The following is a 57,671-nucleotide window of genomic DNA, read 5'->3' on the forward strand; positions in this document are numbered from 1 at the left end:
GATGCGACGGATCAAGAGCACAAGGCTTCGCTTCTGGTCGTTCCGACAGGTGTGCTGCGCAATTGGGCAGCAGAAGCGGCAAAGTTCACTCCAGAGCTCAAGGTTGGGCTGCTGCATGGTTCAAACCGTCCTCATGGTGAAGAACTACAGGAATTTATCGGAAAACACGATGTTGTTGTGACGACCTATGGTGTTGCTACCCGCGATGTGAACGAACTTTCCCGAGTGCAGTGGGATCATGTGATTGCTGACGAAGCGCAGGCAATTAAGAACCCCAACGCCCAGGTATCCAGAGCGCTGCGGAGCCTGGGCTCGCGACACAACATCGCCATGACTGGTACTCCGGTGGAAAACGACTTGGGCGAGCTGCGCACCATCATGGATTTCTGTAATCCAGGCATGCTGGGCTCGGCGAACGCCTTCCGCAACAAGTTTGCGATTCCCATCGAGCGTGATGGGAATGCAGAAATGCTACTGCAATTGCAGTCGATTACAGCACCTTTTATCCTGCGCCGACTCAAGTCGGATCCAGCTATCGCGCCGGACCTGCCCAAGAAGAATGAGCAGGTGGAGGTGGTTCCTCTCACGACGGAGCAGGCTTTCTTGTATCAGGAGGCCGTGAAGGACATCGAGGACAAGCTCAAGCGCTCGAAGCGGAATCGCTCTGGCAACTTCGGGCGAAAGAGCATCATCCTCGGCGGCATCATGAAGTTGAAGCAGATTTGCAACCACCCAGCGCACTACCAGCACGACGGCTCAGGGCTGCTTAATCATGGGCAGCATCGCTCGGGCAAGGTTGCACGGCTGGAAGAGCTCGTCGATGAGATTGTCCAAAACGGTGAACGCGCGCTTGTGTTCACGCAGTTCGTGGAGTTCGGCAAGATGCTCGCCCCTCATTTCAGCAAGCGCCTGGGCGTGGACATTCCGTTTATCCAAGGGGCAATGACTCCGGCACAGCGCGAGAAAGTAGTGGCAGAGTTTAATGCCCCGGACGGCCCACCAATCATTTTGCTGTCTACTCTCGCGGCAGGTGTTGGCATCAACCTGGTTGCCGCCAACCACGTCATTCACATTGACAGGTGGTGGAATCCAGCAGTCGAAAACCAGGCCACGGACCGCTCTTACCGCATCGGTCAGCGCAAAGACGTACACGTGCACAAGCTGGTCAGTGTGGGAACGCTGGAAGAGCGTATCGACGAGCTGATTTTCGAGAAGGCAGAATTGGCCGATGCGGTTGTGCGCGCTGGTGAAACCAAGCTGACGGAGATGGACTTTCACCGTTTGCGGTCTCTGTGGCAATTGGACAAGGACAAGATTCAGTCACTGCGTGAATCGATGGACGCAGCGGAGTCGAAGTCCGGTGGGACGGTGACTGATGGGGTGAACCCGGAGGGCAGGGCATCAGATTCTGCATCCTCGGATGACGATTCGATTCCCAACAATGTGACCCCGTTTAGAGTCCAGAAGAGGTGGTACTAATGGCCGGTGACGGAGACGTGACATGGGGCGACAATGTCATCTTTGCCGAGTTTGGCAAGGGTCCCTCTGGAAAGCGTGGTCGTAAAAGGACTACGGCGCGAAGCGCGCCAGCAACCAGCTCGACGATTGAAAAGCTCCTGGCCACTCAGGACTGGGCTGGTGCATTTACCGGACAGCAGCGACGCGGAACCGCAGCGCGCGTGGCGGTCGAGCCACGTACTACTTTTGCCCGGTGGGTGTGGGAGTTCATCATCCGTGGCGCCGATTCGGGTCGTGTTCACAGAGGTGAGAAGTACAGGTTCGACGGCAATGTGCTGGGGCTTCGAATCGCGGATGGTTACATCATCGGTGAAGTGCAGGGCAGCCAGCCGGAACCATTTTCAGTCTTTATTCGGTTCCCACGGCGGGAGCAGAAACAAACTGACGACGTACTGCGGTGGTTGGTGAACAATCCGTCGGCCTTCACAGAGTTTGAGCACGGCGAGTTGCCGTATGAGCAGATGGAAATGCTGTTGTGCGACGGCGAAGAGCACATTTACAGCGAATGCACCTGCCCGGACCCGGCACCTGTGTGTAAGCACACCGTTGCAGTTGCCGCTCAACTTGTCGCTGATATCGACCGCGATCCGCTGTCGCTACTGCAGCTGCGCGATTATCCGCAGCGCGAATTGCAACGCCGGCTTCAGGAGCTAACACAGCTACGAAACCGGACTGCGCCGAAGCGCCTCGGGCTTGGCGGAGCGGTTCGGGAGGATCCCGATAAAACCGCCCAGAACTCGGATGGCGCTGGTGGAAAAGATGGCGGTGACAACGAGCAGAAAAAGGTTGCCGAACTTTTCGCTGTCGAAGCCGATTACTGGGGCAATGACTTGGAACGAGTCAGTGTTCCTTCGCTCGAGGTTATTGACCCACTAACAGTTACCGACCGCAGTTTGCTGCATGAAGCATTGCAGCCAACCTGCGTAATTTCGAGAGAGACCATTCGTGCAGTCGCTGATTTGGAAGATTGTTGGCAACATCTGCAGGAATCGCTGAGCCTGGGACAAAAGGAGCGCTAGTCATGAAATTCATTCACACCTCAGATTGGCAACTGGGAATGACTCGGTGGTTCCTAGAGCTCGACGGCGGTGAAGCCCAAGCTAGGTTCCACGAAAGTCGCCTCAACGCCATCGATCGCATCGGCGAGTTGGCGACCAGCGAAGGCGCTGAGTTCATTGTCGTCGCTGGAGACGTGTTCGATTCCAACACATTGCCGGACAAGGTGTTCTTGCGGGCTCTTGAGCGAATCGCCAAGCTACCCGTGCCGGTGTATCTCCTACCCGGCAACCATGATGCGCTTGATGCTTCTTCCATTTATCGACGTAGTGCTTTCGAATCTTTGGAAGACCGAGGAGTTTACGTAATTCGCGACAGTGCGCCCATTGCTATCCGTGACGGGGTGGAACTCATCGGCGTGCCAGTGCGCGGCAAGTATTCGGCAGACGACATCGTGGCGGAAATAGCCACGGAGCTTGAGCCCGCCGATGGAATCCGAGTGATGGTCGCACACGGCCAAGTAGAAGGCTTTGGTGCTGATGCAGGAGCCACCATTGATTTGACCAGCTTGGAACAAGCTATTGACCGCGGGGCGTTGCACTATGTTGCGCTGGGGGATTCCCACTCCACGAGCCAACTCGATCATACTGGCAGAGTTTATTTCTCCGGCGCACACGAAACCACAGCGTACGACGACAAAGAACGGGATTCCGGCAATGCACTCGTCGTCGACATTGTAGAGAGCGGCCCCGAAAAGGGCTCAGTTACCGTGGCCTCCCACCGAGTGGGGCAGTGGGCTTTTCATGCCATTGACATGGATATCACTGGCGCGGAAGACCTCGATGAGTTCTTTGCTGAACTGGACGGTATCGAGGCGAAGACAGACACAGCGGTGAAGTATTCATTGCGAGGAACCGTGACACTGTCGGAGTCGACTACCTTTGAAAATCGACTTGAGCAGTATCAACAGCTTTTCGCTGCACTTTATCGCCGGGAAAGTGGTTCCGGTTTGACGGTGGTTCCGTCCGAGGGGGATATCTCTAATCTCAATCTCACCGGTTATCCGCTCATAGCTGCAGAAAAACTAACGGTCTTGAGCAAAGGGCGAACCGAGAGCGGCAGCCCGCTATCAGAATCTGAAACCACCGCAGCAGCCGATGCGCTTCGCTTGCTGGCGCGCCTGGCCGGAGAGAAGGAATAAATCATGCGTTTTCACGACATCGAATTACACAATGTACGTGCGATTGATTCACTCTCAATCACAGGGCTAGCCGAGCGGGGCGTGGTAGTGATTTCCGGTGAAAACGAGTCGGGTAAGACGACAATCGCCAAAGCTATTCACGTTGCGCTGACGACAAAATGGAAGTCCAGGTCAAGCGAAGCGCTTAGTCTGAACAGTCACTCCAGCCAGGAAAAGCCGCAGGTTAAGCTCCGGCTGGAGCTTGACGGCTACGAATTTACGCTGGACAAGATCTTTGGTAGCACCAAGGACACCGGCACAATCGTCACCGTCCACTCTCCGACAGCCGAGGTTCTTAAAGATGACCAGGCGGAAGAGTGGCTGGCCGCACGAATGCACAATGCGGACACCAAGAGCCTGTGGCAGGTTTTCGTTGCTGAACAGGGGCAAGCGCAAAAGACACTCTCCTTGGGCGGGTATGCGCAGGTCACAAGCGCACTGCAGTCGGCATCGGGGCAGCGCGCGGAAACCGCAGAAGAGGTAGGTCTGTTTGAAGCCGTTGAAGCTGAATACGGCAACTATTTCCAAAAAAATGGCAAAGAGCGCAAGCAGCTTACCGACGTAGACAAGGAGCTGGCGGAAGCCCAGCGGGTGCGCGACGAAGCGGCGAAAAAGGTCCGGGAATTCGAAGCGCTCAATGAGGAAGCTGCTCGTAATGAAGAAAGCCAACACACGCAGCGGGCATCGTTGCCAGAAGCCAAAAACGAAGTCGAGCATTGGGCGCAGGCACTCGAAGAACTCGAAAAGTTCAGGGTTGCCGTGTCCCAGGCACAGGAGGTCTCTGCAGCGGCGAAGCAGCAGCTGGACTTAGCTAAACAGGCTCAGCAAGAGCGGGAAACCTTCATTCAGCAGGCACAAGATGCCAAGGACCAGCATTCCGTCGCAGAGAAGAAAGTTGCTGAACTTAAGGAAGCGTTCGATAAGGAGGTCGCAGCTTTAAAGAAGGCGCAGGAGGATCGCGATGCAGTTGTGACCGCGTACCGCGAAGCTCGAAAAGCAGAAGAGCTGGCTGCAGCTGAAGTCGCATTGGGGGAGAAGCGCGGCTTGGTTGAAGTCTTGTCGAAGCGAGTGGAGAAGCTCGATGAGCTCCGTGCACAATTGGCAGAGCACAAGGAGGTAATTGCACGAAATTCCGTTACCGAGGAGGTACTGGAAAAACTGTTGACCTGCGAACGCGAAGTTGCAACAGCCACCGCTGTGCTGGAGGCGTCGAGCCCGAGTGTGCAGCTCTCGGCTAGTAGTGCGCAGGAGGTCACGGTCGACGGCGAGAAAGTGGGGCTAGCTCCGGAGGCTGAGTCAGTTCAACGGGCGGTAACTAAGCCATTGGCCATCGAAGTTGGCGACGTCACGGTTGCTGTCCAGCCCGGAGACGGCTCAGATTCGCAGCAGCGCAAGCTAGAAAAAGCAGAGACATCGCTCAAGGAACAGCTTGAGGCGGCAGGCGCTGATTCCGTCGCGGAAGCGCAAAAGGCACACACACGACGTCGTGAAGCGGAAAAAGCAAAATTCCAGGTGGAGACATCCATAACTGCGGTGTCCGACGGTGTGGAGTATCACCAGCTCACCGCAGAGTTGGACGATGCGAAGGAAGAAGCACGAGTACAGGGCGAGCGGTATCGGGAACTTGCGGGCGAGGATGCGCCGACGGAGATTGACTTGGTGTCGGCAAAGTCGCGGCTGGAAGAAGCTGCAGTGGGGCGTAGGGGTGCCGAGTCGGAGCGTGACAATGCCGATATGCGCTTGTCGAAGCTGGAAAAACGTCCTGCACACGCCAACTATACGAAGGCCAGCAGCGAGCTTGAAGGGGCTCGGTCCGTCCTGAAGGTCCGCGAAGATTCGCTTACGACGGCGCGAGAAAAAGCCTCGGATGCCGAGATTTTTGCTGCGGTGGAAAACCGAGGCAAGGACTATGAGGCGGCAGAAGAGCAGCTGGCTGTGGCCCAGAAAGAGCTGGCGCAGCGGGATGCCGACGACGTGGAAGCATCGCTCGCGGGCGCTAAGCAGCGACGGGATGCAGTTGAGAATCGCCTGGCTGAGCTGGAAAAGCGCCGGCAAGAGATTCGGGTGCACTTGGACTATTTCGACAGCGCGAATGAGAAGCTGGCAGCTGCTGAGGGGGTAGTGGAGCGAACACAGCGAGATCGGGACTCGATGCGTCGCCGTGCAGCCGCCGCCAAGACTCTTATGGAGGTAATGACACAGGCACGTGCGGCATCGCGGAATGCGCTGGCTGACCCCTTGCTCCGCAAGCTCGAAGAGTACGGCGGCGGTGTGTTCGGTGCGGGAACCCAGTTCACGATGAATGAGGACTTGCAGATTGAGTCACGGTCTAATGCCGATGGCAAGTTCGATGTCGATGAACTATCTGGTGGAGCGCAAGAGCAGCTGGACATTCTGCTGCGCTTGGCCGTTGCCGGTGTCATGGAGGGCGGCCAAGGCGCCCCGGTGATTATTGATGATGCGTTAGGTTATTCAGACGAACACCGTTTGCGGCGGATGAATAATGCTCTTGCCAAAGCGGGGCGCGATATGCAGGTATTAGTCCTGACGTGCGATGAAGCTCGGTTTGATCGTGTGACAGGAGCGGAGTTTATGAAAATTCAGGATTTGGTTTCAAGATAGTAGGCTCTGTACATATGCAAGATGTTCCGTGGTTAAGTGATGAAGAGCAGCGGTTATGGCGCTCAATTCTGAACGCTAAACGGGCCGTTGATAGGTCAATCGATCTTCAGCTGCAAGATTCTCTCGATATTTCCACTGCAGATTTTTCGGTTCTGGTTGCTCTCTCCGAGGCTGAAGACAATGTTGTCCGCATGCGCACCCTGTGTGAGTCCCTGGAATGGGACCGCAGCCGAATGTCGCACCAAATTACTCGCATGGAGCGACGCGGACTAGTAACTAAGGAACGCTGCGCCTGCGACAACCGTGGTATCGATGTCACGCTTACTGAACACGGTCGAACCGTGATTGAGAAGGCGGCGCCGAACCATGTGAAGCTTGTGCGCCATGTTTTGTTTGATGTGCTCGGTGAAAATATCGACTATCAGGGGATTTCCGCTGTGCTCGATAAGATTGCAGAGACCGCCAATGCTACGGTCACCGATTCCGCCGACGGAAAAGCAGAGTAGTCAAAAGTTTTTCTGTGAGTGTTTTCTCATTTGTCTCCGCTTCGAGGCTCTCACCATTAGCCTAGAGCAGTATGAACTCATTTGAATGGCTGAGTGATGATGAACAGCTCTTTTGGCAGTCGATGGTAGCTGCTTTTCGCGAGGTAGAGCGCAATATTGAGCGGAGCCTTCGTACTCGAACCGGGCTGACGTTCGCTGACTTTACCCTGCTCATCGCTTTGCATGAGGTGGAGGATGGGATTCTGCATGTTGACAAGATTTGTGATCGACTGAAGTGGAACCACCCCCGCGCGCTGCTGCATACCAACAGGTTGGAAAAGCGCGGATTTATTCACACCGAAGATCACGGCGAAGACCCGGACTCGGATTATGTCGTCGTCCTAACAGGTGTTGGTCGACATGTGTTTGCCGAAGCGGCGCCGGACTACGTAGACACCGTTCGCGAGGAAGTTATTTCGCCACTTGCGAATGAAGACCGCGAAGTGATGTTGAGGTGCTTCCAGGCGGTTCTCGAAAGGAAATAAGCCTCCTACGCCCTGCTAGTAAAACCACCACTAGCAGGGCGCTTTTTTCTTTACACCTCAAGTTGTAAGGTAAGGCGTGCCTAATACAAAGGGGTGAGTATTCACTTCTCTTTGTGCACCCTAAACACCAAAAAACTACGCAGAGATAAATAAGGCAGAAACAAGAACGCATGAGAGCCAATATTTTCGCCAAGGCTAAAACCGCGCCAAAGACCAAAACTCTGGCCGCAATCGGGTGTGCAGCGCTGAGCTTCGTCGCTACAGCATGCGGTGCGGACGCAGAGTCGAACGCGGCTGCCGACAACAAGGGAGAACTCACTGTCACTGATGTCGCAGGTCGCACTGTGACCTTCGACAAGCAGCCAGAACGAGTCGTGCTCGGTGAAGGTCGCGCCATGTTTGTCACCGCGATGCTTGACCAAGAAAACCCGGGTGACCATGTTGTCGCCATGGGCAGCGATCTGCATTCGGGCGCACCATCGTTTGAAGCCAAGCTTTTCGAGACGAATCCAGAGCTGAAGGACATGCCGACCATCGGCAATATTGCCAAGGGCGATGTCACAGTTGAAAACCTCATCTCCCACGACCCAGATGTGGTCGTCATGACCCTTGACCACAAGAAGGCCGCGGAGGAGTCCGGCTTCCTCACCAAGCTCGATCAGGCAGGTCTGAAGTACGTATTCACCGACTTCCGTCAGAAGCCCCTGGAAAACACCGCCAAGTCCGTCGAGCTCCTCGGCCAGATCGTCGACGAGCAGGACAATGCCAAGAAGTTCACCGACTTCTACACTGAGCGCGTCAACGAGATCACCGAACGTGCCGCCAAGCTCGATGACAAGCCAAAGACCTTAGTCTGGCGAGCAGCCGGCCTCAAGGATTGCTGCTCGACCGTCAACAAGTCCAACCTCGGTGACCTCGTCACAGCAGCCGGCGGTGAGAACCTCGGAGACAGCCTCATCGACACCGAATCGGGCTTCGTGACCGCAGAGAAGGTCCTGTCCGTCCAGCCGGAGAAGATCATCGCCACTGGCGGTTCCTGGGCGCTCGACCCGAAGAAGCCGGAAGTCCTGCCACACGTCGAACTCGGTTACACCGCCACTCCAGAGACCGCACAGCGCACTCTGGAAGGCCTGCTGAAGACTCCGGGTTTTGACACCCTGACCGCGCCGAAGAAGGGGGACCTGTACGCCGCCTTCCACCAGTTCTACGACTCGCCGTACAACGTCTTCGCCCTCGAGCAGTTCGCTAAGTGGATTCACCCCGAAGAGTTCGCTGACCTCGACCCAGTCGCTGACTTCGCCAAGTTCCACAAGGACTACCTACCCTTCGAACTCAGCGGCACCTTCTTCACCGCGCTGGAGCCGACCAAGTAACCCATCTTCCACCATCGAAGAAGGAATCCGATGACTTACACCAATCTGCACGCTCCCGCGTCAGGGCTTGACGACGAACCCCGCGAGCCCACCTCCACCAACGACAGTGGCGGTCAAGAGTCGCAGCCCGCCACCGAACAGCACGAGTGTCCGTCGTCAAGCACGACCTACGACTCTGCGAGACAGTACCGACGACGCTCGGCCCAGAAGATTGCCGTTATTGCGGTGCTGGTGGGGCTGGCCGTGTGCGCGTTTGTAGTGGCGACAATCGTGGGGCCGATGTCACTGAGTGTGGGAGACGTCGTCCGGGGCATCGTGAGCCCGAATGATGTTGACGAAACCACTCGTACGGTGCTGTGGAAGCTGCGCCTGCCTGCATCAGTGATGGCAGTGCTGATTGGTGCAGCGCTGTCGCTTGCCGGTGCACAGATGCAGACAATCCTCGACAACCCACTGGCGGAGCCGTTTACCCTTGGTATTTCGGCTGCAGCGGCGTTCGGTGGGGCGGCATCGATTGTGCTGGGCTGGGTGATCATTCCGCATGCGCAGTTCAACCTGGCGGCCGTGGCCTGGGTATCATCCGTCATCGCTGTGGCGATTGTGGCGGCGGCGTCGGTATGGCGCGGCTCGGGTAAGGAATCGATGATTCTGCTGGGTATTGGGCTGGTGTTTCTATTCCAAGCGCTGTTGTCGTTGTTGCAATACCGCGCGACTACCGAGGCGCTCCAGCAGATTGTGTTCTGGACGATGGGCTCGCTCCAGCGCGCGAACTGGGTGGCCAACGGCATTATTGCGGCGGCACTGCTGATCGCCATTCCGTTCACCATTCGCTATGCGTGGGCGCTGACGGTGTTGCGACTTGGCGATGCCCGCGCAAAAGCCGTGGGCATCAATGTGGATAGGCTGCGCATTGCGACGCTGATTGTAGCCTCGCTGCTGGCGGCAACCGCAGTGGCCTTTGCCGGCATCATCGGCTTCATCGGACTGGTCGGTCCACACATTGCGCGCATGCTGGTCGGTGAAGAACAGCGCTTCTTTGCCCCGGCATCGATGGCGGCAGGCGCGGCGCTGCTTGCGGCAGCTCATGCGGTATCCATCACGGTGGTGCCGGGTGTGGCAGTGCCGATTGGCATCATTACCGCAATCGTCGGTGTCCCATTTTTTGTTGGCTTGGTTTTCCTGCGTAAGAGGACGGTGTGGAACTAATGGGCGTATTTCTCGATGTCAACGAAGTAGCTGCAGGCTATGGCAAGCGGAAGGTGCTGCGCGGGGCGTCGATGCGCACGCTGAAGCCGGGTACGGTGACGGGTTTGCTCGGGCCAAACGCTGCGGGTAAGTCCACACTGATGACCACTCTGGCGGGGATTCGAAAGCCCATGTCCGGGGAGATTGTGCTGACCCGTGACAATGAGCGGGTCATCGGCTCCGAACTGCGCGATGTGGTGGGCTACGTGCCCCAGGATTTGCCAGCAAGTGCCTCGCTGACCGCATTCGAATCGGTACTGGTCTCTGGGCGGCGCGCCGGGCGTCTGCGCGTGCGCGGCTCCGAGATTGAGCACACTGCGGCGGTTCTCCGGAAGGTTGGTATTGAGCACCTCGCCGACCGCTTCGTCGGCGAGCTCTCCGGCGGTCAGCGTCAGCTCGTCGCCGTCGCGCAGATGTTTGTCCGCGATCCCGAGGTCATGCTTCTCGACGAACCCACCTCCGCCCTCGACCTGCGCCACCAGGTGGAACTCCTACAGCTCGTCCGCGCGGAGGTCGCCTCACGGAGCTCCTTGGCGCTCGTCGCAATCCACGATCTCAATCTCGCCGCCCGCTACTGCGATGAGCTTGTCATGCTTCACGACGGCCACGTGGTTGCCCAGGGGAGTCCTGCTGACGTTCTCACACCGGATCTTTTGGCCCGCGTCTATGGAATTCGAGCTCGCGTGCTTAATGATGGAGGCGTGCCTGTGGTGTGTCCTATTGAGGAAGACCAGGTTTCTGAGGCCGCATAGTGCGGATTTGGCTGGGGTGCGGGGCATTTCGCTAATCGCCCCAGCCAAGTGGTAACATCTTTTCTCGTTGCACTTGTTGTGCTTGTGCCACACGCCCCCGTAGCTCAGTGGATAGAGCGCCGGTTTCCGGTACCGAAGGTCGGAGGTTCGACTCCTCTCGGGGGCACGTTTTATCCCTTAAGCGGTCAGGTTCGATTAGATTCGCCTGGTTGCTTGAGGGATTTTTGTTTCGGGTGTACCTGGCGGAAGCGGGCCAATCCGAGTTACTGACTGCGTTTATGACAAAAATGACCCAAAAAATGGCCTGAAAGTGTCATAAACTCACACAGTTTCACATGTGCAGCCCGTCGGGGGATCCCGGTTAATTGACCGGGCGACGAACCGTACCGTCCGGATAGCGGGCAAAGCGCCCCTCTTCAAAGGGTGCAACCGGATCGTTGGAATCAAACCGCCATGCGCCGAACTCGCCACGCTGGTAGGCATCGAATGCCTCAACGAGCTCTTCGCGGCTATTCGCGACAAACGGGCCATGCTGATACACGGGAGCGCCAATTGGTCGGCCTTGGAGGATGAGCGCGAAGGCCCCCTCGTCACCTGCAGAAATGTCCAGTGCCTCGGTTGAGCGCAGCACTGCGCCCTCTTGCACCAGCGTTTCGCCCTCGATAGTGAGGCTGCCGCGTAGAGAGTAGAGAGTCCGAATTGTCTCGGCATGATTGGTTGGTGGCAACGTTAGCTGTGCGCCCGGTTGCAGGCGCAGCACCCACACGGCCACATCGGAATCTGGTGCAGCGGCCCAGGATTCCGGTGGTGGTGCGAGTGGCTTGGTATCGCCAAATGCGCCCGCGATGACCTTTACGTCGTAGCCGTGGCCATTGTCATCAGTGCCGGTGACATGCGGAGTGTCCTCGGCCCAAAACATCTGGAAGTGCGGCTTTGCCTCCTTGCCTTCGGGCGGCAGGTTCAGCCAAATCTGAAACATGTGGTGAGGATTGGGGCCGTCGTTATGCAGAAGCGGGAACATTTCAGCATGCGCAGTGCCTGCGCCGGTGGTCAGCCACTGAGTGTCGCCGTCGCCGTAACGAGCCTGTGCACCTTCGGAGTCGGTGTGGTCGACGTAACCTTCCTCGACAATCGAGATAGTTTCAAAGCCGCGGTGTGGGTGGGAGGGGAAGCCGGGGACGGTTGTGCCGTGGTACATGGACCAGCCGTCCTTGCCGGAAAAGTCCATGCCGATATTACGGCCGAGCAGAGAGGCATCGGGAGCCATAGTTTGGCCCTTGGCCTGTGGATATAGGTCATAGTGGTGGACGGCAAACAGGAATGGGTCCATACCTGGAAGCTGCGGATTATCGGCTACGGAGAATTTTTGAATGATTGCGCTCATGGCAGGCTCCTTTGGCTAGCTAAATTCATCATCCACAACAAAATGTTGGCGTGTCAATCAAAATGCTAGCCAAGGACCGACCCGACTGTCTCTACTCAGCAATAATCACAATCAGCGTGCGCGGCCCGTGGACACCTTCGACTCGGGCAAGCTCGATGTCCGAGGTCGCAGAAGGCCCCGAAATCATAGTGATTGGAGCAGTGGGATCACTCTCGCGTAGACGGGAAAATGCCTCCGGAATGCCGTAGACGACCGTGGAAGCGGGCACAACGCAGATGTGAATATCCGGCACCAAGGTCAGCGCGCGGCGGCCAGAAGTGGCCGAACCGTCCAGGAAAATGGTGCCGGTCTCGGCGCAGGTGACAGCAGAGCTGGTGACAATCGCATCGAGCTCGTCCAGCTCTTCGGCGGTGAAACCGGTATCGACGCGAATCTCGGTGGTGGCCTTACCTCCACCAGACTCCAACCCCGCAACCCACTCGCGGTCTAGACCTTCGGGAATACCAATCAACGAGGCCCCGACATCAGCAATTGCCTTCTTAACAGCCTCATTGATGTCGGTTGCCGAGCTGCCACAGCGGCGCACGTCGGCTTTGTAATCGGCGATGCGTTCGTCGGCAAGCGAAATGATCTCTTTGGCCGTCAGGTCGGAGGAGCGCTCGTAGTCGCGGGGGATGTCGAAATGCGCGCCGGGCTCGCCAGGGATGATGCCCACGTCAGAGGCCAAGTCACGGCCTTCGAAGGCGATTTTCTGAGCATTGCGGATACGCTCGAGGATTTCGCTCTTGGCAATGTTTGCGGATGCTGAGGAGTGGGACATCGCTAGGCCTCCTTGCCGGATGTGTCGGACGAGTCAGATTGATCAGAACTCGACAGCCCATTAATCTTCGTCGGAACCTGATTGGTCGATTCGCGGGTCAGCTGCGCCGAGAAATCCTTCGAACCCCACAGTGAGCGGAACGACTTCTTCGGCGGAACCGGCGTATCTCGCACATCCGACCACCCGCTGAGGAAGAGCGGCAGGGCGTGAATCTCGCCGTCCTTCAAACCGAGTACGCGGGCGAGGGAGGCCATCTTTGCGCTCATGTTCCAGAGCTTCTGATTGCCCATGATGAACCCGAGCGTGGCAAACAGCTTGCCCTCCACCGGCGGGCGGTGCTCCGTGACCTTACGGTGACGCAGCTCCAGCAGTGCCGCAGGGATGTCAATTCGCACCGGGCAGACCTCAAAGCAAGCCCCGCACAGCGAAGACGCATAGGGCAGCGAAGCATTCGGATCATCGTAGGAATCCATGCCAGTGAGCTGCGGGGACAAAATCGCACCAATCGGGCCCGGGTAGACCGAACCGTAAGCGTGACCGCCCACGTGCTCATAAACAGGGCAGATATTCAGGCATGCCGAGCAGCGAATGCACTTCAGCGCTTCACGCCCAATCGGATCTGCAAGAGTGGCCGAGCGCCCATTGTCCACCAACACAATGTGGAAATTCTTCGGGCCGTCGCCGTCGGTCGTTCCCGTCCACAGAGAGGTGTAGGGATTCATACGCTCGCCTGTCGACGACCGTGGCAGTAGCTGCAAGAACACTTCCAGATCCTGGAAGGTGGGAAGCAGCTTCTCAATACCCATCACCGAAATCAGTGTTTCCGGCAGCGTGAGACACATACGGCCGTTGCCCTCTGACTCGACGACGGCCACAGTACCGGTTTCGGCCACACCGAAGTTGGCGCCGGAAATCGCAACCTTGGCCTCCATAAACTGCTCGCGCAGAAACTTACGGGATGCCTCGGCCAGATCGGCCGGATTGGCTTTCAAATCCGGGTCGACTCCTGGGATTCCATTGAGGAAGATCTCGCGGATATCCTCGCGATTGCGGTGGATAGCAGGAACCAGGATGTGGCTCGGCATGTCGTCGGCAAGCTGAACGATGAGTTCCGCCAGGTCGGTTTCGCGGGCGGTGATGCCGGCATCGGCAAGCGCTTCGTTCAAGCCGATTTCCTGTGTGGCCATCGACTTAATCTTGACGACCTTTTCTTCGCCGGTCTCTTTCACCAAGTCCGTGATGATGCGGTTTGCCTCGGCGGCATCGCGCGCCCAGTGGACGTGACCGCCGGCATTCGTAACTGACTCTTCAAACTGCTCCAGCAGTTCCGGCAGACGCGCCATAACATCGCGCTTGATGTGGCTGCCCGCGAGCCGCAGCTGCTCCCAGTCATTCTTCTCGGCTACGACATGCGCGCGCTTCTGACGAATCGAACGCGTGGCATGACCGACATTTTCGCGCATGCGAGTGTTCTTGAGCTCCTCGTGCGCTGCGGCCGTGAACCCGCGCGTACCGCGCAGATGCCCGACGTTGTGCGGCGCGCGGGGAGGAAGGGCTGGCATGCCGACGTTAACTGCGACCATTACTGTTCACCTCGCAGGGAAGCTTCTTGGCGGTTGTGCACATCAAACGGGGTCTCCTTGGTGGAGGCCAGAATCTCGGCCATATGGATGGCGTGCACGCCAGAGTCCTGGCGACGCAGCGCGCCACCGATATTGAGCAAGCAGGAAGCATCGCCAGCGGTGACGAACTCCGCTTCCGTAGCGCGGATATTGGCTGTCTTGTCGGCAACCATTGCAGCGGAAGTCTCCGCATTTTTCACCGCGAAGGTGCCGCCGAAACCGCAGCACTCCGCCGCGCCGGGCAGCTCGCGCAGATCGATTCCATCGACTGCGCTGAGCAGCCGCCACGGACGGTCACCCACCTTGAGCACCCGCAAGCTGTGGCAGGTGGAGTGGTAGGTCACTGAGTGGGGGAAGTAAGCACCGACATCAGTCACACCAGCGACATCGGTGATGAACTCGGAGAGATCTAGCGTCTTGTTCGCGCAGGCCTGTGCCGCATGGACTTGGGCACGGGTACCGTAGCGGCCCGCGATCATCGGATGCTGGTGGCGAACGGCGCCGGCGCAGGAACCGGACGGGGCGACAACGTAGTCAATCGAGGAATCTGCAAAAGCATCAGCGTAGGTGTCCAGCTGAGGAAGGACTTCCTTTTGGTACCCGGTGTTGACGTGCATTTGGCCGCAGCATGTTTGTTGTGGCGGAAAGACCACATCGCATCCTAGGCGCGTGAGAACTCTGGCGGTCGCACTCACTGCATCTGGAAACATCATGTCCCCGATGCAGGTCGCGAAAAGTGCTACTTTCACGGTCGCTCCAAAATGGGTTGAGGGGTAAGGCAATAATTTCCTACCTGAATGCTACGCCTAGACCCGGATTAAATCTGTTCTCAACCTGAATTCGGCTGGATTGTGAAAGCGGTGTAGGACAGCCGGACGCGGTGGCCTGCAGATACCCCTCAAAACAATCTTTTGGTGGCTGATGTTTCCACGACTGCGATTGACCTAATAGGATAGGCAATCGTGAATCCTGCTGATCTTGCTGTACTAGTCCGAAAAGTCACCGTCGAGGTTTTGACTGCCCACGATGCCGATGTCTCTATCGTGCCGGAAAACCCGACCGTCGAGCGTCCGCGTAACCCTGAGCACGGCGACTACGCAACCAATATCGCCATGCAGCTGGGCAAGCGCGTCGGCATGGTGCCGCGTGACTTGGCAACTGAAATTGCCACAGCGCTCGGCGCTTCTGAGGGCATCGATGAAGCAACCATCGCAGGCCCGGGCTTTATTAACATCCGCCTGGCCTCCGATGCCCAGGGCAAGATTGTCGAGGACGTCCTGGCAGCGGGGGAGAAGTGGGGTCATGCCGACTTCAACTCCAACCTCGACGTGAACCTGGAGTTTGTCTCCGCAAATCCGACCGGGCCAATCCACCTGGGCGGTACTCGCTGGGCAGCAGTCGGTGACGCTCTCGGTCGTGTCCTGTCTGCCACCGGTGCCAAGGTCACCCGTGAGTACTACTTCAATGACCACGGTCGCCAGATTGACCGCTTCTCCGACTCCTTGGTTGCCGCCGCTCGCAACGAGCCGACTCCGGAAGATGGCTACGGCGGAGAGTACATCCAGGACATCGCCGCCGCTGTGCTGGAGAAGAACCCGCAGGCACTCGAGGGCTCTGAGGAAGAGGTCCAGGAGCACTTCCGCGCCATCGGCGTGGACATGATGTTCGAGCACATCAAGAAGTCTCTGCACGAGTTCGGCACCGATTTCGACGTTTACTTCCACGAAAACTCGCTGTTCGAGTCCGGTCAGGTGGAAGCAGCTGTCAATTCCCTGAAGGAAAACGGCAAGCTCTACGAAGCTGACGGCGCATGGTGGCTGAAGTCCACCGATTACGGTGACGACAAGGACCGCGTGGTCATCAAGTCCGACGGCGACGCAGCCTACATCGCAGGTGACATCGCCTACGTTAAGAACAAGTTCGACCGCGGCCACAACCTGTGCATTTACATGCTGGGTGCCGATCACCACGGCTACATCGCACGTCTGCGTGCCGCCGCTGCAGCGCTCGGCTACAACGCCGATGGCGTCGAGGTGCTCATCGGTCAGATGGTCAACTTGCTTCGCGACGGCAAGGCTGTCCGGATGTCCAAGCGTGCGGGCACAGTGGTCACCTTGGACGACCTGGTTGAGGCAATCGGCGTCGATGCTGCTCGCTACTCGCTAATCCGTTCCTCCGTGGACTCCAGCCTGGATATCGACCTGGGGCTGTGGGCTTCGCAGTCCAGCGACAACCCGGTCTACTACGTCCAGTACGGTCACGCTCGTCTGTGCTCAATCGGTCGCCGTGCCGAAGAGGCCGGTGTGACCAGCGAAGGCGCTGACTTCTCCCTGCTGGTAGAGGACCGTGAAGGTGAGCTCATCCGCACTATCGGTGAGTTCCCGACCATCATCAAGTCTGCTGCTGACCTGCGGGAACCACACCGCATTGCCCGTTACGCTGAGCAGCTCGCCGGTGTCTTCCACCGCTTCTACGACACCTGCCAGATTCTGCCAAAGGCAGACGAAGAGGTATCCGAGCTGCACCGTGCTCGTCTCGGCCTGGCTGAGGCTACCCGCCAAACGCTGGCCAATGCTCTGCAGCTGCTCGGTGTTACCGCACCTGAGCGCATGTAGTCGAACGCGCCCGTAAAACTACACCCCGTTGCTCCGCCCGGGTAACGGAGAAAGAGAGCTGTTTCGTGCCTATCGACGGCAATGGTTTCGAACTGGGTGGCTACACCCGACCCGATTCCACCCAATTTAATGAACTACCAGCGCATGTCTGGCCAACTACCGCCCGTCGTCGGGGTGCTGACGAAGATAACCCCGGCTCGGTGGAAATTGGCGGCGTGAGCCTGGTCGACATTGCCAAGGAATTTGGCACTCCGGTTTTTGTCGTCGATGAGCAGGACTTCCGCTCCCGCTGCCGCTCGATGGCCAAGGCCTTCCGCGGCGCGGAGAATGTCCACTACGCATCCAAGGCTTTCCTGTCGAAGACCATTGCCCGCTGGGTAATGGAGGAGGGGCTGCATCTCGATGTCGCCTCGGGCAACGAGATGGCTATCGCTCTGGCGGCGGGTTTCCCAGCCAAGGACATGACCTTCCACGGCAACAACAAGTCCACCGCTGAGCTGCGTGATGCTATCTCCGCTGGCGTGGGCAAGATTGTGCTTGACTCCCGTTCGGAGCTGCGTCGCCTGTCCCAGGTGGCGGCTGAAGCAGGCGTGGTGCAGGACGTGCTCGTTCGCGTGAAGCCCGGTGTGGAAGCGCACACCCACGAGTTCATTGCTACTGCGCATGAAGATCAGAAGTTCGGCTTTTCCCTCGCGTCCGGTTCGGCGCTGGAAGCTGCCAACCTCGTAGAAGAGGACGACAATCTGCGCCTGGTTGGTCTGCACTGCCACATCGGCTCCCAGATTGTCGATTCCGACGGTTTCATTCTCGCCGCCGAGCGCGTGTTCTCACTGGTGGAAAAGCTGGTCGAACGCCACGGCACTGAAATCTCGGAACACTTCAACACCCTCGACCTCGGTGGCGGTTTCGGAATCGCCTACACCGCAGGCGAGCAGCCCCTCGACGTTGCTCCGCTTGCCGACGAGATCCTCACTGCTGTGGATAAGCTTGCGCAGCGTATCGGCATTGCGACTCCGGCAGTGGCTGTTGAACCAGGTCGTGCCATCGTTGGCCCGTCCATGGTCACGGTGTATGAAGTGGGCACTTTGAAGGATGTGACCATCGATGACGGCATGACCCGTCGTTACGTATCAGTCGATGGCGGCATGAGCGACAATATTCGTCCGGCGCTTTACGGCTCGAACTATGATGGTCGCGTTGTTAATCGCGAGGTGTCCGGTTCCAGGATTCCCACCCGCGTCGTCGGAAAGCACTGTGAATCGGGAGACATTCTGATTAACGATGCGAACTACCCGAACGACATTGTCGAGGGGGATCTGTTCGCGCTCGCTGCTACTGGGGCATACTGTTACGCAATGGCCAGCCGCTACAACATGCTGACGCGACCACCAGTAGTGTCGGTAAGCGATGGTCAAGTGACCCAAATATTAAGACGAGAAACCGTACAAGACTTACTAAGCCTGGAGTGTGAAACGCCACGATGACTGCCGCAACGAATAATCCTGGAAAGGGCGAGGGCCACAAAGTTGGTGTCGCTATTTTAGGTCTTGGCACAGTCGGTACTGAGGTTTACCGCCTGCTCAACGAGAAGGCTGAGGACTTCGAGCGCCGCATCGGCGGACCGGTCGAGGTCGTTGGTATTGCTGTGAGCGACAAGACCAAGCCGCGTCCGAATGTGGTTCAGGATCTTCTTACCGATGATGCTTTTTCGCTGGTTCAGCGCGATGACGTTGACCTGGTAGTCGAGGTCATCGGCGGCATTGATTACCCACGTCGCGTTGTGCTGGAGGCACTGCGTGCCGGCAAGTCGGTCGTGACCGCCAACAAGGCACTCGTCGCCGCACACGGTGAGGAGCTCTCTGAGGCTGCCGATTCCTCGGGTGTCGACCTGTTCTTTGAGGCAGCTGTGGCGGCAGCTATCCCGGTCGTCGGTCCGCTCCGTCGTTCGCTGGCCGGTGACACTGTCAATAAGGTCATGGGCATTGTCAACGGCACTACCAACTTCATCCTTGATGCGATGGACTCCACCGGTGCGGACTACGACGAGATGCTGGCAGAGGCCACCCGCCTGGGTTACGCCGAGGCCGACCCGACTGCAGACGTCGAGGGCCACGATGCCGCTTCCAAGGCAGCTATTCTGGCCAGCCTGGCATTCCACACTCGCGTGACTGCTGATGACGTTCACTGTGAGGGTATTACCGAGATCACCGCTGACGACATTGCAGCCGCCAAGAGCGCCGACTGCACCATTAAGCTGCTGGCTACCTGTGAGCGGGTTACGGACGAAAATGGCCAGGAGTCCATTTCCGCCCGCGTGTACCCAGCGCTGATTCCACGTCGTCACCCGCTGGCAACTGTGCGTGAGTCTTTCAACGCTGTCTTCATTGAGGCCGAGGCCGCTGGTCGCCTGATGTTCTACGGCAACGGCGCTGGTGGTAATCCGACCGCCTCCGCAGTGCTCGGTGACCTTGTTGCAGCTGCTCGCAACATTGTCCACGGTGGTCGCGCACCGGGAGATTCCACCTACGCTAACCTGCCGATTCTCGACTTCGGTGACGTTCGCACCCGCTACCACATCGACCTGCACGTCGACGATCGTGTCGGAGTGCTTGCCGATGTCGCTCGTACCTTCTCTGATCACAACATCTCCCTGCGCACCGTCCGCCAGGAAGAGGGCGCCAACGGCGCTCGCCTGGTCATCGTGACCCACAAGGCACTGGAGAAGGATTTGGAAGCAACGGTTGACGAATTGCGCGCCAACGACGCGGTTTTGGCCGTCAACAACGTCATTCGTATCGAAGGAATGGATATCTAAATGGCACAGGAGCTTTTCCCGGGTCAGAAGGTCACCGTCACGGTTGCAGGTTCGTCAGCGAACTTGGGCCCGGGCTTCGACACCCTGGGGTTGGCAGTTGCGCTCTACGACATCGTCGAGGTCGAGGTCATCGAGTCCGGTGTCGTCGTTGAGATTCACGGCGAGGGCGAAGTTGACCTGCCGCGCAACGAATCTAATCTGGTTGTGCGCGCGATTCGCGCGGGCCTTCGCGCCGCAGGTGTCGAGGCACCGGGGCTGAAGGTTATTTGCCACAACACCATTCCGCAGTCGCGCGGTCTGGGCTCTTCCGCAGCCGCCGCCGTCGCCGGTGTCGCTGCCGCTAACGGTCTGGCGGGCTTCCCGCTTACCGACGACCAGGTAATCCAGGAATCCTCGGTCTTCGAAGGCCACCCGGATAACGCTGGCGCATCCGTTCTCGGCGGGGCAGTGGTCAGCTGGACCGACAAGCCTGTCGATGGTCGCACCGCACCTCAGTACCGAGCAGTGAGCATTCCGGTGCATGAGTCCATTCAGGCGACCGCACTCGTACCGGCATTCCACGCCTCCACGAATGCAGTCCGTCAGGTGCTGCCGAGCGATGTTTCGCATGTCGACGCTCGTTTCAATGTCTCCCGGACTGCGGTTATGACCGCAGCGCTGCAGTCCCACCCGGAACTGCTGTGGGAAGGAACGCGAGATCGCCTGCACCAGCCGTACCGCTCCGACGTGCTGCCGGTGACCGCAGAGTGGGTAAACCGCCTGCGCAACCGTGGCTACGCGGCATTCCTCTCGGGTGCTGGCCCGACCTGTATGGTTCTGGGAACTACTGCAGTAGATGAGAAGATCTTGGACGATGCCCGCGAGGCTGGCATCAAGGTCATGGAGCTGGGAATCGGTGAGCCGGTTAAGGTCGTGGTCGACGGCTAAGCCGCCGCTGCGGCCAGGTGCCGAGCCAGTGGCTTAGCCTGCCACCTACTTTTCGCCCGGCCCCTTCAGTTTCACGATGCTGTACTGACCTGCGCTCAAGTGCGAGCGCAGGTCTTTCTTGTCGAACTTGCCCACTGAGGTCTTATCGATTGAGTCCACGAAGGCCCAGTACTCCGGCAGCATCCACTTTGGCAGCTTTGGCCGCAGTTCATCGCGGAGCATTTCAGCGGTCTCCTTGCTCTGTTCAACTTCCGGCATCAGCACCGTAATGGCCAGTGGGCGCTCACCCCACTTTTTATCTGGCATGCCGATAATCGCGCACTCGAGTACCTGTGGGCTTTCCATTACGAAGTTTTCCAGCTGAGCGGAGTAGATCCACTCGCCACCGGAACGAATGACATCGCGAGCACGGTCATGAATAGTCAGGTAGCCGTCGTGAGTAATCGAGCCGACATCGCCAGTGCGGAGCCACCCGTCCTCGGTGAACTGTTCGCTAGCCTCGTCGACCTCGGCACCGCGGAAGAAGTGCGCGGCGCCTCCATCTTGAGCCTCCGGAGAGCTGTAGTAGCCTCCGGTGACCGTGTTGCCGCGCACCTGCAGCTCACCCTGGTTGCGGTCATGCAGGTCGAGCACGCGGTCGTTGTCATCAACAATGCGGAACTGCATGATGTCCGGGAAACGTCCTTGGCTGACACGGTAGCGTTCGCGGGCCTCACCGGAGGCGCCGTACGGAGGACGAGCCACGGTACCGATAGGCGAAGTCTCGGTCATGCCCCAGAAGTGGATGACGTCGACACCGTAGCGCTCTTCCCAGAGCCGAATCAGTGCAGGCGGGACAGGGGAACCGCCCGAGAAAATCTCCTGCAGGCTCATGCGCTTCGGAGGATTGCTGAGGTAGTGCGCCATGAGGTTAATCCACAGCGTCGGCACGCCCTGAGCTACGCGCGGCATTGAGGTTTCGATGATTTCTGCCAGACGTGGTGCGGACAGGTCCGCGCCGGGGAAGATTAGCGACGCCCCGCACATGAAGGAGGCCAGCGGCACGCCCCAGGACAGGACGTGATAAATGGGCACACAGCAAAGCCATGGGTTTCCATGCGAAATTGCAAAGGAGTCAGTGGTGCGCATATTCAGGCTGTGCAAGTACAGCGAACGGTGGCTGTAGACGACACCTTTAGGTGCGCCCTCGGTGCCCGTCGAATAGCACATGGCTGCACCGGAGCTTTCGTCGAGCTCAGGCCAGTCGAAGCGGCTGGGGCGTCCGTCGATGAGCGATTCGTAGGAGTACCACGGGATGCCATCTGGCAGTTGCTCAGCCACGTCGGACAGATCACCGATGCCGATAATGATGACAGCGCGGACGCGCGGGCAGTGGGGAAGAACCTCGGCGAGCAGTTCGATCTCGGTCGGGTCCGCGATAATGACCTGGTCATCGGCGTGATTGATAATGTGCACAATCTGATCCGGCATGAGCTGCTTGTTCAGCGGCTGGAATACCGCGCCCATGGAGGCGACGCCGAGGAAGACCTCGAAGTGTTCGGTGCAGTTGTACATCAGGGTAGCGATGCGCTGGTCACCGTCGATGCCGAGCTCATCGCGAAGTGCATGTGCCAGCGCACTAGCGCGCGCGGCAATGGCGGCAAAAGTGGTGGTCTCAGGTCCGTCACTGTTCCAGGAGGTCACCGGAGTCCGACCGTGAATGGTGCGACCGTATTCCACAATCTGAGCGATATTGAGAGGAATATGAGGCATCGTACTGCGCATGAGCTCTACAGTACCGACTCACAGCCCTGCTACCTAGCGAAACGCAGGTGAGAACTAGTGTTGCTACCTGACTATTTGGTGACTATCCTTGGGGAATAGGTCGTTTTCAATACGCGGCTAGATACGTACTTCTTCATGTACTCCGCTTGCCGTTGACCTTCGCAGTTGCTCACACAACGCGATGGCGCAACGTGACATTGAAAACACATAAATCAGTAGTGCGACTACATAGTCTTGCGGTGCTGTGGACCTAAAATTTCCTAACCATCTTCAGCCCGGACGCTCGGGTTTGAGATGCGGAAATAATGTAGGCAAGATGCCTCGGTTTAGTTTCAACGTCGAGGTCTTTTGCCTGGCTTTTTCGATAATTTCCCGTCAGCTGCGGCTACTTTTCCGCACGTGGTAAAGGTTCGACGACGGAGCACACGCGGTGGCGGGCAGTAAGAGCGAAAAAGTGTCAATGACATAGCCCCCTGTAGAGAGTGACTGCAGGGAAGGTCGATGAAAGGACATCCGTGACCGATACGGACACCACTGCCACGGCAGGCGGCCCAGAGAATCTTGCGGCCCTCCGAATGGCAGAACTGCGTGAAATCGCTTCCAGCAAGGGCATTCGCGGCATCTCCGCCATGCGCAAGCATGAGCTGATTGAGGCCATTAAGAATGGTGCCCCGGCTGCTGGTTCCGCTCCAGCTCGGAAATCTCGCGCGAAGAAGGCTGCGGCTGGGGCTGCGGATACCGGCTCCAAGGCGAAGGATGCCAAGGAATCGCCGTCGGAAAGCGCGGATAAGGGTTCCGGTAAGAACGCCGACAAGAGCGACAAGGCCAACGACAAGCGTGACGACGCCAACGCGGATGGCCGCGAGGAGATGTCCCGTTCTCAGCAGCGTCGAAATCGTCGTAACCGTGCTCGTCAGCGCGAGCAGGAGAATCAGGACGATCGCAGCAACGATAGCCGCGACGATTCCGATAACGGCAACGACCGCGGTGAGCGTAACGACAATCGCAACGATCGTAATGATCGTAATGACCGCGGTGATCGCAACGACCGTAATAACCGCAACGATCGCAACAACCACGATCGAGACAACGACGATGAAGGCCGCGGCAACCGCAACAACCGCCGCGGTCGCAACAACAATCGCAATAACGACCGCAATAACCATGACGATGACGGTCGTGGCAACCGTAACCGCCGCAACCGTCGCAATCGCCGTGACCGTCGCGGACGCGATAACAACGGTGGGGGACACGGCGGTCAGGACGAGATCCGCGAGGATGACGTTCTCCAGCCGGTGGCTGGCATCGTCGATGTGCTAGATAACAAGACCGCATTCGTGCGCACGTCCGGATACCTGCCGGGCTCTAACGATGTGCTGGTGTCCGCGCAAATGGTTCGTAAGTACGGTCTGCGCAAGGGCGACGCCGTCACCGGTCAGGTCCGCATGCCGCGTGAGAATGGCTCGGGCCAGGTCACTCATGGCAACGGCCGTAATCGCCGCAAGTACAACCCGCTGGTCAAGGTTGAAACCGTAAACGGCATCGATCCGGAGCAGGCAAAGCAGCGCCCGAACTTCGCTAAGCTCACCCCGCTGTACCCGAACCGTCGCCTGCGGCTGGAGACCGAGCAGAAGATTCTCACCACTCGCGTCATCGACCTGATTATGCCGATTGGTAAGGGTCAGCGTGCGCTCATCGTTTCGCCGCCGAAGGCCGGTAAGACCACGATCCTGCAGAACATCGCGAACGCTATCGCGACGAACAACCCCGAGTGCTACATGATGGTCGTGCTTGTCGACGAGCGCCCGGAGGAAGTCACCGACATGCAGCGCAGTGTCCGTGGCGAGGTTATTGCTTCTACCTTCGACCGCCCGCCGTCAGATCACACGGCAGTGGCCGAGTTGGCTATTGAGCGTGCAAAGCGTCTGGTGGAACAGGGGCAGGACGTCGTCGTACTGCTGGACTCCATTACCCGCCTTGGCCGTGCGTACAACAACTCTTCGCCGGCATCGGGACGAATCCTCTCCGGTGGTGTGGACTCCAACGCTCTGTACCCACCGAAGCGCTTCTTGGGTGCTGCCCGAAACATCGAAGAAGGCGGCAGCCTCACCATCATCGCCACCGCGATGGTGGAGACCGGCTCCGCAGGCGATACCGTCATCTTCGAGGAGTTCAAGGGCACCGGTAACGCCGAGCTGAAGCTCGACCGTAAAATCTCCGAGCGCCGCGTGTTCCCGGCAGTGGATGTCAACCCGTCGGGTACTCGTAAGGATGAGCTGCTGCTCAGCACGGAGGAGGCTCGCATTATGCACAAGCTGCGCCGCATCCTCTCCGCGCTGGAGTCGCAGGCTGCTATTGACCTGTTGATTAAGCAGCTGAAGAAGACCCGGAACAATAAGGAATTCCTGATGCAGGTGGCTTCTTCTGCACCAATGGCCGCCGACGTTGATGTGGACGACATGCTTTAGCTGGGGTTAGCCGCAAACCACAGCACCACTCAGCATTTCACCCATCACAATCTGAAGGAATATTCAATGGCTAATCAGGTTTCCGCAGTTGACGACATCCTCTCCGAATACCACGGTCTCGAGGCGCAGCTGGCTGACCCCGAACTGCACAACGACCCGAAGGCTGCCCGTAAGGTCGGCAAGCGCTTCAATGAGTTGCAGCCGGTCATTCAGACTCACAAGAAGCTGACTGAGGTCCAGGATGACCTGGAGGCAGCTCGCGAGATGGCATACGAGGACTCCGAATTCGCAGCTGAGGCTGAGCGTCTCGCTGCCGAGGCAGAGGAACTCGAGGAAAAGCTCGCCGACCTGCTGGCTCCGCGCGATCCGCACGACAGCGATGACATCGTTATGGAGCTCAAGTCCGGTGCCGGCGGTGAGGAGGCAGCGCTCTTCGCAGGTGAGCTCGCTCGCATGTACCAGCGCTATGCAGAAAAGCACGGCTTTACCACCGAGATTCTCGGTCTGTCCGAGTCTGATCTCGGCGGCGTGAAGGACATGACTATGTCCATCCGAGCTAAGACTCCGTCCCGCGACGGTGCGTGGAGCGTGTTCAAGTTTGAAGGTGGCGTTCACCGTGTGCAGCGCGTGCCGGTTACCGAATCTCAGGGCCGTATTCAGACTTCCGCGGCTGGTGTGCTGGTCTACCCGGAGCCCGACGAGGTCGAAGACATCCAGATTGATGAAAAGGATTTGCGCGTCGACGTCTACCGCTCCTCCGGTAAGGGCGGTCAGGGTGTTAACACCACTGACTCCGCCGTTCGCCTGACGCACCTGCCGACTGGTCTCGTTGTTACCTGTCAGAAGGAACGCTCGCAGATTCAGAACAAGGCCCGCGCTATGCAGGTCCTTGCTGCTCGACTGCAGCAGATGAAGGAGGAGGAGATCGCCGAGGCCGCCTCTGACCAGCGTAAGTCTCAGGTGCGCAACATGGATCGCTCCGAGCGCATCCGCACTTACAACTTCCCGGAGAACCGCGTTTCCGATCACCGCATCGGTTACAAGGCTCACAACCTGGACTCGGTGCTGGGCGGCGACATGGATGACCTGCTCAAGGCCCTCCACGACGCGGAGCGCGCTGAGCGTCTTGAAGCCGAGTAGCCCCACGCCCGCAGAAAATAGCTCGCCGACGTTACCGGATTCCGTCCGTACTCTCGGCGAGCTGTTTCGCTATGCGCGTCGCACGCTTGACGACGCGGCGCTGGCTTCTCCGGATGCCGACGCACGGGCGCTATTTGCAGCCGCAGTCGATGCGGGACCGGCAGACATTATCTTCCGCAGAGACGAACCGTACACCGATGAGGACGGTCGCAAGTATCTGGCCGAGATACTGGCCCGCAGAGTGGCTCGTGAGCCACTGCAGCACATCCTCGGTACGGCGCCGATGATGAGCCTGGAACTACAGGTTGGGCCCGGTGTTTTTGTACCCCGGCCGGAGACGGAACTGCTCGCGCAGTGGGCAATCGATCGAGCCCGTGAACTGGTCGCAAGTGGCGTCGTCAAGCCGAAAATCGTTGACTTGTGTACTGGATCCGGTGCGTTGGCGTTGGCGATCGCCGATGCCGTACCCGAAGCGGACGTGGTGGCTGTGGAGCTCTCTGAGCGGGCACGAGCGTGGGCTGCGAAGAATATCGAGACGTACGGCGATGGGCGTGTGCGTCTGATTGCTGGCGATGTCACGGATGTTCAGCTGATTGATGATGGCGCTGAGCTCGCAGATTGGGTAGGCGGGACCGACATTGTTGTGTCCAACCCTCCATATGTGCCCGAAGACACCGAGGTTGCCCCCGAGGTGAGAGCTGATCCGCACTCTGCGGTCTTCGGCGGCGACGATGGACTAGATGTCATTCGACCTATGATGAACCTAGTGGATGCGCTGGTGCGGCCGGGTGGAGTCATCGGCATCGAGCACGATGACTCTTCAGGAGACGATGTCAGTTCACTGCTAAAGGACACCTGGGATTACGCTGATGTAGAGGTCCACCGTGACTTTGCGGGCCGTGACCGTTTTACGGTGGGACGCAAAAATTGATCTTAAAAGCAAACTTTGAAGCAGGAGCACAAATCTGATGAGCAGGATTATGGACTGCAGCACAGATGAAAACCGCGAACGCGCAATTGCAGCAGCAGTAGATGCAGTGAAGGCAGGACGGCTGGTCGTTATGCCTACCGATACCGTCTACGGCCTTGGCTGCGATGCCTTTGATAACCAGGCCGTTGCCTCCTTGCTGCGTGCCAAGCACCGCGGCCCGGATATGCCGGTACCGGTGCTCGTGGGTTCCTGGAATACGATTGAGGGGCTCGTCCGCGAATACTCGCCAGCTGCTCGCACGCTGGTGGAGGCTTTCTGGCCGGGCGGACTGTCGCTGGTTGTGAACCAGGCGCCGAGCTTGCCGTGGAACCTTGGTGATACCGCGGGCACGGTCATGCTGCGCATGCCGCTGCACCCAATTGCTATCGAGATTCTGCGCCGCACCGGTCCGATGGCCGTGTCCAGTGCGAACATCTCCGGCCAGGCACCGGCCACCAATGCCGTGCGTGCCAAGCAGATGCTCGGTGGGGAAGCGGCTGTCTACGTCGACGGCGGCGAAGCCACGATTGGCACCCCATCGACGATTGTCGATATCTCGACTCCAGTGCCGCGGATTCTGCGCGAAGGCGCTGTGTCAGCAGCGGCGGTTGCCGAGGTTTTGAGTACTACGCCCGAGCGACTGCTGGGTCAGTAGTCTTGTCTACCTAAGGCTTTTCCTGTTTAGTATCTGCAGCGATTGTGTGGGTGAGTAGTACCTAGTGGCGGACATGAGCTTATTGGCAGCCCAGTCGGGTGGGGCAGGTGTGCCCATCCGCGAGCTCGCCATGCTCGTTTTAGTTTCCGGTGCTGTCAGTTATTTGCTCACTGGAGTGGTGCGTTATGTGCTGGTCCGTTCGGGCTGGTTGGATGCTCCCCGCACGCGCGATGTCCACGATATTCCGAAGCCCAGACTCGGAGGCGTGGCGATGTACTCCGGCGTGGTCGCAGCTATCGCCCTTGCCTCGGTGATGCCGGCCCTCAACCGTGGTTTTCCACCTATGACTCCAGATATGAGGGCAGTCGTGGCGGCCGCGTCGCTCCTGCTAATCGTCGGTATTTGGGATGACCTCTTTGACTTAGATGCCCTCACCAAGCTGGTGGGGCAGGTCGCGGCGGCACTTTTGATGTCATTTATGGGCGTCAACTGGTATCTGCTCTATATCCCTTTCAGTGGCGGCGCCACGCTCATTCTCGATCCAATCATGTCCACAGTCTTGACTGTCCTATTTACTGTGGCATTGATTAACGCCTTCAACTTTGTTGACGGCATCGATGGTCTCGCAGCTGGACTCGGCATGATCGCCGCAGCTGCAATCCTTGTCTATTCGATGGTCATGCTTCACGACCAAGGCGGCACCGTCTCCGCCTATCCACCCGCGATGATTTCCGCGTGCCTCCTCGGCGCTTGCCTGGGTTTCTTGCCGCACAACTTCGAGCCCGCACGCATTTTCATGGGCGATTCCGGTGCCATGATGATCGGCTTGCTGCTCGCAGCGGCATCGGTATCGGCGTCGGGACGCATCGCGCCCTCCATGTACGGCACCGCTGACGTCATCGCTTTGATCTCGCCGGTTGTGGTCGTCATCGCAGCAATTAGCGTGCCAATGCTCGACCTACTTCTCGCTGTCGTTCGCCGCGTCAGTCAGGGCAAGTCACCTTTCTCACCCGACAAAATGCATATTCATCACCGCCTCCTGTCGATGGGACACAGTCATCGCCGCGTGGTGCTAGTGCTTTACCTATGGGTGTCGGTCGTCGCGTACGCCGCCGTTGCCACCACCATTTTCCCCTTTGAATTTGTCGCTCTCACCTTCGGGATCCTGCTTATCATCGCGGTTGTCTTCACCCTCCGCCGTCGCAATGCGCTTGCCGACGACCGTTCAAGGGGAACGCGTCCCAGAAGTGGAAGTGGGGTCCGGCAGGTTATAAGACGTCGACGTGGACGCAGAAGGTACAATCTTCGACCGTGACTGAAAAAACAACTCCGGAGCCCGAGTCTAAATACGACGATTCGCGGCGACCGCTGCTGGCTGCTGCTCGCTCGGGTGCAATCGCGCTCGCTGTGATTACCGTGCTTTCGCTGCTGGTCTGGGGTGGCAAAAATGGTATGCCCGGTGTCTGGGGCGTACTCCTTGGCGCGGGCATTAGCGGAAGCTTCGTATTGCTTACCGTTCTAGGCATCCTCTTTACTGCTCGAACTTCGCCGTCCGTCACGCTTGCCGTTGTATTGGGCGGCTGGTTGTTGAAGATTGTCGTACTAATCGGCGTCCTGGTTGTTATTAGAAATCTTGAGTTTTATGACAACATGACTTTCTTCGTCACTGTTGTACTCACGCTGATGGTGACACTCGGTGCAGAAGTGTGGGGAATGTCGCAATCTAACCTCACTTATGTGCAACCAATGAAGGACGACTAGCTCGTTAATAACTTGTTGACCTGCTGAGAGGCTGTAGTGCGCTTCTAAAACCGCAGGTAATAAGCATATTGTCCAGTTTGTGCAGAAGATGCCACAAATTGAGGCCGAAACCCACAGAGGGGGTCGGTCTCTTTGTTGGTTTCGGGGTCGGAAACGCGGGGGTGTACCGGGTGGGGAAAATGAGTCAGAACTGTTATCCTGAGTTTCGGGTAAGACGGCCTGTAGCGAAATAACTATCATTTCCACAGGTACGGTCCCCGTGAGCGCCGTGCTGATGAGCGAATGGAATCCGCGGCGCGACACGTTAAATGACGTCCTTCGCACCGCTTGACAATAGTTCTAGCGGCCCAATCACGGGAGAGAACGCTGAGCGTTACAACACTTGCCGAGATGCGGGGTGAGTTTCACTCACCCAACTTGCAGGAGGAGTATTTCCCGGGTGAACAATTTGGCGACTTCATTTTAGGTGGCAGTGGCGACTGGTACGCCATGGACCGCCTGATGATTGTTCGTCTTTTGATGGCCGTGATCGTCGCCGTGTTCTTCGTCGTCGCAATGCGTCGTCCGAAGCTCGTGCCGACTGGTCTGCAGAACGTTGCGGAGTTGATGCTGGACTTCGTCCGCATCCACATCGCGGAGGAGATTCTGGGTAAGAAGGAGGGGCGTCGTTTCCTTCCGGTTCTGGCCACCATCTTCTTCCTTGTTATCTCGATGAATATTGCGGCTATTATTCCTGGCCTCAATATTTCGCCGAACGCCCGAATCGGTATGCCACTGGTTCTGGCCCTGTTCGCATACGTTGCCTTCATTTACGCGGGCTCGAAGAAGATGGGCTTCTTCAAGTTTGTGAAGTCGGCAGTCGTTATTCCGAACTTGCCACCGGTACTCCACCTCATCGTGGTGCCGATCGAGATTTTCTCCAACTTCGTTCTCCGCCCAGTTACGCTGACCATCCGTCTGATGGCCAACATGCTGGCGGGCCACATGGTTCTAGTCCTGCTTTTCGGTGCCACGAACTTCTTCTTCTGGCAGCTGAATGGTTGGACCGCCCTGTCCGGGTTGACCCTTGTCGCTGCGGTAGCATTCACGCTGTTCGAGATGCTGGTGATTTTCCTGCAGGCATACATCTTTGCCCTGCTGAGCGCCGTCTACATCGAACTGTCGCTACACGCAGACGAGCACTAACCCATAACTAATGAGGCCGCAAATTCGGCAACAAGGCCTCGCAAACTTAATAGCAAGACCCACTTGACCCACAAAAGCCCCGGGCCTACTTAGAACAATCTTTAATCCGGGGCCATCCTTTAAGAAAGGGAACGGTTCATAATGAACGACGTCATCCTCTCCGCCCAGGACGCTGTCCAGGCTGTCGACACCAACGCTGGCCTGAAGACCATCGGTTACGGTCTGTCCACCCTGGGCCCGGGCCTCGGTATCGGTATCGTCGCCGGCAAGACCGTTGAGGGTATGGCACGCCAGCCTGAGATGGCCGGCCAGCTGCGTACCACCATGTTCCTGGGTATCGCCTTCACTGAGGCACTCGCCCTGATCGGCCTGGTCGCAGGCTTCGTCTTCTAAGTCCGGACCTTCAAGCGGAGAACACGTAAACCATGACAGATTTCACCTTTTTGCTAGCGGCGGGTGACCTCCCGATGGGAGAGTCCATTAACCCGCTGCTGCCAAAGACCTATGACATCGTCTGGTCCGTTGTCCCGCTGGTAGTTATCCTGGTTCTCTTCTGGAAGCTCGTTCTTCCGAAGTTCCAGGAGGTCCTGACCGAGCGGGAGGACCGGATTGAGGGCGGCATTGAACGCGCTGAAGCTGCACAGGCTGAAGCCAAGGCCGCTCTGGAAAAGTACAACAGTCAGCTCGCAGAGGCCCGTACTGAAGCAGCAAAGATTCGCGACGAAGCCCGTGCACAGGGTCAGCGCATCATTGCAGACGCTACGACCAAGGCTAATGACGAGAGCGCACGAATCATCGAGTCCGGTGAGAAGCAGCTCGCTGCCCAGCGTGAGCAGGTAGTCGCAGAGCTGCGCAAGGAAATGGGCCAGAACTCCATCAATCTCGCTGAGCGCCTTCTGGGCGAGCAGCTTTCCGACGACGTTCGTAACTCGTCGACGATTGACAACTTCTTGTCCAACCTTGACACCGTGGCCCCGGCCGGAAAGTAGGCGACATGCACGCAGCAAGCCGCGAATCCCTGGCAGCCCTTAGCCAGCGACTGGACGCCGCTATCGGTGGCGACAATGTCGCTGTTGCTCAGGCTGCTCAGACTGGTTCCGAGCTTTTCGACATCGTCGAGGTCCTGGACTCCGACCGCGGCCTGCGTGTCGCTGTCGCCGACACCTCGGCGACTGCGGAACAGCGTTCCGGCCTTGTCCGGAGCCTGTTCGCGGGCAAGGTATCTGAGACGACTCTTAACCTCGTCGTGGATGCTGCCGCGCAGGTATGGTCCACCCCGCGTGAAATGCGTGAGGGTTTGGTAGAGCTGGGCCGTCGAGCCCTCCTTCGCTCTGCCGAAGGCCAGGGACAGCTTGAGACTGTTGAGTCTGAGCTGTTCCAACTGGGACACATCCTGGCTGAGCAGTCGCAGCTTGAACAGCTGCTGGCCGACAAGGCCGCAACCCCCGAAGCCAAGCGTGGGCTCCTCGCCTCTGTGCTGTACGGCAAGGTCACTTCCGTGACCGAAACCCTGGCACTGCAGGCTGTTGGCCGCCCATCCAAGCGCCCCGCGGACGACATTGACTCCCTGTCCCGGCTAGCCGCCGGCCTGCGGAACCACGTCGTCGCTCGCGTGACCAGTGCCACGGCCGTCTCTGACGAGCAAGAGCGAGCACTGGCGGACAAGCTCGGCCGAGTCTACGGCAAGGCGATGTCCATCCACACCGTGATCGATAAGTCGATTCTCGGTGGACTGGTCATCCGGGTTGGCGACGAGGTCATCGACGGTAGCCTTTCAACAAAGCTTGAGAAGCTGCGCGTCGGCCTCGGCTGACGGATGGTTTAGACGATTAATCACTGGAAGAATATTACCGAGAGCAGGAAGAACATGGCGGAGCTGACGATCTCCTCCGACGAGATCCGTAGCGCGATTGCGAACTACACCTCGAGCTACTCCCCGGAGGCCTCCCGCGAGGAGGTTGGCGTTGTTATCAGTGCAGCTGATGGTATCGCCCAGGTTTCGGGAATGCCGTCGGTCATGACGAATGAGCTTCTGGAGTTCCCGGGCGGCGTTATTGGCGTCGCTCAGAACCTCGACACCGACAAGGTCGGCGTTGTGGTGCTGGGTAACTTCGAGTCGCTTAAAGAGGGTGACGAGGTAAAGCGGACGGGTGACGTCCTTTCGATTCCGGTCGGGGACAAGTTCCTCGGTCGCGTAATTAACCCCCTGGGCCAGCCGATTGACGGCCTGGGCGACATTGAGGCTGAAGAGGACCGCGTCCTCGAGCTGCAGGCACCGACCGTGCTGCAGCGTCAGCCGGTTGAAGAGCCGATGGCTACTGGTATTAAGGCCATCGACGCAATGACCCCAATTGGTCGTGGTCAGCGTCAGTTGATCATTGGTGACCGTAAGACCGGTAAGACCGCGGTCTGCCTGGACACCATCTTGAACCAGAAGGCTAACTGGGAGTCCGGTGACCCGAGCAAGCAGGTGCGATGCATCTACGTTGCTATCGGTCAGAAGGGCTCCACCATTGCTGGTGTGCGCCAGACCCTCGAGGAGCAGGGCGCACTCGAGTACACCACCATCGTTGCTGCCCCGGCGTCGGATGCCGCAGGCTTCAAGTGGCTTGCACCATTCGCAGGCGCCGCACTGGGTCAGCACTGGATGTACCAGGGCAAGCACGTCCTGGTCATTTACGATGATCTGACTAAGCAGGCAGAGGCATACCGTGCCATCTCGCTGCTGCTGCGTCGCCCGCCGGGACGCGAAGCTTACCCGGGTGACGTCTTCTACCTCCACTCCCGTCTGCTGGAGCGTGCTGCGAAGCTCTCCGACGACATGGGTGCAGGCTCGCTGACCGCACTGCCGATCATCGAGACCAAGGCAAATGACGTGTCGGCCTTCATTCCGACCAACGTCATTTCCATTACCGACGGCCAGGTCTTCCTCGAGTCCGACCTGTTCAACCAGGGTGTCCGCCCGGCTATTAACGTCGGTGTGTCGGTTTCCCGTGTTGGTGGTGCCGCACAGACTAAGGGCATGAAGAAGGTTTCCGGTAACCTGCGTCTGGACCTCGCGTCCTACCGCGACCTGGAAGCATTCGCAATGTTCGCATCCGACCTGGACGATGCCTCCAAGCGTCAGCTGGAGCGCGGTCAGCGTCTGGTTGAGCTGCTGAAGCAGAAGGAAAACCACCCGCAGCCGGTCGAGTACCAGATGACCTCCATCTACCTCGCTGGTGAGGGTGAATTCGACGATGTCCCGGTTGAGGACGTCCGTCGCTTCGAGGCCGAGCTGCTTGAGCACCTGCAGGCCACTCAGCCTGCAGTCTTCGAGCAGATTGACGGCGGCGTCGCCTTCTCTGACGAGTCCAAGGCTGCTCTGAAGTCCGCTACCGCTAACTTCAAGAAGTCCTTCCAGACTTCTGAGGGCGCACCGCTGGCTTCCGAGGCTCCGGTCGAGGCACTCGACGAGGGCGAGCTCAAGAAGCAGCAGATTACGGTCTCCCGCAAGACTGCCCAGAACTAGGCAGGTTGAGCTACTCAATGACCGTTTTCGCAATTGAAGGGAGGGAATAGGACATGGCGAATCTTCGTGAACTTCGAGCCCGAATCAAGTCGGTGAACTCGACCAAGAAGATCACCAAGGCCCAGGAGCTTATCGCAACCTCGCGCATTACCAAGGCGCAGCGTCGCGTAGCAGACTCCCAGCCGTACGCCGACGAAATCGAGAAGGTCATCGGACGTCTCGCATCGGCTTCGTCGTTGGATCACCCGATGCTCGTAAAGCGTGAGGGTAACCAGCGTGTTGCAGTCCTGGTTGTCACCAGTGACCGCGGCATGTGTGGCGGCTACAACCACAACGTCCTGAAGAAGGCTGCAGAGCTGCGTACCGCTCTGGAAGAGCAGGGGCATGAGGTCGTTCTCTACGTGACTGGCCGTAAGGGCACCGACTACTACGACTTCCGTGGTGTCGAGCTCGCCGGTACGTGGGAGGGCTTCTCCCAGGATCCGGACTACGCCGCAACCCACGACGTGCGTCGTCACCTCATTGATGGTTTCAACGCTACGGCCGAGGGCACTGCCAAGTACCGCGAAGGCCTGCGTGGCACCAACGGCGAGGCCGTTCAGGGCTTCGACCAGGTCCACGTTGTCTACACGGAATTCGTGTCCATGCTTTCTCAGATTCCGCGTGCACACCAGATGCTCCCGATTGAGCCTGTGTACGAGGATGTCGAGATTGCTCAGGGCGAGGACATGCTGTCCGATGGATCAGATGACCTCAAGCCGGACTATGAATTCGAGCCTGATGCAGACACCCTGTTGGCAGAGCTTCTGCCGCAGTACGTGTCCCGCACCCTGTTCGCAGTGATGCTCGAGGCCGCTGCCTCTGAGTCCGCTGCCCGTCGTAACGCTATGAAGTCTGCGACGGACAACGCTACCGAGTTGGTCAAGGACCTCTCGCGTGTTGCTAACCAGGCACGTCAGGCACAGATTACCCAGGAAATCACAGAAATCGTCGGTGGCGCCGGTGCGCTCGACGACAGCGGAGAAAGTGACTAGATATGAGCACAGCTCTAAGTGAGCAGAACACCACCACGGCTGTGGGCCGTGTTGTGCGTGTCATCGGTGCCGTCGTCGACGTGGAGTTCCCGCGTAACGAACTGCCGGCACTTTACAACGCGCTGACCGTGGAAGTTAGCCTTCCTTCGGTCGCCAAGACCATTGTCCTCGAGACTGCACAGCACCTCGGCGACAACATGGTTCGTACCATTGCTATGGCCCCGACCGACGGCCTGGTCCGCGGTGCAGAGGTCAAGGACACCGGTAAGCCGATTTCGGTTCCGGTTGGTGACGTCGTCAAGGGTCACGTCTTTAACGCAATGGGCGACTGCCTGGACGAGCCGGGCCTGGGTCGCGATGGCGAGCAGTGGGGCATCCACCGTGAGCCGCCGGCCTTCGATCAGCTCGAGGGCAAGACCGAGATTCTGGAAACCGGTATTAAGGTCATCGACCTGCTGACCCCGTACGTTAAGGGCGGCAAGATTGGTCTGTTCGGTGGTGCCGGTGTCGGTAAGACCGTTCTGATTCAGGAGATGATTACTCGTATTGCACGCGAGTTCTCCGGTACTTCGGTCTTCGCCGGTGTTGGTGAGCGTACCCGTGAGGGCACCGACCTCTTCCTGGAAATGGAAGAGATGGGCGTTCTCCAGGACACCGCCCTCGTCTTCGGCCAGATGGACGAGCCTCCGGGAGTCCGTATGCGCGTCGCGCTGTCGGGTCTGACCATGGCGGAGTACTTCCGCGATGTTCAGCACCAGGACGTGCTGCTCTTCATTGACAACATCTTCCGTTTCACCCAGGCCGGTTCTGAGGTTTCGACCCTGCTGGGTCGTATGCCTTCCGCCGTGGGTTACCAGCCGACCCTGGCTGACGAGATGGGTGTTCTGCAGGAGCGCATTACGTCCACCAAGGGCCGTTCGATTACGTCTCTGCAGGCCGTCTACGTGCCTGCCGATGACTACACCGACCCGGCTCCGGCAACGACCTTCGCCCACCTCGATGCAACCACCGAGCTCGACCGCTCGATTGCATCGAAGGGTATTTACCCGGCAGTGAACCCGCTGACTTCGACTTCTCGTATCCTCGAGCCGTCGATCGTCGGTGAGGAGCACTACCGAGTTGCTCAGCAGGTTATTAACATCCTGCAGAAGAACAAGGAACTCCAGGACATCATCGCCATCCTCGGTATGGACGAGCTGTCTGAGGAGGACAAGGTGACCGTGCAGCGTGCACGTCGTATCCAGCGATTCTTGGGTCAGAACTTCTTCGTTGCTGAGAAGTTCACGGGTCTGCCTGGTTCGTACGTCCCGCTGAAGGACACCATTGTTGCCTTCGACCGCATCTGCAAGGGCGACTTCGACAACTACCCGGAGATGGCCTTCGACGGCCTGGGTGGCCTCGACGATGTCGAGAAGAAGTACGCTGAAATGCAGAAGAAGTAAGGGGCATCCTCATGGCTGAAATCACCGCTGAACTGGTTGCCGTTGAGCGACCGCTCTGGAAGGGCAAGGCCACCTTGGTCTCTGCCCAGACCACCGAGGGTGAGATCGGCGTGCTGCCCGGACACCAGCCGTTGCTTGGCCAGCTGGTCAACAACGGTACGGTGACCATCAAGACCGCAGACGGCAAGGTTCTTGTCGCTTCTGTACAGGGTGGGTTCATTTCCGTGTCTACCTCGAAGGTTTCGATCCTCGCGGATAAGGCAATCTGGGCTGACGAGGTTAACCTCTCCGAGGCCGAGTCCAACCTGACTTCGGATGACCCTGCAGTAAAGGCACAGGCTGAGTCGGAGGTCCGCGCGGCTCGTCGCGCTTCCACCAACTAGTCTTTTCGCCTGAACATCCGGTCGCACGACCGTATTCTTCCTGCTTCTTTAAACGGGGCGGGGAGCTCGCAAGAGAAATCTTGCCAGCTTCCCGCCCCGTTTTTCTTAGTTATTTTTCATGTCAGTGCAACAATCGGGTAGGGTTTGTAAAAAGCCTCTAAAGCGCTTTTGAACCAAGGTTCGTCGTCTATTCACCCGGATGCGAGGCTGGCAGATAGTGTTTTCAAGCGTAACCATGATGTCAATCATGTTCATGATTATCGGTGCGATGTTGATCGTCGGCGGGGTCCTTGCCCTGTGGCGTTTCGCCAGCCTGCATGCAAAAGGTACTCCTGTTATTGCTCGTCGCCTTCCTGCAGCTGATGGCAGTCATTGGCGCCATGGTGTCATTGTTTATTCAGAGTCGACGTTGAAGATGTACAAGCTACGTTCGCTGCGTCCTGGCTGTGATGCCGAATTTGCCCGTCACGATGTCACTATTGTGGATCGCCGAGATCCGACTGACATCGAGGCGGGTTTTTTCGCGCCCGGGCTTCGGGTAGTCAGGATTAAAACGGGGAAAAATACCGAATGGGAGTTTGCCGTGGACTCGTCCTCGGACACTGCGCTGGTGGCGTGGGTGGAGTCGAAGCCGTCGTCACGCCAGACTCGTGAGTTTCCTACAGATATTGAGCGACGTTTCCGTTCGGCTTATAACCGTGGCCGGGGAAGTCAGTACTAGTCTCTTACGACAGGCTATCGCGAAAGCTCTATTGGGTATTGTTTTCTCCCGCGCGGCAGTCACGTTAGGGTAGGGGAATGCGCCTTGTGATTGCTGAATGCACCGTTGACTATGTCGGTCGCTTGAATGCCCATCTGCCTCATGCCCCGCGCTTGCTGTTGGTGAAAGCAGATGGGTCAGTTTCTGTGCATGCCGACGACCGTGCATATAAGCCCCTGAACTGGATGACACCGCCGTGTACGCTGACGGAGAAGGATATTCTCGACGAGTCGGGTGAAGATACTGGTGAAAAGCTCTGGGTCGTTGAGAATAAGAAGGGCGAGCAGCTCCGAATCACTATCGGCAAGGTGCTGGCTGACAGCACGTACGAACTGGGAGAGGACCCTGGCCTGGAGAAGGACGGGGTAGAAGCGCATCTACAGGAGCTGCTTGCAGATCAGTTCACAACGTTCGGCGAGGGCTACACCCTGATTAGGCGCGAATACCCAACCCCGATCGGACCGGTGGATCTGCTTGGCCGCGACGAAAACGGCGCCACCGTTGCAGTCGAGGTTAAGCGTCGGGGCGGTATCGATGGTGTTGAGCAGCTAACCCGGTACTTGGAGATGCTGAACCGCGATGAGCTGCTGGCACCGGTGGAAGGGATTTTTGCTGCCCAGGAGATTAAGCCACAGGCCAAGACTCTGGCAGAGGATCGTGGGATTCGCTGTGTGACCGTGGATTACGACGCCCTACGTGGCCTGGAGTCCAATGAATTGCGGTTGTTCTAGCCATGCCTAGGCGAAACCACAAGCGGCGCGGTAATCAACGCGGCGGGCGTAATAACCACGGCCAGAATCGCGGCAGCCTGCCCGCATTTGGCAGTTCTTTCCAAAACACCCGCACTGAATCTGGGCCTGCCGGTTGGCAGGACGTGGACTTTGCGGTGCGTAACATCAGCGCTGGACAGTCGAACAAGGTTTATCGCTGTCCAGGGTGCGACCAGGAAATCATGCCCGGGACCTCGCACATCGTAGCTTGGCCGCAGGATTATGGTGCAGGCGCCGATGACCGGCGCCATTGGCACACTAACTGCTGGCGCAATAGAGCTCACCGCACTATCACGCGCCGCTGGGGATAGATTTACTTAGCCGGCTCAACGAGCTCCAGCAGGACGCCACCGGCATCCTTCGGGTGGATGAAGTTGATGCGCGAACCTGCGGTACCGATCTTCGGCTCCGGGTACAGCACGCGGGTGCCCTGCTCCTTCAGGTGCGCCATCAGCGCCTCCAGGTCAGTGACGCGAACTGCGTACTGCTGGATTCCTGGCCCCTTCTTGTCCAGGTATTTTGCAATCGTGGACTGGTCATTCAGTGGCGCGAGAATCTGAACGAGAGTGCCACCTTCAACCTTGTCGGCCGGGCCGACCATGGCCTCGTGGACACCCTGCTCTTCATTGACTTCATCGTGGTAATTGATGAAACCAAGGTTTGCGCGGTACCACTCAATAGCGGCATCAAAATCCGGGACTGCGACGCCGACGTGATCGACAGCGACTACGTACTTATGGGGAACGGGAATCTGTGTCTCACTCATAGTTTCCAGGGTACTCGCTATTATCGGCGCCATGATTGTCGCATTTTCTGTTGCCCCCACTTTCTCCGATCCTGAGCAGGGAATGGCTGAGGCTGTTGCTGAAGCCGTGCGTGTTGTGCGCGAATCTGGTCTGCCCAATGAGACCAATGCCATGTTCACCCTTGTTGAAGGTGAATGGGATGAGGTGATGGATGTCATTAAGCGAGCCACGGAAGCAGTCAGCCGTGTCAGTCCGCGTACTTCTCTGGTCATCAAGGCGGACATTCGCAACGGATATACCGGGCAGCTGCGTGCGAAAGTGGATGCGGTCGAGGATGCGCTAAAAGCCGCCGACTAGTCTCTTGTTCGGATTGGACACGTAGGCTCTACATAGGTCTTTGCAAAGGCTTTACGACGACACTGGAGAGGAACCCTTTTACGATGCCAGCTGGACATGGTCACGCACATGGCCATTCTCATGGTCACTCGCATGGAGCACACGGTCACCGCGAGTGCTCGACTCCGCCGCCACCGCCCGGCACGGTTGATTTGGAGCAGCTCCACCAGCGCGCCGAAGCCGAACGTAAGCGTCGAGAGGAGATCGAGCGGGCAACCAGTGATCAGGGAGAGGGGCTTCCGCCTGTAGTTGAGATTGTCCCGCAGACTCTTGAGGCAGAAGTCGTTCTGCGCTCGGAGCAGGTACCGGTTATTGTCTTGATTGGCATGGCTGGAGCAGCTGATTCGCTGCGTCTTCGGGCTGAGCTAGAAGGTATGGCCCGTGAGGCTAATTTGAACTGGATCCTGGCGTGGGCAGATGCTGAGGAGCATCCGCAGCTGGCCCAGGCATTCGGTGTGCAGGCAGTGCCGACAGTCACGGCTGTGGCTATGGGCAGTCCCATTGGCATGTTTGTCGGCGAGAAAACCCGGGATTGGCTGGAGCAGTGGCTGGCGCAGGTTATGGAGGCCACGCGGGGTCGTCTCAAGGGGTTGCCGGCGGGAACTCGTATGGCTGGGGAGGGCAGCGGGCCGGAGGCTCCGGAGCCTACTGACTTCTTCGGCAATCCCGTACCCACCGATGACCCGCGTTTGGAGCAGGCCGAAGAGTTGCTCGAGGAGGGCAATTTCGACGGAGCGTTGGAGCTGTATGACGCTATGCTGCAGTCCGAGCCCGCAAATCAGGGGCTGAAGCGCGCTCACGCGAATGTGTCCTTCTTCGCCCGCGCTGCCAAGATTGATCGCAGCGCAGATCCAATTGCAAAGGCCGACGCTGCGCCGAATGACGTCGCGCTCGCCCTCGATGCCGCGGATGTCACGATGCTTGTCGACGATCCAGCGAAGGCGCTCGATCGTTTGTTGAAGTTGCTCCCGCAGGTGTTTGGCGATGACCGTGAGGCCATTAAGTCGCGTCTACTAGAGCTGCTTGTGCTATTCGATACCGCAGATCCAGTGGCATTGGATGCACGCCGGAGGATGGCTAGTGCACTGTACTAGGAGCGCTGTACTAGGAGCACGGTACTAGGAGCCTGGAAAGCACTCAGGCTCCTAGCTTGAAGCGTCGGTGTATGGCCAGTCATCCGGAGCCATGAAGTAGTAGACGCTGCCCATTACCGCGGCCATAAACGCCATCAGCAACAGGAAAAGTGTTGCTTTCATTGCCACATGACGCTCCGCATACCAGGCGTAAAAGGCATCCAATTTTGCTGCCAACCAGATGTTCAGGCGACGTGTCGGCGGGTGCACCAACGAGAGAATTCCCAGTGCAACAAAGATGCAGAGCCATCCGGGAGCAGGAGTTGGCAAAATGATAATGCCAACAATGAGCAGTGCGAAGCCTGCGACGAGAAGAACCGGGGAGAGTACCGGCCCGTACCAGGTGTTGCGCATATGGGCATGGCGAATCTGCATGCGGTCCATCAAGCGATGTACCTTTTCCTCCATTGCGATTCACTTCCTCCGATTTTCGGTGCCGTGCGCTATTTCTAGCAACGGTCTCGAACGAGGCATCGTTGAAGCATTAAGCATCAAATGTGCAGCTCAACTGCCTGGGTGCACCGTTGGACATTGATTCTTTTAATCATGTCTATATTTAATCCATTGTTGCACAAAAGTTGCGCCCCAGTGCAACGAGGTTTTCCGGAAGGTGGTAATCTTCCAACAGTTCTTAGTGGTTTACAGCAGTTACCACGGCCTCTCATCCCCCTGTTCACCTCAGACAGTTCATACTGCGCTGGGTGCCTTTGGTCTTCAGTTTTCCGCAGCCAGGAGTTTTGCATGCGACTTCGCCCCAAAGCCCTTCGCGCTACTTCCGCCTCGGTCCTTGTTGCGCTTTCGGCCTCGAGTCTGTTGGTAGGTTGCACCATCGATGGCCCAAGCACTACCGGGTCCAAGGCCACCACTGCTACCACAAAACCAAATGTTCCAGATAATGGTTGGGATGCTTCTGAGGAAGTCGCCTGGTCTGACGCACAGGACGTCCTCGATACTGCGGCTAAGAATTTCTCCGACAACTATGGCATTGATTTAGGTGTCTATTTGCGCGTCATTGACGGTCCATACAAGGGGCTCACGGCGTCGGTAGGCGAGGATACGAAGGAGTACTCCGCATCGACCATCAAGGCTCCGCTAGTGGTTACTGCGCTGAAGAAATTCGGCGATGACTTAGACAAGACGGTGACGGTCGATTGGGCCAATGGTGTTGGCGGAAGCGTGATTGGTCCTGGCCAATACACGCTCGACGGGCTGTTGCAGTACGTGATGCGGTATTCGGACAACACCGCGGCGAATGGGTTGATTGACGCTGTCGGTGGTTTCGACGAGGTCAACAAAACCATCAAGGAAGCCGGTGTTGACGACAAGCTCTACCACCTGGGCAACAAGTTCAACATCCCCAATCCCAGCGGTGATCGGTCCTGGTTTACTCCCTCTCAGGCTGCGCTGTTCATGGCACGTCTCCAGGAAGTGGCCGATGGCACCTCAAAGCACAACTTCATTACCAAGGACACGGCACAAACTGCATTGACCTACCTCACTTACGGCGGTTCGCAGAAGTTTGTGATGTACGTCGGCTCCGCAGTCCAGAAGACCGGTGACACTGCCGAGGGCGTTAATGACCACGGTATTTTGTACACCGCAGCCGGACCTATCGCTTACGCCATTACGACGCGCTTTGATGAGGTGCCGCTCAATGAGCTTACCGACGGCCTGCTCGGCCAGCTGGGTTCCCAAATCGCCCCACTTCTGCCGGATTACAACCGCCTTGGTAAGGATGGCAAGCCACTGAGCGCTAAGCAGGCTGCGACGTGGAGCGCGGATGAGGATGGCGACGGCATTCCGGATCGTATCGGAACCGACAGCATGGATGGATCCGCGTACATCGATGATTCAGATCCTGCGAATTACAACGAATCTTTGGAACCTGACTGGTTCAATCCGTTCCGAGGATAGGACCTGGACACGCTCCCCAAAACAAAATTGCCCGTGTGTCAGGTTTTCAGGCCGAAACTCAGGTCACTGAAAACCGTGGAACACGGGCAATTCCTATGTGATTGTCTTTTGGTTGGCTGGATTCGAGACTAGCCCTGCCACTTCAGCCAAACGGCGGTGTTGGCCGGCAGCACCAAATCAATCGAGTGAGCCTGGCCGTTCCAACCGTGCTCGACCGCGGTCACAGTACCGTTTTCACCGTAGCCGGAGCCCTCGTAACGCGATGCGTTTGTGTTCAGAATCTCCGTCCATTGTCCACCGCGCGGTACGCCAATCTTGTAGATTTCCTGCGTGGTTCCCGACAGGTTATAGACGCAGGCGACGACCGATCCATCGGTGCCGTAACGGACAAAGGACACAACATTGTTTGTGGAATCATCCGCGTTAATCCACTGGAAGCCCTCTGGGCGGTCATCCTGGGTGTAGAACGCTGGGTTTTCCTTGTAGATGGCGTTGATGTCCTTAACCAGCAGCTGAATGCCGCGGTGGAATTCGCCGCTCCAACCTTCGAGGTTGTCCCAAGCCACGGACTCATCGTGGTTCCACTCGTGGTTCTGGCCAAGATCCTGACCCTGGAATAGAAGCTGCTTGCCCGGGTGCGCCCACATGAAGGTCAGGAAAGTACGTAGGCCAGCGGCCTTATCCCAATCGCCCCCCGGCATGCGCTCCCACAGTGAGTCCTTGCCGTGCACGACCTCGTCGTGGCTAATCGGCAGAATGAACTCTTCCGAGTAGGCGTAGACCATAGCGAAGGTGAGCTCATGGTGGTGGTAGGAGCGGTAAATCGGCTCCTTGCTGAAGTACTCCAGCGTGTCATTCATCCAGCCCATGTTCCACTTCATAGAGAAGCCCAAGCCACCGTGCTCGGTAGGTGCGGTCACACCCGGCCAAGAAGTGGATTCTTCGGCCACGGTGAGGAAGCCCGGGTTGTGCTTGTGTACAGTGGCGTTAAATTCCTGCAGGAACTGAACAGCATCGAGGTTTTCACGGCCACCGTACTGGTTCGGCAGCCACTCGCCTTCATTGCGGGAGTAGTCCAGGTACAGCATGGAAGCCACTGCGTCGACGCGCAGACCGTCGATGTGGAACTCCTCCGCCCAGTACAGTGCGTTGGCGTAGAGGAAGTTGCGTACCTCGTTGCGGCCGAAGTCGAAAACGTAGGTGCCCCAGTCGCGCTGCTCGCCGCGGCGCCAGTCCGGGTGCTCGTAGCAAGCCGTGCCATCGAAGCGGGCAAGTGCGAACTCGTCCTTCGGGAAGTGCCCCGGAACCCAGTCCATGATGACACCGATGCCAGCGGCGTGGAAGGCATCAACCAGACCGCGGAACTGATCTGGGGTGCCGAAGCGGCTGGTCGGAGCGTAGTAGCCGGAAACCTGATAACCCCAGGAACCGGTGAACGGGTGCTCACATACTGGCATGAACTCCACGTGGGTGTAGCCCATGTCGACCACGTAGCGCACCAGCTTCTCCGCCATAACTTCGTAGCTCAGGCCCTGCTTCCAGGAACCCAAGTGGACCTCGTAGATAGAGATGGGCTCTTCGGTCCAGTCTGTGTTGGCGCGTTTTTCCATCCACGCTTGGTCGCCCCAGGTGTAGTCGGAGGTCGCAACAATCGACCCGGTAGCCGGTGGGAGCTCAGCAGCACGCGCCATCGGGTCGGCCTTATCGCGGCGCTGTCCCTCCGGCGTCGTGATGGCGAACTTGTAGACATCGCCTTCGCCCACACCCGGGATGAACAGTTCCCAGATACCTGCGCCACCCATAGAGCGCATCGGGTACTGCGCGCCGTTCCACATACAGAAGTCTCCGACCACGGCGACGCCACGCGCGTTCGGAGCCCAGACCGTAAACGAGGTGCCTTCGACCGTACCCAGCTCTGTGTCGTAACTGCGAAGGTGAGCACCGAGAACCTTCCACAGTTCCTCATGACGTCCTTCGCCGATTAGGTGCAGGTCACCAGCGCCAATAGTGGGGAGGAAACGGTAGCCGTCGGCACGCTCTACGGTATCGCCGGAGTCCCACGTAATGCGCAGGCGGTAGTCGAAGTCATCGCCGCCTGGGACGAGGGCGGTGAAGAAACCGTCGCCCAGGTTCTCCGCTTCAAACTCGCCGCGAGTGCTGACGACAGTAACTGCCTGAGCGCCGAAGACCCTCGTGCGAATAACCGTGTCACCGTCCACGACGTGTGCGCCGTAGATGCTGTGCGGATCGTGATGGGTGCAGTAGCGCAGGCGATCCATATCGCCGGAATCAATTGCGAGGCGGGGATCTGTGTGGGCTCCCATGGAAGGTCCTTCCGAAGCGTTTCTAGGTAGGTGAATGTGAAGTTGTTGAGTTCAGTTCTAAAGAAATAGAGGGAGGTAGGGGACAGTGGGGCTGCTAACTCACCCGCCAGCCTAACGACGAATCGTTGCGACAGTGGTCAGGTCAGCGGCCCACTAACCCCGAAAGTTCCCAGTAAGCGTTCTAGCCCTCGTAGTCGGGGACGTCGCGCCAAGCCAACTTGTGGCGGAGCTTGACATCGATTTCCGGCAGCTTGATGATGTGCGCGACGTTTTCCCACGGTGCCAGGCGGACGTAGTTGTCCTTGCCCCAGTTGAACTGGTTGCCGGTAATCAGGTCAGTGACATCCATGCGGTCGTGGTTGCGGAGACCAATGCGATCCATGTCGAGGTGCACGGTAGCTTCCTGGGCATTCCACGGATCGAGGTTGAGAACAACGAGGATGGCATCGCCGGTGACCGGGTCGAGTTTCGAGTAAGCCAGCAGGTTGTCATTGTCGATGTCGTGGAAGTGCAGGTTGCGCAGCTGCTGCAGAGCCGGGTGCTCGCGGCGAATCTTGTTCAGCGTGGCAATGAACGGCTCCAGCGAGTTGCCGGTGGCCAGTGCCTGGTCGTAATCGCGGCTGCGGAGCTGGTACTTCTCGCTGTCGAGGTACTCCTCGGAGCCCTCCTTAACCGGAACGTTTTCAAACAGCTCGAAGCCGGAGTACATGCCCCACAACGGAGATAGGGTTGAAGCCAGCGCGGCGCGGATGGCGAAGGCTCCACGGCCGCCCTTGACCAGGAAGTCATGCAGAATATCTGGGGTATTAACCCATAGGGATGGGCGAGCGATGTCCGCATGGCGGGTAATTTCCTCGCCAAATTCGGTCAGCTCTTTCTTCGTAGTCTTCCACGGGAAGTAGATGTAGGACTGAGTGAACCCAGCCTTGGCCAGACCGTAGAGGCGGGCCGGGGCGGTGAAGGCCTCGGCGAGGAAGATGACCTCCGGGTTAGTTTCGTGAACGGTTTCAATCAGCCATTCCCAGAAGTTGCCCGGCTTGGTGTGGGGGTTATCCACGCGGAAGACCTTGACTCCACGCTTGACCCAAAACTTCACTACACGCAGAACCTCTGCGTACAGGCCCTTGGCATCGTTGTCGAAGTTCAGCGGGTAGATGTCCTGGTACTTCTTTGGCGGATTTTCGGCGTAGGCAATGGTGCCGTCCGGCAGCACGGTGAACCACTCCGGGTGAGCCTTAGCCCAGGGGTGGTCCGGTGCACACTGGAGCGCTAGGTCGATAGCGACCTCTAGGTCGCGCTCCTTAGCAGCCTTGATGAATTCCTTGAAGTCCTTCTCGTCACCGAGGCTCGGGTGGATGGCGTCGTGGCCACCTTCTGCGGAGCCGATAGCCCACGGAGATCCGACATCGCCCGGTTCCGGGGTCAGGGTGTTGTTGCGACCCTTGCGGTTGATTTCACCGATTGGGTGAATCGGGGGCAGATAGACCGTGTCGAAGCCCATGCGCTGAGCGCGATCAAGCTGTGCAACCGCAGTCTTGAATGTGCCGTGTAGCAGCTCGCCATTCTCGCCGTAGCCACCGTTAGAACGGGGGAAGAACTCATACCAAGAGGAGTACAGAGCTTCGCGGCGGTCAACCTTGATCTTGCGGGTCTTTCCGCGGGTCAAAAGGTCGCGCACCGGGTGCGCCTGCAAAATGGCGCGGGTCTCGTCGGAAAGCGCGGCTGCAATGCGGGCGCGAAGATCGCCGTCGCCGCGCAGACCTGCGGCGATGGAGCGTAGGTGGTTGCGGTGGATAGCAGCGGCACCAGCGGCGGCGCGGTCGAAGAGAGTGGCGCCAATTTCTAGATCATTAGCGAGTTCAGCTTCGCTCTGACCGGCCTCGAACTTCTTGGTGATAGCGTTGCGCCACGTTGCCATCGGGTCGGACCAGGCATCAATGCGAATGGTCCACAGCCCGGGAACGTCTGGGACGAAGGTGGCGTTGACCTGATTTGGATCATGGTCAGAAAAGTGCATTGGAATGCGCTGTGAGCGGGAAGCAAAAGCTGATTCCTTTGGCCCCTTGACGTTGAGCGTGGCGTTCATCGCGTCGTGGCCTTCTCGCCAAATGACGGCGAAGGTTGGGACGACTTCACCCACTACGGCCTTCGATGGAGTTGCACCACCGTTGATTTGAGGACGGATGTCATCAATACCGATTCGACCAGTCATAAAAGACGTTCTCCTAATTGTCGGCGAGCTAGGTGAAAATCGAAGCAAAAACCATCTCGAGTGAACTCGATTTGCTCTCTACCGAGGATAGATGAGAATGTCCAAGCGCACATTTGGGCAAAGTTAGGGCACCATGGATGTGTGGCTGAATTGGAAGAAGACTTTAACGAAGATTTGCTACTCGACTTTCGCGACGTAAACCTCATCCGTGGTGGCCGTACGCTGGTCGGGCCGGTGGATTGGCAAGTAGAACTTGATGAGCGCTGGGTCATCATGGGGCCGAACGGTGCAGGCAAAACTTCTTTGATGCGCATTGCTGCAGCGGAGGAGTTCCCGTCTTCAGGGGTGGCCCATGTGATGGGCGAGCAGATCGGGCGCACCGACATGCGTGATCTGCGCACCATGATCGGTTTGACGTCATCGTCGATTGCTCACCGCATTCCCAATGACGAAAAGGTCGCGGACCTTGTTATTTCTGCCAGTTACTCCGTCCTGGGCCGCTGGCGTGAGACCTATGAAGAGATGGATTTCGAACAGCTCTCCGAGATTCTCGAGCGCATGGGCGCTGAGCATCTTGCAGACCGCACCTGGGGCACTCTCAGTGAGGGAGAGCGCAAGCGCGTACTCATCGCACGAGCCATGATGGTCAACCCCGAATTGCTGCTTCTCGACGAGCCGGGAGCCGGACTCGACCTCGGCGGTCGCGAGGACCTGGTCGGTTACTTAGGCGAACTCGCACTCGACCCGGATGCGCCGGCGATGGTGATGATTACGCACCACCCGGAAGAAATTCCGTACGGCTTCACCCATGCGATGCTCCTTGACGAAGGCAATGTCATCGCACAGGGGCTTATTGACGACGTCCTGACCAGTGAGAACCTGACTAAGGCTTTCCACCAGGAAATCGTCGTCGATCGCATCGATGATCGCTACTTTGCGCGCCGGGCACGGCCTGCTGGAAAGCATCGGAAGAAGTAGACGCTCATGGCGGTTCCGACACCTGAAACCCCGAATACGCCCGCGTCGCCAAAACTGGCAGCGACTGTGTTGCTGCTCCGTGACACTCACTGCGGGCTCGAGGTCTACGTTCAAGAACGCGTATCCTCAATGCGCTTTGCGGCCAACATGACCGTGTTCCCCGGCGGTGGAGTCGACCGGCGCGATTTCCCCGCTGTCGCGAATGAGGGCATGGCCGTGACTGAGCCGTCAGAAGCCGACCCCGAGTCGCGGATCGCGCGGGCTTTTAACGTCGACCGCGGGCGGGCGCACGCGCTCACCTGCGCGGCTGTACGTGAGACCTTTGAGGAAACAGGAACTCTGTTGGTTCGCGATGCTGGCGGTGAGATTGTCGCAGATGGCCACCGCTTCCACCGTCAGCGACGACAGTTGGAAGCCCACGAGTTGTCATTAACGGATTTCCTTAGCGATGAAAATCTGGCGCTCGATGCCGAACTCGTCAGTCCTTGGGCTAACTGGGTGACACCAGAATCCAACCCCATTCGCTACGACACCTATTTCTTCCTTGCAGCGCTTCCCGACGGTCAAAGAGCCGACGGTGACACCTCTGAGGCATCATCTTCAGGTTGGTTCCGCCCGACTACGATTTTGGATGGATGGCGCCGTGGGCTACTTGGCCTCATGCCTCCGACCTGGGCGCAACTGACTCGCTTGGACGGTGTCAGTACTGTGGCGGAGGCTCTCGAGGCGGCCAGAAACACTCCGGTGCGACGCACCAGTAGCGACTTCCTCGGGGAACCTTTTATGGATGAGTACTTTGCCGTTGCCACCCACATGGGGCATTTGCGCAAAGGTCTGAACCGTTAGTCGACTACTCGACCCCGTTAATCGGCTAACCCCTAATTGGAAGGAGATAACGAGTGTCCCTGTCCGCTGCAGAGGTGGCCGCTGTTGCTGCTCACCCGGAGTGGCTAGATGAGGCCGACCAGCTCGCGCTCACTAAAAAGTCTCTGATTGCAGACTCCGCGCATCTACGCCAGCACTGTGGCGAGTTTGGTCGCGCGGTCATTGAAGTCGCGGCAGCTAGGCGTTCGGCGGTCAGCAAACTGCCAGGGGACTGGATTTTCTCTTCCGAAGCAGCGCAACAGGCCACGCCCTTTGTCGTCGCGCTGGCTCGTGCTCGTAGGCTTGCGCATCTCGGTGTCGAAGCAGTGGCCGATGTGACCTGCTCCATCGGTACTGAGGTGGCAGCAATTGACCGTGAGGGCCTGACCGTTGTCGGGTCTGACCTCGACCTTGCACGCCTGGCCATGGCGCGGCATAACGTCGGCAAGGACATCTTCGCGCAGGCCGATGCCTTGCAACCGGCCTTAGACGCACCTGTCATTGTCGCTGATCCTGCACGCCGCTCCGGTGGTCGCAGGATTACCAACCCGGAGGACTTGCTTCCGTCGCTGCCGGCGCTCATAGCCACCTGGCCCGACAAAGAACTAGCTATCAAATGCGCGCCGGGGCTCGACTTCAGCGAGTGGAGCGGGGAAGTGGCGGTCAGTTCGGTGGACGGTGCGGTCAAGGAGGCGTGTCTATATACGCCAGGGCTGGCCGGAGTTACCGATGGGCAATCCGTAACGCGATCGGCGATGGTTATCCAGACCGTCGATAAGCATAGGCCGTTAGAGTTGTCGGCGGTGGACGTGCAGACCTACGACGACACCATGCCTGACGACATCGACGTGCGCGCTGCCGGTCGGTACATCATTGATCCGGATGGGGCGATTGTGCGCGCCGGGCTGGTGCGGCATTTTGCGGCGGCGCATGGGCTGTGGCAGCTCGATGAGCGGATTGCGCACGTCAGTGGCGATGTTTTGCCGCAGGGGATTGCCGGGTTCGAAGTTATTGAGCAAGTGGGATTGAAGCAGGTTCGCAAGGCACTGGCAGCGTTGGATTGCGGATCGGTGGAGATTCTCGTGCGCGGCGTAGACGTCAACCCCGACGCGTTGCGCAAGCAGTGGAAACTTAAGGGCTCCAGGGCATTGGCGGTGGTGGTCACGCGCATCGGACGGAGCGCGACGGCGTTTATCTGTCAGCCCCGGGAGATCGGTTAAGGACCGCTTTACGACGGAAAACTGGTGGGGGTAGCCCGTTGGGGATCGGTGTTTGCTGTCGGCGAATACTGCGGAGACAGCTGCAGTTGATTGCGTACTATTAACGTCTGACATGCGGAAATGGCATGTTGGCGGGCAGACTGTGCTCGTGGTGTAGAAAAAAATTTAAAAAAATAACGACATTGTTATCTGGATCACCTTCGCATTGGCGATAGGTTCTGTTATCTTCAACACAGACGACCTAGAGCGTGGCCTGGTTCACTTTATTGTGAGGCGGCTTGCGAAGTAAGGTCAGATAAACGTTCACCAGTAATCAACCAGTAAGGACGACAGAAAAATGCCGAACATCGTGGTTCTGGTCAAGCAGGTTCCGGACACCTGGTCCGAGCGTAAGCTCACCGATGACAAGTTTGTCCTCGATCGTGAGTCTGCAGACGCAGTTCTCGACGAAATTAATGAGAACGCTGTTGAAGCTGCCCTGCAGCTGAAGGAAGAGCACGGCGGAAACGTTACCGTCGCAACTGTTGGCCCGGATCGTGCCGTCGAGGCACTGCGCAAGGCTCTGTCCATGGGTGCAGACGACGCCGTCATTCTTTCGGACGACGCACTTGAAGGTTCCGACGCTGTTCAGACCGCATGGGCTCTGTCCAACGTCATCGACACTCTCGAGGATGTTGACCTCATCGTCACCGGCAATGCCTCCACTGACGGTGGCACCGGCTCCGTCCCGGCTATCCTCGGTGTCTACCGCGACCTGCCGGTTCTGACTCACCTGCGCTCTGTCGCTATCGAAGGTGACTCCATCACCGGTGAGCGCGAGGTCGAAGACGGCATCTACCAGCTCAAGGCATCCCTGCCGGCAGTCGTCTCCGTCACTGAGAAGGCTAATAGCCCGCGCTTCGCATCCTTCAAGGGCATCATGGCCGCTAAGAAGAAGCCGGTCACCGAGCTGACTCTGGACGATGTTGCTGCTGAGGCAGAGCAGGTTGGTCTCGAAAACGCTGCTACCGGTGTCACTGGCTCCACCCCGAAGCCGGCTAAGACCGCTGGTGAGCGCATTAACGATGAGGGAGACGGCGGCGCCAAGCTGGCCGAGTACCTCAAGGCCCAGAAGTTCATCTAAGGCGCTTGACGCGAATAGAAGACAAATAGAGATACAAGTAGGAGAAAGATCACTATGACCGACGTCCTCGTTCTCGTCGAGCACGCAAATGGCGAGCTGAAGAACACCACCGCTGAACTGCTGACCGCTGCTTCCGCATTCGGCACCCCGGCCGCAGTTGTCGTGGGTACCCCGGGTACCGCTGCTAGCTTCGCAGACACCCTGGCCTCCTACGGCGCTGGCGAGATTCTCGCTGCTGAGTCCGACGATGCCGACAAGTACCTGATCACCCCTGAGGTTGACGTTCTCGTCGGCCTGGCCTCCGAGCGTGAGGTTCCGGTGCTGGTTTCCGCTTCCGCAACCGGCAAGGAAATCGCTGGCCGCGTCGCTGCGCTGACCGGTTCCGGTCTGCTGTCCGACGTTGTTGCTATCAACGATGACGCTTCCGTTAAGTACTCCATCTTCGGTGGCGAGTACATCGTTGACGGTGTCGGCTACGGCGCATCCCCGGTCTACGCTCTGCGTCCGGGCTCCGTTGACCCGGAGGAGAAGTCCGGTTCCGCTGACGTTACCGAGATTGCATTCCCAGAGATCGGCAACAACGCCGTCGAGATCGTTTCCTTCGCACCGGCTGAGGGCGGCGACCGTCCGGAGCTGACCGAGGCTAAGCTGGTTGTTTCCGGTGGCCGTGGTGTCGCATCCGAGGATGGCTTCAAGAACGTTGTTGAGCCGCTGGCAGACGTTCTCGGCGCAGCTGTTGGTGCTTCCCGTGCTGCTGTTGACGCTGGCTACTACCCGGGTCAGTTCCAGGTTGGCCAGACCGGTAAGACCGTTTCCCCGGACCTCTACGTTGCTCTGGGTATTTCCGGTGCTATCCAGCACAAGGCAGGTATGCAGACCTCCAAGACCATCGTTGTGGTCAACAAGGACGAAGAGGCTCCGCTGTTCGAGATTGCTGACTTCGGTGTCGTCGGTGACCTGTTCGACGTTGTCCCGCAGGCTATCGAGAACCTAAAGTAATACGCACTTGCCTTAAGGCTGCTAGTTGCGTAAGGCTGCTGGCCGAGAGTCAACTCGGCTAGCAACTACCCGCTCGGGGTGGGCACAGATTTCCTGTCTGTTCCCGCCCCGAGCATTTTTTGGTCCTACTCATCTGTTCGTGCAGACAGTGAGGTTTAACTATGGCGGATAGTGAGCATAAGGCGCACGCAGCGTTATACTGCCTGCATGCTTAATGACCACATCGTTGCCGCTCCGGACGAGAAGAGTGAAATGAAGTCTGCTGCGAAGACCCGTCACTTTGTGGATCATGCCGCGACTACACCATTACGCCCAGAAGCGCGCACGGCAATGGTCGAGAACTTAGGTCTGGCCAACCCCTCGGGGCAGTACGCCACCGCACGCATTGCGAAAAAGGTTCTGGAAGAGTCCCGAGAAGAAATTGCAGGGCTGCTCGGTGCCGATCCCATCGAGGTAGTTTTTACTTCCGGTGGAACTGAGGCCGACAATCTAGCGATTTCAGGCCTGTACTTCAAGGCCTCTGGCTCGGACATTGTGGTTCCACCAATCGAGCACGATGCAGTGTTGAAGACATGTCACCATCTGGAAAAGGAACACTGGGCCAAGATTGTTGAGGCTCCTGTAGGTGCTGATGGTCGCGTTGACATGGTGCAGTTCCCGGAGATTAGTCGGCAGAACACCGCGCTGGTGACGTGCATGTGGGCGAACAATGAGACCGGCACCATCCAGCCGGTGGAGGAGATTGCCAAGCGGGCGAAGGAGGCTCGCGTGCCTTTCCATATCGATGCTGTGCAGGCAGCCGGACATCTGCCAATTGATTTCCACGCAAGTGGCGCCACTACAATGGCCATCTCCGCGCACAAGTTCGGCGGTCCCCGTGGGATTGGGGCGCTGCTTGTTCGTCGTGAAGCGAAACTTACCCCGCATAACAACGGCGGCGGGCAGGAACGCGGACTGCGTTCGGGCACGCAGGACGTGGCGTCGGCGGCGGGCATGGCGGCAGGACTGCGCGCGGCGGTGGACGCGATGGCGGCGGACAATGAACGAATCCGCGGTCTGACGCAGCAGCTCATCAGGGCAATCGCGCACATCGACGGTGCGATTATCCACACCAGCGAGCTCGCCTTGCCGGGGCATGTCTACGCCAGCTTCCCGGGCGCGGAGGCCGATAGTTTGATTATGCTGTTCGATGCGGCGGGAATTGACTGCTCTACGGGATCGGCATGTAGCGCGGGCGTTAACCGTCCCTCGCACGTGCTGATGGCGATGGGCGTTTCGGAGCCGCAAGCGCGGTCGTCGATTCGTTTTACGCTGGGGTACACCTCGACGCAGGCGGATGTCGACGCCGTCATTTCGGCGCTGCCGGAAACGGTCGAGCGGGCGCGGCGTGCGGGCATGGCTTAGTTTTTGCCCCGTGGTGGTACGGTGACACGTGCACAAAATCTAGAGGGGAAAGGTTGCAACGCAATGCGAGTTCTTGCAGCAATGAGCGGTGGTGTGGATTCTTCCGTTGCTGCGGCGCGTGCATTGGCCGCAGGTCACGAGGTCGTTGGCGTGCACTTGGCGCTGTCGAAAGATCCGCAGTCCGTTCGCGCCGGATCCCGCGGCTGCTGTTCGCTAGAGGACTCCGGCGATGCCCGCCGCGTCTGCGATGAGCTGGGCATTCCTTTCTACGTCTGGGATTTCTCCGAGCGCTTCAAGGAAGAGGTCATGGATGACTTCTACGACTCCTACGAGCGCGGCGAGACGCCGAACCCATGCCTGCGCTGCAATGAACGCATCAAGTTCGCCGCTCTACTAGAGCGCGGCATCGCGCTCGGCTTCGACGCTGTGGTCACGGGGCACTACGCTTTGCTTGGCGACGACGGCCTGTTGCGCCGCGGCCGCGATGCGAAGAAGGACCAGTCCTATGTCCTGGGCGTGCTGGATCGCGAGCAGCTGCAGCGCTCGATGTTCCCGGTAGGAAACACCGAGAAGCCAGAGATTCGTGAAGAAGCCCGCGGGATGGGACTAGGCACTGCCAACAAACCGGACTCTTACGACATCTGCTTCATCCCGGATGGCAATACCAAGGCGTTCCTGGGCGCGAAGATTGGCCGTCGTCCGGGCACCATTGTGGATAAGGAAACTGGCGACACCGTCGCTGAGCACGACGGTGTCTACGGTTTCACCATTGGTCAGCGCAAGGGGATTGGCCTGGCGGGGCCGATGCCGGATGGCAAGCCGCGCTATGTCACCGGCATTGATGCAGAGACCGGCACGGTGACAATCGGCACGGCTGCGGACTTGAATGTCAACGTGCTCGAGGCCGACCGTGCCATCTGGCTGGCCAACCCGGATGAGGTGCTCGCTGCCTCGGAGGCCGGCAAGCTGCAGGTGCAGGTGCGTGCGCACGGTCGCCCCATCGACTGCCGCATTGAAGTGCTGGCAGGACCTGACGATGACGTCACCGGACGCGGTGGCGCCTTCCGGCTGCACCTGAGCGATCCGCTTCGTGGTGTCGCTCCTGGTCAGGCCGCTGTTTTGTACCACACTGACACTGCGGGCGACTACGTGCTGGGCTCCGGTACGATTGTCTCGACCGCCCGTGAAGAGGACTTGTCGTGACCTCCTTTGTCGGCCTTGGCCCGATGCCGGGCCGCAATCCACACGAGGCGGCAGAGATTGTCATTGGCGAATGCCTGGAAGGTCACGTCACGCTACCGACGTTGCCCGCCCGTGGGCTCGGCGCCGATGCCGTGGGGCGCACGGCCGCCCTCATGGCTGACCTCGTCGTGGATAGGGGAGCGCGCTCCTGGAAAGTCGCCGACCGTCGTGGTCGCGCGAGTGCCTTGGCCACTGATTATCTCCACCGCGACATCGACGCGTGCGAGGAAGCGTGGGGACGCACCCCGCAGAAGATTCGCCTGACCTCTCTCGGCCCATGGACGATGGCGACTTCGGTGGAAAATGCCGCAGGCCATCTCATCGCCGTTGACCGCGGCGCCGTGAAGTACTTCGCGCAGTCGCTGGCCGCGGGATTGGCTTCCCACATCGCGGATGTCCGTCAGCGTTTCGACAGCGACATCGAGGTACTTTTGGCAGAACCCGCACTCGGCGCAGTCGCACAGGGCAAAATCAAGGCCCCGTCCATGCTGATGGGCAACGCGGGCTATCTCCCCGCCCAGGGGCACCGCGAGATCGCGGAGATCTTCCTCGAGGTCACGGGGCCGCTGCGTGACGACGACATCGAAGTGACCATCGCACTGTCTAGCCCCGATGGCCTGGCTGTTCAGGCCTTAGCGGATTCCGGTGCGGCCGGAGTGTGGCTACCTCGCAAAGAACTGACCACCACGCAGCAACTGGATTTTGCGGCTGCCGTGGTCGGTGCCGATATGTCCCTGGAGCTGGGTATTGTGCCAGTTACGGTCACGGAGCGAGAAGAGCACACGGGCGTCCCGGTGGCGACACCGGCTCGAGCACTCGCTGAGCAAGCAGCGCTGTTCTGGGATGAGCTGGGCTATTCGCGCCTACAGATTGCTGCGAGCCTCAATCTAGCGCCGATGGGCGGCTTTGCTGCCAGCTCCAATGAAGAAGCACAGGCGCAACTCGGTGCAGGCCGTAATGCCACGGAACTTCTTCGTCGGGCAGCCGGTGACTTGGCTCGCGACGAATAGCGACCTTATTCCACCAGCGTATTGAGGTAGTCGGCGAAGTAGGGAAGTGTGAATTCCACGTATCCCGTCGACGCTGACACAATCAGCTCGCGGTAAATCAGGTCATGGCGAAGCTGTGAGATGCCAGAGAGTTTGCGTCCCATGGTCTCTGCGATGGCGCTCGTGGCCACGGGCTTTCCATTGGGGGAGAGGCGCGCCATCGCTTTGAGAAAATCAATCTGGCGAGGTGGCACTTTCCGCAGGCTGGGCGCATGAACTTGCAGCCCGATGCGGCGGATGGATTCCGCTGCGGCATCCGAGACATGCTGAGCGGTAATGGTGTCCGAGTGGGCCAACCTGGCCTTAGCCCAAGCGACTGAGCCAATGGTCTGTATGAGATACGGGTAGCCGTGGCTGAGTTCAGAGGCCAGCTCGACGGCATCCTCGGTCATCGCGCGTTCGCCGAGTTCTGCAGTTCTGCGAATGATGTCCTTGGTGGTCTCCACGTCCAATCGGCCCAAAGACACGCGCTCGGCACGGCGTAAGAATGTTGCGCCCTCTAGCTGGAGCAAGTCCTCGATACCGCTGGGCAGCCCGGCTGCGACAAAGGCAATCTCCGCATCGTCGCGATTGAGGTCCTGGATTGCATGGGCAATTTCGTTGAGCTGTGCGGGGTCTGCACTTTGAACCTCGTCGAGAGTGAGCAAGATGCCGGATTCCTGCGGCATGAGGAGAGCCGAGAGATCCTGAAGTTGGCTGAGCAGATTCCTGCCGGGCTCGGGCTGAGATGTGCTGACTTCCGTCTTAAACCCGCCAATGCCGGCGATGGACAGGCCGGTGAGGTGACGGCCCTTGCCCGTCGGTGCACTGTCAATGGCACTGAAAGCGCGCGGAATGGTGACATCGGTGAGCTCAGAAATCATTTCAGAGCCGATGTGAGCACGCAGCACAATCCATCCCAGTTGCTTTGCTGTGGCTTCAAACTCGTTGAGAAGTACCGTCTTGCCGATTCCGCGGGTACCGGAAATTAGCGCGGTTCGCCAGGGATTACCGGGGCCTTCCGCCAGAGCCAGCTCAAACGAGTCCAGCTCGACATCGCGCCCACCGATGACGGCCGGGGATCGGCCGAATGTGGGGTGGAAAGGATTGCGCGGGATGGTGATGGCCTTGTCGTTGCGAGTGGTCACGCATCAATCATAGCAATGGATAATCCACATCGGCTTGGATAACTTGGATACGCCGCCGAATTTTGGATATTCGGTTTCCATTGGATAATCACAAAACTCTGGATATTGGGAGGGCCGGAGAGGGTGGGGGGAACCCGC

General features: G+C 58.5%; 50 protein-coding genes and 1 tRNA gene (1 of these 51 running past the window's edge). 41 read left to right on the top strand and 10 right to left on the bottom strand.

The genetic code is table 11. The annotated features are described in order from the left end of the window. The 10 genes from NQ014_RS01070 to NQ014_RS01115 all read left to right on the top strand — a co-directional run. On the top strand, positions 1 to 1,479 hold the end of the coding sequence (locus tag NQ014_RS01070) for a DEAD/DEAH box helicase (RefSeq protein WP_257073141.1). 1,761 nt of this gene lie to the left of the window's left edge; 1,479 of the gene's 3,240 nt are visible here — the last part of the coding sequence; its start codon lies off the left edge, out of view; it ends in the stop codon at positions 1,477 to 1,479. After that, a complete protein-coding gene (locus NQ014_RS01075) occupies positions 1,479 to 2,537 on the top strand; it encodes a hypothetical protein (RefSeq protein ID WP_257073142.1) in 1,059 nt (352 codons plus the stop codon). Before NQ014_RS01070 ends, NQ014_RS01075 begins: the two co-directional genes overlap by 1 nt. Positions 2,538 to 2,539: 2 nt before the next feature. After that, positions 2,540 to 3,715 carry a DNA repair exonuclease gene (locus NQ014_RS01080; protein WP_257073144.1) on the top strand — a complete coding sequence of 392 codons (1,176 nt, stop codon included), beginning with the start codon at positions 2,540 to 2,542 and terminating at the stop codon, positions 3,713 to 3,715. A 3-nt stretch (positions 3,716 to 3,718) separates the two neighbouring features. Next, entirely contained in the window at positions 3,719 to 6,376 is a 2,658-nt protein-coding gene (locus NQ014_RS01085; RefSeq protein ID WP_257073146.1) for an ATP-binding protein, read from the top strand. A 14-nt stretch (positions 6,377 to 6,390) separates the two neighbouring features. Next, positions 6,391 to 6,882 (top strand): MarR family winged helix-turn-helix transcriptional regulator, encoded by a 492-nt coding sequence (locus NQ014_RS01090; protein WP_257073148.1) that lies wholly within the window; start codon positions 6,391 to 6,393, stop codon positions 6,880 to 6,882. Positions 6,883 to 6,953: 71 nt separating this feature from the next. Next, positions 6,954 to 7,406 carry a MarR family winged helix-turn-helix transcriptional regulator gene (locus NQ014_RS01095; RefSeq protein ID WP_016422437.1) on the top strand — a complete coding sequence of 151 codons (453 nt, stop codon included), beginning with the start codon at positions 6,954 to 6,956 and terminating at the stop codon, positions 7,404 to 7,406. A gap of 170 nt (positions 7,407 to 7,576) precedes the next feature. Next, on the top strand, positions 7,577 to 8,779 hold the full coding sequence (locus NQ014_RS01100) for an ABC transporter substrate-binding protein (protein ID WP_257073151.1): 1,203 nt from the start codon (positions 7,577 to 7,579) through the stop codon (positions 8,777 to 8,779). 30 nt (positions 8,780 to 8,809) lie between these two features. Beyond that, positions 8,810 to 9,985 carry an iron ABC transporter permease gene (locus tag NQ014_RS01105; protein WP_257073152.1) on the top strand — a complete coding sequence of 392 codons (1,176 nt, stop codon included), beginning with the start codon at positions 8,810 to 8,812 and terminating at the stop codon, positions 9,983 to 9,985. After that, positions 9,985 to 10,776 carry an ABC transporter ATP-binding protein gene (locus NQ014_RS01110; protein ID WP_257073153.1) on the top strand — a complete coding sequence of 264 codons (792 nt, stop codon included), beginning with the start codon at positions 9,985 to 9,987 and terminating at the stop codon, positions 10,774 to 10,776. The genes NQ014_RS01105 and NQ014_RS01110 overlap by 1 nt, the downstream gene beginning before the upstream one ends. Positions 10,777 to 10,869: 93 nt before the next feature. Then, positions 10,870 to 10,942: transfer RNA gene (locus NQ014_RS01115), tRNA-Arg, on the top strand. A 195-nt stretch (positions 10,943 to 11,137) separates the two neighbouring features. On the opposite strand, the gene NQ014_RS01120 is transcribed toward NQ014_RS01115, so the two are convergent. From NQ014_RS01120 to NQ014_RS01135, 4 genes are all read right to left on the bottom strand, one after another. Continuing rightward, positions 11,138 to 12,160 (bottom strand): pirin family protein, encoded by a 1,023-nt coding sequence (locus NQ014_RS01120; protein WP_257073154.1) that lies wholly within the window; start codon positions 12,158 to 12,160, stop codon positions 11,138 to 11,140. 91 nt (positions 12,161 to 12,251) lie between these two features. After that, a complete protein-coding gene (locus NQ014_RS01125) occupies positions 12,252 to 12,980 on the bottom strand; it encodes an LUD domain-containing protein (RefSeq protein ID WP_076771929.1) in 729 nt (242 codons plus the stop codon). Between the two features lie 2 nt (positions 12,981 to 12,982). After that, positions 12,983 to 14,563 (bottom strand): LutB/LldF family L-lactate oxidation iron-sulfur protein, encoded by a 1,581-nt coding sequence (locus tag NQ014_RS01130; RefSeq protein WP_257073155.1) that lies wholly within the window; start codon positions 14,561 to 14,563, stop codon positions 12,983 to 12,985. Then, complete coding sequence (locus tag NQ014_RS01135; protein ID WP_070595721.1) at positions 14,563 to 15,351, bottom strand: (Fe-S)-binding protein; 789 nt, start codon at positions 15,349 to 15,351, stop codon at positions 14,563 to 14,565. The genes NQ014_RS01130 and NQ014_RS01135 overlap by 1 nt, the downstream gene beginning before the upstream one ends. A 213-nt stretch (positions 15,352 to 15,564) precedes the next feature. Here NQ014_RS01135 and argS point away from each other — a divergent pair, with 213 nt between their 5' ends. The 4 genes from argS to thrB all read left to right on the top strand — a co-directional run bounded on the left by argS (position 15,565) and on the right by thrB (position 20,959). Then, positions 15,565 to 17,217, top strand: a complete 1,653-nt coding sequence (gene argS / locus NQ014_RS01140; RefSeq protein ID WP_257073157.1) for an arginine--tRNA ligase — start codon at positions 15,565 to 15,567, stop codon at positions 17,215 to 17,217. Positions 17,218 to 17,282: 65 nt separating this feature from the next. Further along, complete coding sequence (gene lysA, locus NQ014_RS01145) at positions 17,283 to 18,701, top strand: diaminopimelate decarboxylase (RefSeq protein ID WP_257073159.1); 1,419 nt, start codon at positions 17,283 to 17,285, stop codon at positions 18,699 to 18,701. After that, complete coding sequence (locus NQ014_RS01150; protein ID WP_257073162.1) at positions 18,698 to 20,032, top strand: homoserine dehydrogenase; 1,335 nt, start codon at positions 18,698 to 18,700, stop codon at positions 20,030 to 20,032. Before lysA ends, NQ014_RS01150 begins: the two co-directional genes overlap by 4 nt. After that, entirely contained in the window at positions 20,033 to 20,959 is a 927-nt protein-coding gene (gene thrB / locus NQ014_RS01155) for a homoserine kinase (RefSeq protein WP_005509404.1), read from the top strand. It begins immediately after the preceding gene. Between the two features lie 45 nt (positions 20,960 to 21,004). Here the strand turns inward: thrB and NQ014_RS01160 are convergent, their stop codons facing one another. Continuing rightward, positions 21,005 to 22,723, bottom strand: a complete 1,719-nt coding sequence (locus NQ014_RS01160; RefSeq protein WP_257073166.1) for a long-chain fatty-acid--CoA ligase — start codon at positions 22,721 to 22,723, stop codon at positions 21,005 to 21,007. A gap of 515 nt (positions 22,724 to 23,238) precedes the next feature. Between NQ014_RS01160 and rho the strand changes: the two genes are divergently transcribed. The 16 genes from rho to nucS all read left to right on the top strand — a co-directional run bounded on the left by rho (position 23,239) and on the right by nucS (position 38,763). Further along, entirely contained in the window at positions 23,239 to 25,191 is a 1,953-nt protein-coding gene (rho, locus tag NQ014_RS01165; RefSeq protein WP_257073167.1) for a transcription termination factor Rho, read from the top strand. A gap of 66 nt (positions 25,192 to 25,257) precedes the next feature. After that, positions 25,258 to 26,331 (top strand): peptide chain release factor 1, encoded by a 1,074-nt coding sequence (gene prfA / locus NQ014_RS01170; RefSeq protein WP_005509382.1) that lies wholly within the window; start codon positions 25,258 to 25,260, stop codon positions 26,329 to 26,331. Next, positions 26,318 to 27,262, top strand: coding sequence for a peptide chain release factor N(5)-glutamine methyltransferase (gene prmC, locus NQ014_RS01175; protein WP_257073168.1), 945 nt, complete (start codon positions 26,318 to 26,320; stop codon positions 27,260 to 27,262). The genes prfA and prmC overlap by 14 nt, the downstream gene beginning before the upstream one ends. A gap of 37 nt (positions 27,263 to 27,299) precedes the next feature. Beyond that, complete coding sequence (locus NQ014_RS01180) at positions 27,300 to 27,956, top strand: L-threonylcarbamoyladenylate synthase (RefSeq protein ID WP_005509411.1); 657 nt, start codon at positions 27,300 to 27,302, stop codon at positions 27,954 to 27,956. 82 nt (positions 27,957 to 28,038) lie between these two features. Then, positions 28,039 to 29,271: a glycosyltransferase family 4 protein gene (locus tag NQ014_RS01185; RefSeq protein WP_257073358.1), complete on the top strand. Its 1,233-nt coding sequence runs from the start codon at positions 28,039 to 28,041 to the stop codon at positions 29,269 to 29,271. Further along, positions 29,268 to 29,717 (top strand): hypothetical protein, encoded by a 450-nt coding sequence (locus NQ014_RS01190; RefSeq protein WP_257073170.1) that lies wholly within the window; start codon positions 29,268 to 29,270, stop codon positions 29,715 to 29,717. The genes NQ014_RS01185 and NQ014_RS01190 overlap by 4 nt, the downstream gene beginning before the upstream one ends. 390 nt (positions 29,718 to 30,107) lie before the next feature. Then, a complete protein-coding gene (gene atpB / locus NQ014_RS01195; RefSeq protein WP_016422455.1) occupies positions 30,108 to 30,902 on the top strand; it encodes a F0F1 ATP synthase subunit A in 795 nt (264 codons plus the stop codon). Between the two features lie 141 nt (positions 30,903 to 31,043). After that, the gene (locus NQ014_RS01200; protein WP_016422456.1) at positions 31,044 to 31,295 is read left to right on the top strand and encodes an ATP synthase F0 subunit C; all 252 of its coding nucleotides are present in this window, start codon (positions 31,044 to 31,046) and stop codon (positions 31,293 to 31,295) included. A gap of 32 nt (positions 31,296 to 31,327) precedes the next feature. After that, complete coding sequence (locus NQ014_RS01205; protein ID WP_005509352.1) at positions 31,328 to 31,891, top strand: F0F1 ATP synthase subunit B; 564 nt, start codon at positions 31,328 to 31,330, stop codon at positions 31,889 to 31,891. A gap of 5 nt (positions 31,892 to 31,896) precedes the next feature. Next, on the top strand, positions 31,897 to 32,715 hold the full coding sequence (locus NQ014_RS01210; RefSeq protein WP_048735245.1) for a F0F1 ATP synthase subunit delta: 819 nt from the start codon (positions 31,897 to 31,899) through the stop codon (positions 32,713 to 32,715). A 54-nt stretch (positions 32,716 to 32,769) separates the two neighbouring features. Next, the gene (atpA, locus tag NQ014_RS01215) at positions 32,770 to 34,413 is read left to right on the top strand and encodes a F0F1 ATP synthase subunit alpha (protein ID WP_257073177.1); all 1,644 of its coding nucleotides are present in this window, start codon (positions 32,770 to 32,772) and stop codon (positions 34,411 to 34,413) included. 53 nt (positions 34,414 to 34,466) lie between these two features. Then, entirely contained in the window at positions 34,467 to 35,447 is a 981-nt protein-coding gene (locus tag NQ014_RS01220; RefSeq protein WP_005509705.1) for a F0F1 ATP synthase subunit gamma, read from the top strand. A gap of 2 nt (positions 35,448 to 35,449) precedes the next feature. Beyond that, positions 35,450 to 36,889, top strand: coding sequence for a F0F1 ATP synthase subunit beta (gene atpD / locus NQ014_RS01225; protein WP_038628477.1), 1,440 nt, complete (start codon positions 35,450 to 35,452; stop codon positions 36,887 to 36,889). A gap of 11 nt (positions 36,890 to 36,900) precedes the next feature. After that, a complete protein-coding gene (locus NQ014_RS01230) occupies positions 36,901 to 37,272 on the top strand; it encodes a F0F1 ATP synthase subunit epsilon (RefSeq protein WP_016422459.1) in 372 nt (123 codons plus the stop codon). 217 nt (positions 37,273 to 37,489) lie between these two features. Further along, positions 37,490 to 37,993, top strand: coding sequence for a DUF2550 domain-containing protein (locus NQ014_RS01235; RefSeq protein WP_257073179.1), 504 nt, complete (start codon positions 37,490 to 37,492; stop codon positions 37,991 to 37,993). A gap of 77 nt (positions 37,994 to 38,070) precedes the next feature. Then, positions 38,071 to 38,763, top strand: a complete 693-nt coding sequence (gene nucS / locus NQ014_RS01240; protein WP_005509457.1) for an endonuclease NucS — start codon at positions 38,071 to 38,073, stop codon at positions 38,761 to 38,763. Between the two features lie 352 nt (positions 38,764 to 39,115). Here nucS and mce read toward each other — a convergent pair whose 3' ends face one another. Next, the gene (gene mce, locus NQ014_RS01250) at positions 39,116 to 39,568 is read right to left on the bottom strand and encodes a methylmalonyl-CoA epimerase (RefSeq protein WP_005509354.1); all 453 of its coding nucleotides are present in this window, start codon (positions 39,566 to 39,568) and stop codon (positions 39,116 to 39,118) included. Positions 39,569 to 39,599: 31 nt separating this feature from the next. Here mce and NQ014_RS01255 point away from each other — a divergent pair, with 31 nt between their 5' ends. Together NQ014_RS01255 and NQ014_RS01260 are read left to right on the top strand one after the other, a co-directional pair. Beyond that, positions 39,600 to 39,905: a thiamine-binding protein gene (locus NQ014_RS01255; protein ID WP_257073181.1), complete on the top strand. Its 306-nt coding sequence runs from the start codon at positions 39,600 to 39,602 to the stop codon at positions 39,903 to 39,905. An 83-nt stretch (positions 39,906 to 39,988) separates the two neighbouring features. Continuing rightward, positions 39,989 to 41,038 carry a co-chaperone YbbN gene (locus tag NQ014_RS01260; protein ID WP_257073182.1) on the top strand — a complete coding sequence of 350 codons (1,050 nt, stop codon included), beginning with the start codon at positions 39,989 to 39,991 and terminating at the stop codon, positions 41,036 to 41,038. A gap of 51 nt (positions 41,039 to 41,089) precedes the next feature. On the opposite strand, the gene NQ014_RS01265 is transcribed toward NQ014_RS01260, so the two are convergent. Beyond that, positions 41,090 to 41,485: a TIGR02611 family protein gene (locus tag NQ014_RS01265; RefSeq protein ID WP_048735265.1), complete on the bottom strand. Its 396-nt coding sequence runs from the start codon at positions 41,483 to 41,485 to the stop codon at positions 41,090 to 41,092. 333 nt (positions 41,486 to 41,818) lie between these two features. On the opposite strand from NQ014_RS01265, the gene NQ014_RS01270 reads away from it, so the two are divergent. After that, positions 41,819 to 42,991, top strand: a complete 1,173-nt coding sequence (locus NQ014_RS01270; RefSeq protein WP_257073183.1) for a serine hydrolase — start codon at positions 41,819 to 41,821, stop codon at positions 42,989 to 42,991. Between the two features lie 128 nt (positions 42,992 to 43,119). On the opposite strand, the gene glgB is transcribed toward NQ014_RS01270, so the two are convergent. Continuing rightward, complete coding sequence (glgB, locus tag NQ014_RS01275; RefSeq protein WP_257073185.1) at positions 43,120 to 45,315, bottom strand: 1,4-alpha-glucan branching protein GlgB; 2,196 nt, start codon at positions 45,313 to 45,315, stop codon at positions 43,120 to 43,122. 181 nt (positions 45,316 to 45,496) lie between these two features. Next, on the bottom strand, positions 45,497 to 47,527 hold the full coding sequence (locus tag NQ014_RS01280) for an alpha-1,4-glucan--maltose-1-phosphate maltosyltransferase (protein ID WP_257073187.1): 2,031 nt from the start codon (positions 47,525 to 47,527) through the stop codon (positions 45,497 to 45,499). Positions 47,528 to 47,668: 141 nt separating this feature from the next. On the opposite strand from NQ014_RS01280, the gene NQ014_RS01285 reads away from it, so the two are divergent. The 8 genes from NQ014_RS01285 to NQ014_RS01320 all read left to right on the top strand — a co-directional run bounded on the left by NQ014_RS01285 (position 47,669) and on the right by NQ014_RS01320 (position 56,367). Continuing rightward, positions 47,669 to 48,505, top strand: a complete 837-nt coding sequence (locus tag NQ014_RS01285; protein ID WP_048735276.1) for an ABC transporter ATP-binding protein — start codon at positions 47,669 to 47,671, stop codon at positions 48,503 to 48,505. 6 nt (positions 48,506 to 48,511) lie between these two features. Next, positions 48,512 to 49,351: an NUDIX hydrolase gene (locus NQ014_RS01290; RefSeq protein WP_257073189.1), complete on the top strand. Its 840-nt coding sequence runs from the start codon at positions 48,512 to 48,514 to the stop codon at positions 49,349 to 49,351. A gap of 53 nt (positions 49,352 to 49,404) precedes the next feature. Then, positions 49,405 to 50,589 carry an SAM-dependent methyltransferase gene (locus NQ014_RS01295; protein WP_257073191.1) on the top strand — a complete coding sequence of 395 codons (1,185 nt, stop codon included), beginning with the start codon at positions 49,405 to 49,407 and terminating at the stop codon, positions 50,587 to 50,589. Positions 50,590 to 50,926: 337 nt separating this feature from the next. After that, positions 50,927 to 51,712 (top strand): electron transfer flavoprotein subunit beta/FixA family protein, encoded by a 786-nt coding sequence (locus tag NQ014_RS01300; RefSeq protein WP_016422470.1) that lies wholly within the window; start codon positions 50,927 to 50,929, stop codon positions 51,710 to 51,712. Positions 51,713 to 51,766: 54 nt separating this feature from the next. Beyond that, positions 51,767 to 52,711 carry an electron transfer flavoprotein subunit alpha/FixB family protein gene (locus tag NQ014_RS01305; RefSeq protein ID WP_070549672.1) on the top strand — a complete coding sequence of 315 codons (945 nt, stop codon included), beginning with the start codon at positions 51,767 to 51,769 and terminating at the stop codon, positions 52,709 to 52,711. A 252-nt stretch (positions 52,712 to 52,963) separates the two neighbouring features. After that, a complete protein-coding gene (locus tag NQ014_RS01310) occupies positions 52,964 to 54,115 on the top strand; it encodes a cysteine desulfurase family protein (protein ID WP_257073359.1) in 1,152 nt (383 codons plus the stop codon). A 63-nt stretch (positions 54,116 to 54,178) separates the two neighbouring features. Next, complete coding sequence (gene mnmA / locus NQ014_RS01315) at positions 54,179 to 55,318, top strand: tRNA 2-thiouridine(34) synthase MnmA (RefSeq protein ID WP_048735286.1); 1,140 nt, start codon at positions 54,179 to 54,181, stop codon at positions 55,316 to 55,318. Continuing rightward, a complete protein-coding gene (locus tag NQ014_RS01320; protein WP_257073194.1) occupies positions 55,315 to 56,367 on the top strand; it encodes a methionine synthase in 1,053 nt (350 codons plus the stop codon). The genes mnmA and NQ014_RS01320 overlap by 4 nt, the downstream gene beginning before the upstream one ends. A 5-nt stretch (positions 56,368 to 56,372) precedes the next feature. Here NQ014_RS01320 and NQ014_RS01325 read toward each other — a convergent pair whose 3' ends face one another. Then, positions 56,373 to 57,533, bottom strand: a complete 1,161-nt coding sequence (locus tag NQ014_RS01325) for an ATP-binding protein (RefSeq protein ID WP_257073195.1) — start codon at positions 57,531 to 57,533, stop codon at positions 56,373 to 56,375. Positions 57,534 to 57,671: the final 138 nt, after the last annotated feature.

Source organism: Corynebacterium sp. 5QC2CO (assembly GCF_024580435.1).
Classification (GTDB): Bacteria; Actinomycetota; Actinomycetes; order Mycobacteriales; family Mycobacteriaceae; genus Corynebacterium; species Corynebacterium jeikeium_D.

Excerpts from the sequence above, each read along its gene's own strand:
- NQ014_RS01120 (WP_257073154.1), bottom strand. The coding sequence starts at position 12,160 with ATGAGCGCAATCATTCAAAAATTCTCCGTAGCCGATAATCCGCAGCTT.
- NQ014_RS01090 (WP_257073148.1), top strand. The coding sequence starts at position 6,391 with ATGCAAGATGTTCCGTGGTTAAGTGATGAAGAGCAGCGGTTATGGCGC.
- atpD (WP_038628477.1), top strand. The coding sequence starts at position 35,450 with ATGAGCACAGCTCTAAGTGAGCAGAACACCACCACGGCTGTGGGCCGT.
- NQ014_RS01110 (WP_257073153.1), top strand. The coding sequence starts at position 9,985 with ATGGGCGTATTTCTCGATGTCAACGAAGTAGCTGCAGGCTATGGCAAG.
- glgB (WP_257073185.1), bottom strand. The coding sequence starts at position 45,315 with ATGGGAGCCCACACAGATCCCCGCCTCGCAATTGATTCCGGCGATATG.
- NQ014_RS01300 (WP_016422470.1), top strand. The coding sequence starts at position 50,927 with ATGCCGAACATCGTGGTTCTGGTCAAGCAGGTTCCGGACACCTGGTCC.
- NQ014_RS01310 (WP_257073359.1), top strand. The coding sequence starts at position 52,964 with ATGAAGTCTGCTGCGAAGACCCGTCACTTTGTGGATCATGCCGCGACT.
- NQ014_RS01230 (WP_016422459.1), top strand. The coding sequence starts at position 36,901 with ATGGCTGAAATCACCGCTGAACTGGTTGCCGTTGAGCGACCGCTCTGG.
- NQ014_RS01100 (WP_257073151.1), top strand. The coding sequence starts at position 7,577 with ATGAGAGCCAATATTTTCGCCAAGGCTAAAACCGCGCCAAAGACCAAA.
- NQ014_RS01095 (WP_016422437.1), top strand. The coding sequence starts at position 6,954 with ATGAACTCATTTGAATGGCTGAGTGATGATGAACAGCTCTTTTGGCAG.
- NQ014_RS01265 (WP_048735265.1), bottom strand. The coding sequence starts at position 41,485 with ATGGAGGAAAAGGTACATCGCTTGATGGACCGCATGCAGATTCGCCAT.
- NQ014_RS01305 (WP_070549672.1), top strand. The coding sequence starts at position 51,767 with ATGACCGACGTCCTCGTTCTCGTCGAGCACGCAAATGGCGAGCTGAAG.
- NQ014_RS01080 (WP_257073144.1), top strand. The coding sequence starts at position 2,540 with ATGAAATTCATTCACACCTCAGATTGGCAACTGGGAATGACTCGGTGG.
- atpB (WP_016422455.1), top strand. The coding sequence starts at position 30,108 with ATGCGGGGTGAGTTTCACTCACCCAACTTGCAGGAGGAGTATTTCCCG.
- NQ014_RS01270 (WP_257073183.1), top strand. The coding sequence starts at position 41,819 with ATGCGACTTCGCCCCAAAGCCCTTCGCGCTACTTCCGCCTCGGTCCTT.
- NQ014_RS01220 (WP_005509705.1), top strand. The coding sequence starts at position 34,467 with ATGGCGAATCTTCGTGAACTTCGAGCCCGAATCAAGTCGGTGAACTCG.
- NQ014_RS01260 (WP_257073182.1), top strand. The coding sequence starts at position 39,989 with ATGCCAGCTGGACATGGTCACGCACATGGCCATTCTCATGGTCACTCG.
- NQ014_RS01125 (WP_076771929.1), bottom strand. The coding sequence starts at position 12,980 with ATGTCCCACTCCTCAGCATCCGCAAACATTGCCAAGAGCGAAATCCTC.
- NQ014_RS01200 (WP_016422456.1), top strand. The coding sequence starts at position 31,044 with ATGAACGACGTCATCCTCTCCGCCCAGGACGCTGTCCAGGCTGTCGAC.
- prfA (WP_005509382.1), top strand. The coding sequence starts at position 25,258 with ATGGCTAATCAGGTTTCCGCAGTTGACGACATCCTCTCCGAATACCAC.
- NQ014_RS01255 (WP_257073181.1), top strand. The coding sequence starts at position 39,600 with ATGATTGTCGCATTTTCTGTTGCCCCCACTTTCTCCGATCCTGAGCAG.
- NQ014_RS01075 (WP_257073142.1), top strand. The coding sequence starts at position 1,479 with ATGGCCGGTGACGGAGACGTGACATGGGGCGACAATGTCATCTTTGCC.
- NQ014_RS01130 (WP_257073155.1), bottom strand. The coding sequence starts at position 14,563 with ATGGTCGCAGTTAACGTCGGCATGCCAGCCCTTCCTCCCCGCGCGCCG.
- NQ014_RS01280 (WP_257073187.1), bottom strand. The coding sequence starts at position 47,527 with ATGACTGGTCGAATCGGTATTGATGACATCCGTCCTCAAATCAACGGT.
- thrB (WP_005509404.1), top strand. The coding sequence starts at position 20,033 with ATGGCACAGGAGCTTTTCCCGGGTCAGAAGGTCACCGTCACGGTTGCA.
- NQ014_RS01205 (WP_005509352.1), top strand. The coding sequence starts at position 31,328 with ATGACAGATTTCACCTTTTTGCTAGCGGCGGGTGACCTCCCGATGGGA.
- mce (WP_005509354.1), bottom strand. The coding sequence starts at position 39,568 with ATGAGTGAGACACAGATTCCCGTTCCCCATAAGTACGTAGTCGCTGTC.
- NQ014_RS01150 (WP_257073162.1), top strand. The coding sequence starts at position 18,698 with ATGACTGCCGCAACGAATAATCCTGGAAAGGGCGAGGGCCACAAAGTT.
- NQ014_RS01290 (WP_257073189.1), top strand. The coding sequence starts at position 48,512 with ATGGCGGTTCCGACACCTGAAACCCCGAATACGCCCGCGTCGCCAAAA.
- NQ014_RS01085 (WP_257073146.1), top strand. The coding sequence starts at position 3,719 with ATGCGTTTTCACGACATCGAATTACACAATGTACGTGCGATTGATTCA.
- NQ014_RS01160 (WP_257073166.1), bottom strand. The coding sequence starts at position 22,723 with ATGCGCAGTACGATGCCTCATATTCCTCTCAATATCGCTCAGATTGTG.
- atpA (WP_257073177.1), top strand. The coding sequence starts at position 32,770 with ATGGCGGAGCTGACGATCTCCTCCGACGAGATCCGTAGCGCGATTGCG.
- mnmA (WP_048735286.1), top strand. The coding sequence starts at position 54,179 with ATGCGAGTTCTTGCAGCAATGAGCGGTGGTGTGGATTCTTCCGTTGCT.
- NQ014_RS01105 (WP_257073152.1), top strand. The coding sequence starts at position 8,810 with ATGACTTACACCAATCTGCACGCTCCCGCGTCAGGGCTTGACGACGAA.
- NQ014_RS01180 (WP_005509411.1), top strand. The coding sequence starts at position 27,300 with ATGAGCAGGATTATGGACTGCAGCACAGATGAAAACCGCGAACGCGCA.
- NQ014_RS01210 (WP_048735245.1), top strand. The coding sequence starts at position 31,897 with ATGCACGCAGCAAGCCGCGAATCCCTGGCAGCCCTTAGCCAGCGACTG.
- nucS (WP_005509457.1), top strand. The coding sequence starts at position 38,071 with ATGCGCCTTGTGATTGCTGAATGCACCGTTGACTATGTCGGTCGCTTG.